This window comes from Vibrio sp. MA40-2 (genome assembly GCF_047302445.1).
Lineage (GTDB): Bacteria > Pseudomonadota > Gammaproteobacteria > Enterobacterales > Vibrionaceae > Vibrio.
Genome location: NZ_CP178627.1, coordinates 1,614,800 through 1,672,470, shown reverse-complemented (window position 1 = coordinate 1,672,470; position 57,671 = coordinate 1,614,800). Strand labels below are relative to the sequence as shown.

General features: G+C 39.1%; 54 protein-coding genes and 2 pseudogenes (2 of these 56 running past the window's edge). 23 read left to right on the top strand and 33 right to left on the bottom strand.

Translation table 11 applies throughout. The features are described 5' to 3' along the window. The 7 genes from ACLKML_RS07370 to hisC form a co-directional block, all read right to left on the bottom strand. Nucleotides 1-186 carry the 5' end (the start) of an EAL domain-containing protein gene (locus ACLKML_RS07370; protein ID WP_413283053.1) on the bottom strand. Its footprint begins 1,686 nt before the window's first position, so 186 of the gene's 1,872 nt are visible here — the first part of the coding sequence; its start codon is at nt 184-186; its stop codon lies off the left edge, out of view. Next, nucleotides 187-630, bottom strand: a complete 444-nt coding sequence (locus ACLKML_RS07365; RefSeq protein WP_413283052.1) for a hypothetical protein — start codon at nt 628-630, stop codon at nt 187-189. Further along, nucleotides 623-1,126, bottom strand: coding sequence for a hypothetical protein (locus ACLKML_RS07360; protein ID WP_413283051.1), 504 nt, complete (start codon nt 1,124-1,126; stop codon nt 623-625). The genes ACLKML_RS07365 and ACLKML_RS07360 overlap by 8 nt, the downstream gene beginning before the upstream one ends. Further along, on the bottom strand, nt 1,127-2,365 hold the full coding sequence (locus ACLKML_RS07355; RefSeq protein ID WP_413283050.1) for an HlyD family secretion protein: 1,239 nt from the start codon (nt 2,363-2,365) through the stop codon (nt 1,127-1,129). Nucleotides 2,366-2,409: 44 nt separating this feature from the next. After that, entirely contained in the window at nt 2,410-3,798 is a 1,389-nt protein-coding gene (locus ACLKML_RS07350; protein ID WP_413283049.1) for a TolC family protein, read from the bottom strand. A 124-nt stretch (nt 3,799-3,922) separates the two neighbouring features. Then, nucleotides 3,923-5,314: an FAD-binding oxidoreductase gene (locus ACLKML_RS07345; RefSeq protein ID WP_413283048.1), complete on the bottom strand. Its 1,392-nt coding sequence runs from the start codon at nt 5,312-5,314 to the stop codon at nt 3,923-3,925. A gap of 74 nt (nt 5,315-5,388) precedes the next feature. Beyond that, nucleotides 5,389-6,534: a histidinol-phosphate transaminase gene (gene hisC, locus ACLKML_RS07340; protein WP_413283047.1), complete on the bottom strand. Its 1,146-nt coding sequence runs from the start codon at nt 6,532-6,534 to the stop codon at nt 5,389-5,391. Between the two features lie 435 nt (nt 6,535-6,969). On the opposite strand from hisC, the gene ACLKML_RS07335 reads away from it, so the two are divergent. From ACLKML_RS07335 to ACLKML_RS07305, 7 genes and pseudogenes are all read left to right on the top strand, one after another. Beyond that, complete coding sequence (locus tag ACLKML_RS07335; protein WP_413283046.1) at nt 6,970-7,797, top strand: transporter substrate-binding domain-containing protein; 828 nt, start codon at nt 6,970-6,972, stop codon at nt 7,795-7,797. A 20-nt stretch (nt 7,798-7,817) separates the two neighbouring features. Next, entirely contained in the window at nt 7,818-8,477 is a 660-nt protein-coding gene (locus ACLKML_RS07330) for an amino acid ABC transporter permease (protein ID WP_413283045.1), read from the top strand. Beyond that, on the top strand, nt 8,477-9,139 hold the full coding sequence (locus tag ACLKML_RS07325; RefSeq protein WP_413283044.1) for an amino acid ABC transporter permease: 663 nt from the start codon (nt 8,477-8,479) through the stop codon (nt 9,137-9,139). The genes ACLKML_RS07330 and ACLKML_RS07325 overlap by 1 nt, the downstream gene beginning before the upstream one ends. A 76-nt stretch (nt 9,140-9,215) precedes the next feature. Beyond that, a pseudogene (locus ACLKML_RS07320) lies at nt 9,216-9,959 on the top strand (amino acid ABC transporter ATP-binding protein); the annotation flags it as partial. 262 nt (nt 9,960-10,221) lie between these two features. Then, nucleotides 10,222-10,977, top strand: a complete 756-nt coding sequence (locus ACLKML_RS07315) for an electron transfer flavoprotein subunit beta/FixA family protein (protein ID WP_413283043.1) — start codon at nt 10,222-10,224, stop codon at nt 10,975-10,977. Next, nucleotides 10,974-11,906, top strand: coding sequence for an electron transfer flavoprotein subunit alpha/FixB family protein (locus ACLKML_RS07310; protein WP_413283042.1), 933 nt, complete (start codon nt 10,974-10,976; stop codon nt 11,904-11,906). The genes ACLKML_RS07315 and ACLKML_RS07310 overlap by 4 nt, the downstream gene beginning before the upstream one ends. Before the next feature lie 9 nt (nt 11,907-11,915). Further along, nucleotides 11,916-13,556, top strand: a complete 1,641-nt coding sequence (locus ACLKML_RS07305) for a 4Fe-4S dicluster domain-containing protein (RefSeq protein WP_413283041.1) — start codon at nt 11,916-11,918, stop codon at nt 13,554-13,556. A gap of 112 nt (nt 13,557-13,668) precedes the next feature. Here ACLKML_RS07305 and hutC read toward each other — a convergent pair whose 3' ends face one another. Next, nucleotides 13,669-14,424: a histidine utilization repressor gene (hutC, locus tag ACLKML_RS07300; RefSeq protein WP_413283040.1), complete on the bottom strand. Its 756-nt coding sequence runs from the start codon at nt 14,422-14,424 to the stop codon at nt 13,669-13,671. Between the two features lie 313 nt (nt 14,425-14,737). On the opposite strand from hutC, the gene ACLKML_RS07295 reads away from it, so the two are divergent. After that, nucleotides 14,738-16,345, top strand: coding sequence for a methyl-accepting chemotaxis protein (locus tag ACLKML_RS07295; protein ID WP_413283039.1), 1,608 nt, complete (start codon nt 14,738-14,740; stop codon nt 16,343-16,345). A 42-nt stretch (nt 16,346-16,387) separates the two neighbouring features. Here the strand turns inward: ACLKML_RS07295 and ACLKML_RS07290 are convergent, their stop codons facing one another. The 7 genes from ACLKML_RS07290 to ACLKML_RS07260 form a co-directional block, all read right to left on the bottom strand. Next, complete coding sequence (locus ACLKML_RS07290; protein ID WP_413283738.1) at nt 16,388-16,861, bottom strand: GNAT family N-acetyltransferase; 474 nt, start codon at nt 16,859-16,861, stop codon at nt 16,388-16,390. A 137-nt stretch (nt 16,862-16,998) separates the two neighbouring features. Further along, complete coding sequence (locus ACLKML_RS07285) at nt 16,999-17,280, bottom strand: hypothetical protein (protein ID WP_317718034.1); 282 nt, start codon at nt 17,278-17,280, stop codon at nt 16,999-17,001. A gap of 115 nt (nt 17,281-17,395) precedes the next feature. After that, the gene (locus ACLKML_RS07280) at nt 17,396-18,085 is read right to left on the bottom strand and encodes a helix-turn-helix domain-containing protein (protein ID WP_317718033.1); all 690 of its coding nucleotides are present in this window, start codon (nt 18,083-18,085) and stop codon (nt 17,396-17,398) included. Between the two features lie 149 nt (nt 18,086-18,234). After that, nucleotides 18,235-19,317 carry an ABC transporter ATP-binding protein gene (locus tag ACLKML_RS07275; protein WP_413283038.1) on the bottom strand — a complete coding sequence of 361 codons (1,083 nt, stop codon included), beginning with the start codon at nt 19,315-19,317 and terminating at the stop codon, nt 18,235-18,237. A gap of 17 nt (nt 19,318-19,334) precedes the next feature. Beyond that, entirely contained in the window at nt 19,335-20,171 is an 837-nt protein-coding gene (locus tag ACLKML_RS07270; protein WP_317718031.1) for a carbohydrate ABC transporter permease, read from the bottom strand. A gap of 3 nt (nt 20,172-20,174) precedes the next feature. Beyond that, nucleotides 20,175-21,098 carry a carbohydrate ABC transporter permease gene (locus ACLKML_RS07265; protein WP_413283037.1) on the bottom strand — a complete coding sequence of 308 codons (924 nt, stop codon included), beginning with the start codon at nt 21,096-21,098 and terminating at the stop codon, nt 20,175-20,177. An 11-nt stretch (nt 21,099-21,109) separates the two neighbouring features. Beyond that, on the bottom strand, nt 21,110-22,366 hold the full coding sequence (locus tag ACLKML_RS07260; protein ID WP_413283036.1) for an ABC transporter substrate-binding protein: 1,257 nt from the start codon (nt 22,364-22,366) through the stop codon (nt 21,110-21,112). A gap of 374 nt (nt 22,367-22,740) precedes the next feature. Here ACLKML_RS07260 and ACLKML_RS07255 point away from each other — a divergent pair, with 374 nt between their 5' ends. Then, on the top strand, nt 22,741-25,017 hold the full coding sequence (locus tag ACLKML_RS07255) for an FAD-dependent oxidoreductase (RefSeq protein ID WP_413283035.1): 2,277 nt from the start codon (nt 22,741-22,743) through the stop codon (nt 25,015-25,017). Between the two features lie 33 nt (nt 25,018-25,050). Here ACLKML_RS07255 and ACLKML_RS07250 read toward each other — a convergent pair whose 3' ends face one another. From ACLKML_RS07250 to ACLKML_RS07200, 11 genes are all read right to left on the bottom strand, one after another. Continuing rightward, complete coding sequence (locus ACLKML_RS07250) at nt 25,051-25,263, bottom strand: ClbS/DfsB family four-helix bundle protein (protein WP_413283737.1); 213 nt, start codon at nt 25,261-25,263, stop codon at nt 25,051-25,053. Between the two features lie 17 nt (nt 25,264-25,280). Next, nucleotides 25,281-26,375 carry a sn-glycerol-3-phosphate ABC transporter ATP-binding protein UgpC gene (locus ACLKML_RS07245; protein WP_317718025.1) on the bottom strand — a complete coding sequence of 365 codons (1,095 nt, stop codon included), beginning with the start codon at nt 26,373-26,375 and terminating at the stop codon, nt 25,281-25,283. A 98-nt stretch (nt 26,376-26,473) separates the two neighbouring features. Beyond that, on the bottom strand, nt 26,474-27,841 hold the full coding sequence (locus tag ACLKML_RS07240; protein ID WP_317718024.1) for an FAD-dependent oxidoreductase: 1,368 nt from the start codon (nt 27,839-27,841) through the stop codon (nt 26,474-26,476). Between the two features lie 3 nt (nt 27,842-27,844). Beyond that, nucleotides 27,845-28,708, bottom strand: coding sequence for a carbohydrate ABC transporter permease (locus ACLKML_RS07235; protein WP_317718023.1), 864 nt, complete (start codon nt 28,706-28,708; stop codon nt 27,845-27,847). Next, nucleotides 28,705-29,607, bottom strand: a complete 903-nt coding sequence (locus ACLKML_RS07230; protein ID WP_317718022.1) for a sugar ABC transporter permease — start codon at nt 29,605-29,607, stop codon at nt 28,705-28,707. Before ACLKML_RS07230 ends, ACLKML_RS07235 begins: the two co-directional genes overlap by 4 nt. A gap of 90 nt (nt 29,608-29,697) precedes the next feature. After that, complete coding sequence (locus ACLKML_RS07225) at nt 29,698-30,936, bottom strand: sugar ABC transporter substrate-binding protein (protein ID WP_317718021.1); 1,239 nt, start codon at nt 30,934-30,936, stop codon at nt 29,698-29,700. A gap of 75 nt (nt 30,937-31,011) precedes the next feature. Beyond that, nucleotides 31,012-32,085, bottom strand: a complete 1,074-nt coding sequence (locus ACLKML_RS07220; RefSeq protein WP_317718020.1) for a LacI family DNA-binding transcriptional regulator — start codon at nt 32,083-32,085, stop codon at nt 31,012-31,014. 321 nt (nt 32,086-32,406) lie between these two features. Beyond that, nucleotides 32,407-32,547 carry a FeoB-associated Cys-rich membrane protein gene (locus ACLKML_RS07215; protein ID WP_317718019.1) on the bottom strand — a complete coding sequence of 47 codons (141 nt, stop codon included), beginning with the start codon at nt 32,545-32,547 and terminating at the stop codon, nt 32,407-32,409. Nucleotides 32,548-32,556: 9 nt separating this feature from the next. Then, nucleotides 32,557-34,560, bottom strand: a complete 2,004-nt coding sequence (feoB, locus tag ACLKML_RS07210) for a ferrous iron transporter B (protein ID WP_413283034.1) — start codon at nt 34,558-34,560, stop codon at nt 32,557-32,559. A gap of 61 nt (nt 34,561-34,621) precedes the next feature. After that, complete coding sequence (locus ACLKML_RS07205; protein ID WP_413283033.1) at nt 34,622-34,927, bottom strand: FeoA family protein; 306 nt, start codon at nt 34,925-34,927, stop codon at nt 34,622-34,624. 362 nt (nt 34,928-35,289) lie between these two features. Next, nucleotides 35,290-36,477 (bottom strand): conjugal transfer protein TraF, encoded by a 1,188-nt coding sequence (locus ACLKML_RS07200; RefSeq protein WP_413283032.1) that lies wholly within the window; start codon nt 36,475-36,477, stop codon nt 35,290-35,292. Nucleotides 36,478-37,001: 524 nt separating this feature from the next. Here ACLKML_RS07200 and ACLKML_RS07195 point away from each other — a divergent pair. From ACLKML_RS07195 to ACLKML_RS07150, 10 genes and pseudogenes are all read left to right on the top strand, one after another. Further along, a pseudogene (locus tag ACLKML_RS07195) lies at nt 37,002-37,219 on the top strand (DHH family phosphoesterase); the annotation flags it as partial. Between the two features lie 102 nt (nt 37,220-37,321). Beyond that, nucleotides 37,322-38,227, top strand: coding sequence for a 30S ribosomal protein S6--L-glutamate ligase (rimK, locus tag ACLKML_RS07190; RefSeq protein WP_317718016.1), 906 nt, complete (start codon nt 37,322-37,324; stop codon nt 38,225-38,227). Next, the gene (locus ACLKML_RS07185) at nt 38,227-39,243 is read left to right on the top strand and encodes a succinylglutamate desuccinylase/aspartoacylase family protein (RefSeq protein ID WP_413283031.1); all 1,017 of its coding nucleotides are present in this window, start codon (nt 38,227-38,229) and stop codon (nt 39,241-39,243) included. The genes rimK and ACLKML_RS07185 overlap by 1 nt, the downstream gene beginning before the upstream one ends. Before the next feature lie 26 nt (nt 39,244-39,269). Then, the gene (locus ACLKML_RS07180) at nt 39,270-39,695 is read left to right on the top strand and encodes an ATP-dependent zinc protease (protein WP_317718014.1); all 426 of its coding nucleotides are present in this window, start codon (nt 39,270-39,272) and stop codon (nt 39,693-39,695) included. A gap of 29 nt (nt 39,696-39,724) precedes the next feature. Then, entirely contained in the window at nt 39,725-41,068 is a 1,344-nt protein-coding gene (locus tag ACLKML_RS07175) for a magnesium transporter (RefSeq protein WP_413283030.1), read from the top strand. A gap of 64 nt (nt 41,069-41,132) precedes the next feature. Next, nucleotides 41,133-42,050, top strand: a complete 918-nt coding sequence (locus tag ACLKML_RS07170; RefSeq protein ID WP_413283029.1) for a LysR family transcriptional regulator — start codon at nt 41,133-41,135, stop codon at nt 42,048-42,050. A 520-nt stretch (nt 42,051-42,570) separates the two neighbouring features. Continuing rightward, nucleotides 42,571-43,395, top strand: a complete 825-nt coding sequence (locus tag ACLKML_RS07165) for a phosphate/phosphite/phosphonate ABC transporter substrate-binding protein (protein WP_413283028.1) — start codon at nt 42,571-42,573, stop codon at nt 43,393-43,395. A gap of 15 nt (nt 43,396-43,410) precedes the next feature. Next, nucleotides 43,411-45,492 carry an ATP-binding protein gene (locus tag ACLKML_RS07160; RefSeq protein WP_413283027.1) on the top strand — a complete coding sequence of 694 codons (2,082 nt, stop codon included), beginning with the start codon at nt 43,411-43,413 and terminating at the stop codon, nt 45,490-45,492. A gap of 100 nt (nt 45,493-45,592) precedes the next feature. Further along, nucleotides 45,593-45,964 (top strand): response regulator transcription factor, encoded by a 372-nt coding sequence (locus ACLKML_RS07155; RefSeq protein WP_413283026.1) that lies wholly within the window; start codon nt 45,593-45,595, stop codon nt 45,962-45,964. 29 nt (nt 45,965-45,993) lie between these two features. After that, a complete protein-coding gene (locus tag ACLKML_RS07150) occupies nt 45,994-46,890 on the top strand; it encodes an HD-GYP domain-containing protein (RefSeq protein ID WP_413283025.1) in 897 nt (298 codons plus the stop codon). A gap of 264 nt (nt 46,891-47,154) precedes the next feature. Here the strand turns inward: ACLKML_RS07150 and ACLKML_RS07145 are convergent, their stop codons facing one another. Both ACLKML_RS07145 and ACLKML_RS07140 read right to left on the bottom strand, forming a co-directional pair. After that, nucleotides 47,155-48,114 carry a transposase gene (locus tag ACLKML_RS07145; protein ID WP_413283024.1) on the bottom strand — a complete coding sequence of 320 codons (960 nt, stop codon included), beginning with the start codon at nt 48,112-48,114 and terminating at the stop codon, nt 47,155-47,157. A gap of 153 nt (nt 48,115-48,267) precedes the next feature. Next, on the bottom strand, nt 48,268-48,666 hold the full coding sequence (locus ACLKML_RS07140) for a PPC domain-containing DNA-binding protein (RefSeq protein ID WP_413283023.1): 399 nt from the start codon (nt 48,664-48,666) through the stop codon (nt 48,268-48,270). Nucleotides 48,667-48,945: 279 nt separating this feature from the next. On the opposite strand from ACLKML_RS07140, the gene ACLKML_RS07135 reads away from it, so the two are divergent. Beyond that, nucleotides 48,946-50,298 (top strand): glycosyltransferase, encoded by a 1,353-nt coding sequence (locus ACLKML_RS07135; RefSeq protein ID WP_413283022.1) that lies wholly within the window; start codon nt 48,946-48,948, stop codon nt 50,296-50,298. 133 nt (nt 50,299-50,431) lie between these two features. Here the strand turns inward: ACLKML_RS07135 and ACLKML_RS07130 are convergent, their stop codons facing one another. Further along, nucleotides 50,432-51,595 carry an MFS transporter gene (locus ACLKML_RS07130; RefSeq protein ID WP_413283021.1) on the bottom strand — a complete coding sequence of 388 codons (1,164 nt, stop codon included), beginning with the start codon at nt 51,593-51,595 and terminating at the stop codon, nt 50,432-50,434. Nucleotides 51,596-51,705: 110 nt separating this feature from the next. Further along, nucleotides 51,706-52,614 (bottom strand): LysR substrate-binding domain-containing protein, encoded by a 909-nt coding sequence (locus ACLKML_RS07125; protein ID WP_413283020.1) that lies wholly within the window; start codon nt 52,612-52,614, stop codon nt 51,706-51,708. 303 nt (nt 52,615-52,917) lie between these two features. Here ACLKML_RS07125 and dctP point away from each other — a divergent pair, with 303 nt between their 5' ends. Together dctP and ACLKML_RS07115 are read left to right on the top strand one after the other, a co-directional pair. After that, complete coding sequence (gene dctP, locus ACLKML_RS07120; RefSeq protein WP_413283019.1) at nt 52,918-53,967, top strand: TRAP transporter substrate-binding protein DctP; 1,050 nt, start codon at nt 52,918-52,920, stop codon at nt 53,965-53,967. After that, nucleotides 53,964-54,974 (top strand): GGDEF domain-containing protein, encoded by a 1,011-nt coding sequence (locus tag ACLKML_RS07115; RefSeq protein WP_413283018.1) that lies wholly within the window; start codon nt 53,964-53,966, stop codon nt 54,972-54,974. Before dctP ends, ACLKML_RS07115 begins: the two co-directional genes overlap by 4 nt. 107 nt (nt 54,975-55,081) lie before the next feature. On the opposite strand, the gene ACLKML_RS07110 is transcribed toward ACLKML_RS07115, so the two are convergent. From ACLKML_RS07110 to ACLKML_RS07100, 3 genes are all read right to left on the bottom strand, one after another. Then, nucleotides 55,082-55,699, bottom strand: coding sequence for a YagU family protein (locus tag ACLKML_RS07110; RefSeq protein ID WP_413283017.1), 618 nt, complete (start codon nt 55,697-55,699; stop codon nt 55,082-55,084). Nucleotides 55,700-56,227: 528 nt separating this feature from the next. Next, nucleotides 56,228-56,623, bottom strand: coding sequence for an NUDIX domain-containing protein (locus tag ACLKML_RS07105; protein WP_413283016.1), 396 nt, complete (start codon nt 56,621-56,623; stop codon nt 56,228-56,230). Further along, nucleotides 56,620-57,168: a TetR/AcrR family transcriptional regulator gene (locus ACLKML_RS07100; RefSeq protein WP_413283015.1), complete on the bottom strand. Its 549-nt coding sequence runs from the start codon at nt 57,166-57,168 to the stop codon at nt 56,620-56,622. Before ACLKML_RS07100 ends, ACLKML_RS07105 begins: the two co-directional genes overlap by 4 nt. Before the next feature lie 125 nt (nt 57,169-57,293). Here ACLKML_RS07100 and ACLKML_RS07095 point away from each other — a divergent pair, with 125 nt between their 5' ends. Continuing rightward, nucleotides 57,294-57,671, top strand: partial view of a VOC family protein gene (locus tag ACLKML_RS07095; RefSeq protein ID WP_413283014.1) — the 5' portion only. 57 nt of this gene lie beyond the right edge of the window; the window shows 378 of its 435 coding nt (coding positions 1-378); its start codon is at nt 57,294-57,296; its stop codon lies beyond the right edge, outside the window.

Sequence of the window (57,671 nt, the reverse complement as noted above, 5' to 3'; positions counted from 1 at the left end):
AGCATCCGCATGTCTTCTTATAAAGTTGTAACTGAAAATAGACAGTGGATAAAAATAAGTAAGAGTAATTAGTACGGTAATTTCGGGCGAGAGTATAAAACACTGAGAGACCAAAGCTCGAGCAGGTTCAAACACATATGTGAAAACAGGAATACCAATATAGAGAAATAAGCCAAATAAATACATTTAGTTTAACTCCCATTCCAATATAGACAGTACATTTGTTGATGGTTGCATTTCAGTCTCGACCTTAATTTGAGGAGGTAATTTTAAATAAGCTAACAAACGCAAAAGATTAACGGTGTTCTTTTTGGCGTTATCACGACTATGAATGATGATTTTCACACTATTAGCTTGCAACATTTGTGCCCTAATTTGAGCAACAAAGTCTTTTTCTAATTTAAAGTTAACCAAATATTCGAACTGGTGTTCATCTAAATTAGAACGCATCACATCGTGAAAGACGATAGGCGTGGTATCTTGTTCTTGAATATCATTAAGCGACTGTTGTTTGGCCGCAGAATTTAGAGAGGTAGCAGTTTGAAGCATAAAGAAAATACTCACCAATACCATCATAATCAAAGCAGAAGATAAGGCATCCACAAAGGGTGCAAGAGAGTCATCATCCATTATTTTCTCCTTGATTTTCAGCCGTAGAGTCAGCTGTTTCTGGTTGAACAGTGCCACTTACTGTATCGTCAATTTGCCCTTCAGCTTTAGGGTAAACATGGATATCAATGAAACAGCTGTTAATTTTTTCCGACTCTGCAATAATTTTAATATGCTCCACTGGAAATGCACCGTCAAAAAATTGATGGGTCGCAATATAGTTATACGTAGCAATATGTCTCATTTCGTATTCATTGGCGTTAAAATCATAACTACAACCATTCTGATAAGATTTAATCCGGTCACCAAAACTCATATCATTTGCAGTTAACACCAAATCTTGCAATATTTCTTTGCTAACATAAGGTGATTTTTGATTATAACGATAAGTCAGTTCATCGATTTTTATAATCCCTGTGGTCGGCATGATTGATTGAACAAAACCAATCAAACTGGAAATAACCACCAAAATAATAACCGCAAGTGACGCGGTAATCGCAGCAACAAATCCAATCATTTACCAGACCTCAAACTTAATATCATTAGGTAGTACGCTAAGAATAAATTCAAGTACACTCACTTTGTCATTCACCACAAAGACTTGAACATCCATGCCAAGATCCAACGATAAAGCCAAGAAATCGTCATCAGGCTGAATAGTCACGCGGTAATAACGCTTTCCTTGATGACCCTGTTCCTCATAGTTAATAGAATCTGAACTGAGTTCGGTGATGGTGCCATTAAATATTTGGTTAAACCCTGGGGCATTAATTTTAAGTCGTACTTTTCTACCTATACTAAGAAAATGTCGGTACCGAGAATCAAACCTGGCCTCGACTTGCTGAGATGCGCCTTTCTTTTTCAGTACAAATAATGGGGTTGCTTCTTGTACAAAAGTGCCAGGAGACAAACCTTCAGTTAGTTCTAATATGCTGCCATCAATTGGTGAACGAATAACGGATTTGAGTTTTTTCTCTTCTAAAAGCTGTTTGGTGTATTTAGCTTGAGTGATTAGCGGCTTAATTTTGTCTATTTGTTCTTCAAGGGTTAATAGTCGTTCAGATCGACGCATTTGAAAAATCATCAACTTATCACTAAGTTTTTTCTTGGCATCAATCGAAGATATCTCAAAATTTATCACTTCGGTTTTGACATTAGATAGTTCGGTATCTACGTCATAAAAACTCACCGTTGCCCCATTGCCTCGGCGTAATGCAGTTTTCTTTTTGCTTAAAATAGTTTGTTTATTAAGAAGCTCTCTTTGCTTTCTTTGTCGCTCTTTTTCAATGTCCAGAATATATTGTTGTTCTAATAAATAATCTTCGTAAAAACTCAAAATATACAAACCACCAGCCGTGGCCAAAGGCTTATGTCCATCGCAATTATGATCTAATTTCTCTCTGGTAACCGAAGCAAATTTCGGTCCAGTTAAAAAGCAACGCTCATTGTAATAGATGTTTAACAGTTTCTCACTTTGTACCAGCTCTTCACTAATTTGTTGCAACCGATATTCGTCTTCTAAGTTTCTATACTTTAACAGCGGCTGGCCTCGCTTGACTTCATTTCCTGGCGGAACCATTAGCTCAACAATATAACTTCTAGTTGGGGCGATTACCGATACGTTACTTTGCTTTATACCGGTTAGCCCAGTTCCAGGCGCAACGACTTCCACCTCTTTTAAAAGTAAAATATAAATCACTATCGCTATTGCCAATACAATTAATATCAGCTTGTTTCTATATTTGGTCACATCCATTGCATAGCACTAAAATGGGCATAAAAAATCATTGAATACAATTATTATAGTACCTTATTAGATTTTATCGTCTCTAGCTCAAAAAGAATATCAAACAGCGCTAGATCAATATTCAACAGCGTTTGTTTTGCAGTATTCAACTTACTTATGCTCTCTACAATATCGGTGTAGGTTACTTGGTCGGTAAACACTTCGTTCTTTTGATTCTCAATTAACTGCAACAAAATATCGATTTGGTCGGCGGTTTTTTGACGCTTTATCACTTGTTGATTATAGTTAGTTAGACTAGTTCTATACTGATCCATCGATTGTTTAAACTGTCTATCGAACCGAAGTTTTTCGGCTTCATACATTTTAAATGCCGAGTCCTGATCAGATTGCAAATCGTGATTAAACAGATCCAGCTCAATATTGAGCTGAACAAAAGATTCATCCGTATCACCATAATTGTAATTGCCGCTGTCACCATTAGTCAGCAAATGGCTTTCTGACGAAAATTCAACGACAAAACGTTCTCTTGTTGAACGAGCAGAATGCAGAGAAGATTGCAGTGTTTTTTGTGTTTTTTGCAGTTCTGCGTTATTGGCAATAAGTTCTTCCGCAGTAAGTTCTCTCACTTCTTTAACTAATAATGGTTGCAAACGTTTATAATTCACGCCGACGTCGCTTTGTCTATCTTGTTCAGTTAATTCAACATCAATGCCAGTTTCTTCTATTAACTGTTTAAAATACTGGTCAATATTCGAAACCACTGAATACACTGAATCATCAAACTCGGCCACGGATAGTTTTGCTTCCATTGCATCGGTCTGAGTCGACACGCCTTCATTAGTCGAGTTAACTTGTTTGAGATAATAGACTTCAATTTCTTGACGTAATGCTTCGGCAAATTTTTGATACTGGCGAGTGAATTCAATTTTAGTGAGGTATTTTAGAACCGTATAATATACGGAGATTTCTTGCGCAGTTAAACTGATATTGCTGGCATCCAGCGACATTTGACTCGCGGCGATTTTATCCTTAACACCGCTGCCATACAGTTTTGAATTTACCGTCAGTATAAAATCTTGCGTTTCACTGGCGTCAGGGGTTGGGTTTCCCCAATACTCAGTGGTTTCAGAATTCAATGTTGCTTGCGGATAATAGTACTTATCTTCTTTATCTTTCAGAATGAATCTGGACTCTAATTCACGTGTCAATGCGTGATATTCTTTCGAAGAATCGAGAGCAAGCTTAAATACATCGTCAAAATTCATCAGATAGTTGGATTCAAAATTAGAAGCCGCTTCAAGCTTGCTAACCAATGATTCATTTTCAACAACATCAGAAGGAAATTCAGACTCTTCTGCAAAAGCTCCAGCTACAAGAAACAAAGCACTAGTACAACAAGCAAGCATAATTTTATGATATGCTGCTACCTTAATGATTTTCATCCGTTTAATAGTTCCCGATCAACTGCCATGAATTTTTAATATACCGGATGACATACTAAATTAGCTGATGAACTAAAGCAATAAACCAAGGATGAAATCAATCATTAAGTGCTTATTATTATCTTTATCTAGCAATTGTCTGGCTAGGAATCAGTTTTCCTGGGTTTAGAATATTTTTAGGGTCGAGCGCCTGTTTTATCGTTCTCATTAATTCAATCGATTGTGGTGAAACCGAATGATGTAAAAAGTCACGTTTTAATGTACCGATACCGTGCTCCGCAGAAATTGAGCCTTGATACTGCTCTACACATTGATAAACCAATTTATCTGCTTCTAACTCATCAATCCCATCGGCTGAATTTTTATCAATGGTTAGATGCAGATTACTATCACCAATATGACCAAAATTGACCACCATTGCGTCAGGCCAGCGAGAGGTTATCTTAGCCGTACATTCTTGTACAAAACGGTCAATATCACCTATGGGTAAACTAATATCAAAATTGATTGGCGCTAACTTAATCGGAAACTCCGTTGTGGCTTCACGAATGGCCCATAATTTTTCCCTATCTTTTAATGACGCCGCAATTGCTGCATCTTGAATCAATTCCGATTCAAACGCGCTCTCGAGTGCTGCATTAAACGCGTCTTCGCTACAATCTCGACATTCAATTAATACGTAAAGCGGATAATCTAAGTCAACAGGTGGATTCGACGGACAAGACCAGTCACAACTCATGCTATAAAAATCCAACCACATCATTTCAAATGCGTGAATCGATTGACCGAGATGAGATTGCAACTGACGTAATAAATCCACTCCATTTTGATAGTTGCTCATGGCGCAGAGCGCTGTTCTTGCTTCTCCCGGAACCGAAGTAAGCTTTAATGTTGCTTGAGTAATAAAACCTAGTGTGCCTTCACTGCCAATAAATAACTGTTTAAGATCGTAACCTGCGTTATTTTTTATCATCTTATTATTCAGATCTAAAATATCACCTTGTGCGGTCACTACCTCTAAACCCAAAACCGTTTCTCGGGCCATCCCATAACGAATAACATTATTACCACCAGCATTTGTTGCTAGCACACCGCCTATCTGACAGCTTCCTCTCGCACCAAAATCTACTGGATAATAACGTTCATGTTGTTGCGCCGCTTCCTGGACTTGCTGTAACAACACCCCTGCTCCCACTGTTATCGAGTTTGCTTTTGTGTCGACTTCTACAATCGAATTCAATTTTTCCAAAGAAATACAGATAGAATCGCTATAAGGTGTGGCTGCACCTGTTAAACCAGTACGGCCACCTTGAGGAATGATAGGTTGTGAAAATTGCGCGCAAACTTTAACGATTGCCGCAAGCTGTTGCGTAGAATGAGGAAAGATTACCGCTAGTGGACATGTGGCGGGGGTATTACTCCAATCTTTTTGATAACTGCTGTCTATTGCCGAACCTTGACGAATTTGTTCGGGATCGACTAATTCACACAGTTGTGCAAGACATTCTGTTGTCATATTTAGCTCCATAATTTATTTAATCCAAGTGATAAACGTGATCCACACGGTTGGTTTAACAAGCAACTTGGCGATCATTTTAATTTCTTATCTTGTTTTGAATGCAGGATCGTTGCCAAGCTAGTAATAAAATGCTCATTTTCGCTTTTACTTCCTATAGATACACGTAGAAACTCGTTATAGCCCGGCTCAGCCCAAGCTTTAACGATCACACCCAATTGTAATAGCTGTTCAGCAATTTCCGTGGATGGGTAGGCTACTTTAAAAAACAAAAAATTGCCTTTTGATGGGGCCGGATTTAAGCCCAGTTTTTGTAATTTCTCAAATAAATCCTGTTTAGCCGTATTATTCCAAGCCATGGTTTTTTCAAGATGCTCTTGGTCCGATAACGCGGCGATGGCAGCTTTTTGTGCTAAACGGTTAACGTTAAATGGTAGGCGAATTTTATTCAGTAACTTAACCATGCTAATTGAAGCACAAACGCCATATCCAACCCGCAACCCAGCAAGAGAATACGCTTTTGATAGAGTCCTAAGTAATATGAATGGTTTTCCTGAGCTTTGCAGTAACGCTAACACATCAGGATAGTCTTGCTCACCAACGGCATATTCATAATACGCTTCATCAAAGACAAACAAGGTCTCGGCATGTTGGCTATCAAGTAACAACTGGATGTCAGCCTTGCTTAACGTACAGCCGACTGGATTGCTAGGGCTAGCTATAAAAAATAATTTAGGAATAGAGTCCCTAAGCTGGCGACAAAGTAAACTCACATCAAACTGTAAATCCTCTGTCATTGGCGCAATAATCATCTCGGCCCCAAAAGATTTGGGATACAGTATGTGTAAGCCAAAAGAAGGCACAACCGTTAGTACTTTATCGCCTACTTCGATAAATGTGTGCGCTATCATGGCAATAATATCTTCTGAGCCATTCCCCATAATCAGTTTTTCTGCATCTACGTGCATTATTTGCGCAATTACATGTTTCAACTCACTACAAGTTGGATCGGGATAATGAGCAAGATTGTGTTGCTCATCTAACACTTTTTTTACTGAATCTGGCGTACCAAATGGGTTTTCGTTACTGGCTAATTTAGCGATTTTTTCTACCTTATATTTGGCTTTCAGCGCTTCGACCGATAAGCCTGCATTGTAATCGTTAAGTGGAACAACAAACTGGCTTGCCAATTCGACCACTATTTCATCCATTGATTTCATTTTGTTGCTCCCTTTTCTAACCACAATAAGTATCCATACTAATGCAAAATAAAATTAGTATATACATGTATATCTATCAGTGTCGATTTATTTTCATCTAATCATTATCCTTAGCATTATATCCTTGTCTTCAAGCGAATAACCTTGCCATACAACACCTGAGCTAACGCCCTAACTTAGTGCCACTCACCAACTTGGGGCCTCATTAAAGTGCGTTTTGGTATGTAATTTTCGCTGCTACATAGCACCCAAGACTAGTTACACAATAATATCTATTTTTGACTTGTTTCTATGAAAAATGATGTGTATATATGTATAGTCAAGTTTGAATACGACGCGATTTATCATAGCAAGTTAACCTAAAATCTTGCTGAAAAATGAATTTGTTTTCATTGGAATGAAACCAGTCAAACAGGCTAAATGGAGAATTAGACAATGCATAGCTTCAATAAAAAAACCGCTCTAAGCAGTACTATTTTATTACTTTCAGGTTTGTTTGCTTTTTCTGCTCAAGCAGACGCTTTATCTGATATTAAAGCGAAGGGCGAATTAACCGTAGGTACAGAACTTCAATACGCACCGTTCGATTTTCTTGAAGTAGACAAGCATGTCGGCTTAAACAAAGATGTGTTCGATGAAATATCTAAAGAACTTGGTGTTAAAGTGAGTTACGTCGATCTACCTTGGACGAGTGTTTTACCAGGATTAGATGCCAATAAATTCGATATGGTATCTGGACCAGTAACGATAACTAAAGCCAGAATGGAACGTTATAACTTTACTTACCCAATAGCGGACGCTTCAGTGGCGCTATTAAAAAAACGTGGCGACAGCCGAATTACTAAACCTGAAGATATTGCTGGTATGGTAATTGGTGTTCAAAAATCCTCTTCTCAAAGCCAACAGTTACAAGAATATTCTGACTCCCTTGCTAAACCAGCTGAGATTAAGGGTTATATCGATAACAACCAAGCATATTCAGAAATCATGACTGGACGCGTTGACGCCGTTGCTAACTCTTTACCAAATATTGGTTATATGGCGAGTAAACATAAAAACTTTGAAGTGGTTACTCCTCCATTCGGCAAAAAGACATATTTTGGCTACGTGGTGAGCAAGGACGAGAATTCCGCGTCACTGCTTAAAGCACTCAACGACATTATTGTAAAAATGGAAAATGATGGACGTATGAAAGTCATTCAAGAAAAATGGTTTGGCGTTGAAATGGACTTACCTCAGGAAACCATCGTTCCTAATATTTAAATTTTGCGGGGTAGTACGAAATGCTCGATTTTTCGATTCTCCCCTCGACACTCCCTATGCTATGGAACGGGGTCGAAATGACCTTGTTCCTCTCTTTTATGGCAGTGTTTTTGGGACTAGTTGTGGGAATGTTAATGTGTATATTGCGCATGTACGCTAACCAATATCTCCAACTTACTGTTAAAATTTATGTGTCTATATTCCGCGGTATTCCGTTGTTAGTGCAGTTAATGGTCGCCTACTATTGCTTACCACTGATTGGAATTAATGTCCCTGCGTTAGTTGCTGCCACCGGATGTATCGGTCTATGTGCCGGAGCCTATATGACTGAAATCCTACGAGGCGGTTTTCAAGCGCTCCCTGAAGGTCAATTCGAATCAGCTCAAATGCTTGGAATGAATCGACTACAAATATTTTTCCATATTCAACTTCCTCAAGTATTCAAGCTAACCATTCCTAGCCTAACAAACGAAGTCATTTTATTGGTTAAAGCTTCTTCTTTAATTTCCGCCATTGGTATTGCAGAGTTAACTCGAACTGCACAAAACCTAGCGGCCAGTAATTTTCAACCATTTGAATTCTACTTAGCGGCAACCGCGATGTATTTTGTTATAAACAGCGTCATCTCTATTGTCGGTCTTTGGTTGGAGAAAAAAGTACAACGTAAGGCGGTAATATAATGATATTTGATATTCACATCATTACCGATCGATTACCTGAGGTGTTAGCTGGATTTGGCACCACTTTATGGTCTGTCGCAGCATCATGCCTACTTGCCATGGTTATAGGCTTATTTGTTTCAATTGGTTTAACAGCAAAGTCGGCTATTTTTCGTTACCCAGTACGCTTGTATGTCGAACTATTTCGCACCACACCTTTTTTAATTCAGCTCTTTCTACTTTATTACGGCGGCCCGGCTATTGGCTTATACCTTGAACCAATCGAAGCCGGAATTTTGGGACTGTCCCTTTATGGAAGCGCTTATTATGCAGAAATATTTCGTGCTGGCTTTGCTTCTGTACCAGAGGGACAAATAGAAGTGGCACAAATGATGGGCTTTACTCTGCCACAAACCATTTGGCGTATAAAAATACCACAGATGATGGTGTTAATTGTTCCTGGATTAGTCAATACAACCACAATTTTAGGTAAAGAAACCGCTGTATTTTCGATTGTCACGGTGCCTGAACTCACTTTTGTTCTTACTGGAATAGGCTCAGAAACGTTTGCTTATGCAGAAACCTTACTCGTGCTGTCTTTAGCCTATCTAACGCTCGCAGAGATCACATCACGTTTGGGTGCAGCAGCAGAAAAACGTTTAAGTAAATATATGGATAGGTAGTCTAATTTCTCAAATATAAGCACGCAACAGGGTATATAAGTAGGTAACAATGGAACGAAAACAAAAAAGTAAGCCAATTGTTCAAGTACAAGATATGGGCAAATTTTTTGGTGAAAATGAAGTACTTAAAGGGATTGATTTAGAGGTTTATCCATCAGAAGTGGTTTGCCTCATTGGCCCATCAGGTTCTGGGAAAAGTACTTTACTAAGGTGTATCGCCTTTCTTGAGCAATACACTAGCGGTATCGTAATGATAGACGGAGAATTACTGGGCTACAATGATGACACTGACTATCGAAAGCTTGCTCAAACTAAAGAACTCAATCGAGTACGCCGCAATATGGGTATGGTTTTTCAGCAGTTCAACTTATGGCCTCATATGACGGCGTTAGGAAATGTGAGTGAAGCGCTGGTTCGAGTGAAAAAAATGTCTCGAAAAGACGCTGATGCTCGCAGTTTATTGTTGTTAGATAAAGTGGGTCTATCAGAACGTGCTAATCATTATCCGGTACAGTTATCTGGTGGCCAACAACAGCGAGTTGCCATTGCAAGAGCACTAGCAATGGACCCTCAAGTAATGCTATTTGATGAACCCACCTCCGCGCTAGATCCAGAGTTAGTCGGCGAAGTTCTGCAAGTGATGAAAGATCTCGCCAACGAAGGTATGACCATGATTGTCGTAACCCATGAAATGGGATTTGCTGCCCAAGTTGCCGATACCGTTGTTTTCCTTGATAAAGGAGAAATAATCACCAAAGGTTCACCTAAAGCTTTATTTCAAGGGCCTAAACCACCTCGTTTACAACAATTTTTACAGAACTATATCGATCGCAACGCGTTTTGGGATCAAGATTCACAAAGTGGCCAGGCTGCAGACGAAGGTGAAAATACTGCAAGTGAAAATGACAACGCTATAAACAAACAAAAAAATGAAATAGCAGCAGATCCCATAGAAAACGAACCCGTTCCGTTGCGACAGACATCTTGATACGCGCTTTTTAGTTGATTGTTTTAATTAATTGCTTTGATTGAGTTTTCGCTATTTTAAAGAGAAATGGGCATTTATTTTAGGAGTTTGAAGAATGAAAGTACTCGTCGCAATTAAGCGAGTTGTCGATTACAACGTAAAAATACACATTAACGACCAACAGTCTAATGTAGAACTGGATGGTGTTAAAATGTCAATGAACCCATTTTGTGAAATCGCTGTAGAGCAAGCTGTTCGTCTCAAAGAGCAAGGGCAAGTCAATGAAATTGTGGTGGTTTCTATTGGTGATTCAAAAACAAAAGATCAATTACGCCACGCATTAGCTATCGGTGCTGACCGGGCTATTTTGGTACAAGAAAGCACGCCTCTCGCCCCTCTAAATATAGCTAAAATTTTACACCGCATTGTGCAAACCGAATCGCCAGATCTCGTCTTACTAGGAAAACAATCTATTGATGGTGATAACGGGCAAACCGGTGCGATGTTATCTGCATTAATGGATGCACCCATTGCAGATTGTGCCGCTGAAATCCAATTAGACGGCGACACTAGCCAAGTACGTTATGAAACGGATAACGGAGAAGCGATCATACAAATGACGTTGCCTGCGGTTATTACCGCCGATCTTAGGCTCGCTGAACCTCGTTTTGTAAAATTACCTAATATAATGAAAGCCAAGAAAAAACCATTATCGGTGGTGAAAAAAGAACAACTTAGCGTCGATTATATAACTCACCAAAAAAGAATCGGCCTAGAGCGTCCAGCTGATCGCGCTTCAAAAACAATTCTATGCGACAGCAGTGAACAACTGGCACAAAAAATAAGTGAAAGTCTGGAGGCAACAAAATGAGTACCTTAGTTATATTGCCAATAGAGCCTCAATTTAGTAGCAATAGCAGTAAATTACTCGCCGCCGCTCAGCAAATAAAAGCTCCAATTAGCGTATTCATTCATCAATCAATGGATACCGAAACGTATGTGCAAGAGTTATCCTCCATTGCAGGCGTGACCAGTATTATTAGCATGTCATATCCAGAAGATGCTATCAGCTTGTCAAAGTATCTAGCTCAGTGGATAACAGAGCAAGGTTTCGACACCGTATTCGCTAGCAACCAACACCTTGCTCGAGTCACATTACCTCGTATCGCCGCACTCATTGGCGTTGGGCAACTATCCAACCTTTCAGAGATAGTGTCGAGTAAAGTATTTAAACATCCAATCTATGCTGGTAATGCGATAGAAACTGTCGAAGTATTGGATAACGTTGTTATCGCTACTGTTCGCTGTAGTGCATTTTCTTTTGCTGAGATAAATCAACAGCAAAACGTCACCACAAGTGAACTTGCACCGCTAGAAGCCACACCATCAATTACCAACATGAAAAATGTAACGGCTAAACCAGCCAGTCATGATTTAACTACGGCTAAATGGGTAATCGGTATAGGCAGAGGGGTTAATAGCGAAGCACTTTATAGCGAATTATCCGACTTAGCAGAACAAGCAGGTTTTGCTTTAGGTGGTACACGAGCGGTAATCGACTCCGGTTTAATGAGCAATGATAAACAAATTGGTCAGACAGGAAAAATCATCGCACCTGATGTTTACATTGCACTCGGCGTATCAGGAGCCATTCAGCACCTTGCCGGGATATTAAGTGCTAAAAAAATCATCGCAGTAAATAACGACGCAGATGCACCAATAATGCAAATAGCAGATATTGCACTTGTCGCGACAGTTGAACAAGTAATGCCACAGCTCAAAAAAGCATTGCTAAGTTAAGGTTTACTTATGGAACAAGTATTAGAAAGAGACGAAATGACCTTTGATGTCATTATTGTCGGAGCTGGGCCTGCTGGGCTAATCGCCGCTTATCGTTTATTGAAACAAGCTTCTCTTGAAGATAAGATCTTGTCTATTTGTGTGCTAGAAAAAGGGTCTGAAATTGGCGCACATCTATTATCTGGTGCGCTTTTTGATTGTGAAATATTTAACCAGTTGTTTACCGAAGATGAACGGCTTGACGCACCATTAGGTATTGGCGTAAATCAAGATACAACATGGTTATTGAAACAAAACACCGCGATTACCCTTCCTCATGTTATGACACCAAAATCTTTACACAATAAAGACATGCGAATTGTGAGTCTTGGTCGTTTATGTCAATGGTTAGGCGAAAAAGTTGAGGCGCTTGGCGGTGAAATTTTTACTGGTTTTACTGCTGCCGAACTCGTTTACCAGGAAGAGACTGTTATCGGTGTTCTCACTGGCGATATGGGATTGGATAAACAAGGTCAAACGACTGACCGTTATGAACCGGGCATGAAACTATTCGCTAAGCAAACGTTATTATGCGAAGGAAGCCGCGGCCATTTGGGTAAACAGGTATTGCAGCATTACCAGCTAGACCAAGATGCTGATAGACAACATTACTCGATAGGGTTTAAAGAAAAGTGGAAAGTAGCAGAAAATGTTCATCACGCTGGTTTAGCGGTACATGGTACAGGTTGGCCTTTACCTGCCTCTACTGGAGGTGGCTTTTATCTTTATCATGCAGACAATAACGAAATTTGGCTCGGTCTGATTGCTGATCTCAATTATAAAAATCCCTACTTCAATCCTTATGATGCTTTTCAGCAGCTAAAGCACCACCCTAAAATCGCAGCATTGTTAGAAAACGCACAAAGAGTTGCCTATGGCGCGCGTAGTATTACGAAAGGGGGATTTAATTCACTACCAAATATGGTCTTTCCAGGTGGGTTTATTCTAGGTTGTAATGCAGGAACACTTGATACAGCCAGGATGAAAGGCATTCACACGGCCATGTATTCGGCATTATGCGCGGCGGATACCATTATACAACTGGATGGCAAAGAACAAGGTAAGCAGACTGCTTTTGACCAGCATTGGCAAAATAGTGACATTTACCAACAATTAAAACAAACCCGCTCATTTGGCCCAGCATTACATCGCTTGGGGCCTATAGTTGGTGGAGCATACAACCGAACTAATGAGCTAGTTAACTATAAATTACCGGCGATAAGTGACCTTTCTGATGATCGATTGGCCATGACTCAAGCGGCCACGTCTTCAAAACACGCTGACTTTAAAGCAGATAAAACCTTGTCTTTCTCAATCGCAGATTCGGTATACCTTGCCAATACAGAACATGATGAAGAGCAACCATGCCATCTTATTGTGTCAGAGACAGAACATTGGTTAATCGAGAGTTATACAAACTTTGCTGAACCTGCGCAACGTTACTGCCCAGCAGGTGTATATGAGGTGGTTGAACAAAATGAACAGAAAAAATTACAAATTAACCCAGCCAATTGTCTCCACTGCAAAACCTGTGATATTAAAGATCCAAGAGGAAAAATAACCTGGACACCGCCACAAGGTGGCAGTGGACCAAATTATCAAAATATGTGAATATTAAATCAATGATATTCGTTACAAGGTCATATAGTCTATGTATGACCACACCATCCAGTCTATACATGTATAGACTGGATGGTAATAAAACCCACGTTATTAAACACTGTTACCCTTCAAAACGCCCAAATAACTGAAACCTTGAGCCCGGAGAGAGTAACCGAGCCGTGGTAACGATCTGATCATTCGACCAGGTACGACGTTTGATTTGTAAACAAGGCTCACTTGGATCTATCTGTAATAATTCACATTCTTCAGCTGTCGGTACCACCGCTTCAACCAAGTGTTCACCTTCGGTCATTGGAGCAACTTTCATCAAATAATCATAGGTTTCATTTTGCTGAAAGTCCTGCTGATCATAATTTGGTGCTAACATGGCATTTACAACCCGCTCTTCAATTTGAATTGGCAAGTCATTTTCGAAGTGCAAAACCGTGGTACGAAAAATGCTGTGATTAGTGCGTACCCCTAAATTCATCGCCTCTTCCATACTGGCTCCACTGCGTGTGATCTCGATTAACTTAGCCGTGTGTTGATGGCCACGTTCTGTAATTTCACTAGCAATATTATGAACTTCGGAGAGCGCTGAATGCGTTTTTTTCTGAGCCACAAACGTGCCGATACCTTGTTGACGAACTAATATTCCCTCATCCGTTAATTCACGCAAGGCTCGGTTTACCGTCATACGACTTACACCTAAAGCATTAACCATTTCAGATTCAGACGGCACTCTTTGGTCAGCCTGCCATTCACCACTCGAGATTTTTTGACAGATCGCTTGTTTTACTCTGGCGTAAATCGGTGCTGGAGAATCCTCTATAGATTGAGAAAGGTTTAGCATCATACTGCTGGTTGTTTTTACCATGGTCATACCTTGTGTTGTATTCAATATTTAGGCTAGGTTGTATAGTCACTACAGTGAAGATTTGGCTAATACAATTTAACTTGTATACAAATTTATTATACATATATATACAAAAGATGCTTATAGAATTTTTATCGATTAACGTACATAAGCTTGAACGGTTCCTCTGAATGTTGTCCTACATCAACTAATTAATGTCTTTCTATGCAGCTAAAAAAGATTAAAGATAGTATTATCAACAAAGGTTATATAAAAACGTTTAAATAAAACCCTAAGTAATAATTAAGCTAATTGTTTTCTTGAAGGAAGAGTTGTGAACATAAAAACAAAAATGTATTTAGCACTGGTTTGTCTATTAGCAGGAATGATCATTCAATCTTCCTTTATGGCATATCAAAGTAATCGTATTCATGAAGTATCGATAAATGTAGGCGAAAAAATCGAGCCTATTGTTTTTAAAAACTATCAATTAAAAATTGCAGTAATCCAAATTCAGCAGTGGCTAACTGATATTAGTGCTACCCGGGCAATGGATGGCTTGAATGACGGTATTGAAGTGGCAGAAGAAAATTATGCTTTAGCAAAAGTTCTACTTGCTGAACTAGCAGAACTTGATGAAAGCAACGCGCATTTTTATCTGGCAATGCTCCCTACTCTGCAAAATTATTTTAACACTGGAAAAATGATGGCAAACGCCTATATTGCCGAAGGTCCCGCTGGTGGCAATAAATTAATGGCTCAATTTGATACCGCGGCTGCCGATATATCTGACGAGGTACAAAAAGTAATGGAGCTTGCCATGCAAACTTCTAATCTAAGTCGCGAACAACAGATCAGCTATTCGTATACGATCAAAAATGTTGTCTATTCACTGGCCGTTGTATTTTTATTAATCCTGATTGTTATGTACTTTCTGATCAATAAAAGTGTATTAACACCTCTGTCAGAAATGTCTAAATTGGCGGAAAGCCTTACACTAGGTGATGGTGATTTAACTAAGCAGCTGGATGAAAGTAGAAAAGATGAACTAGGGGTTACTTCGCAATTTATTAACCGCTTTATTGATAAAATCCGAGGAACCGTTCGTGCTGTTCATGATACGACTCATCAACTTCAAGACGCAGCAAACCAGTTAAAACAATCTGCGTCTACGGCACAAGCCAGTATGTCGGCACAATTAAAAGAGACCGAACAAGCCGCCAGCGCTATCAGCGAAATGACCTATTCCGCAAAAGAAGTCGCAGATTTGACAGAGAATGCCGCAACAGAAACTGAAACCATCACTTGTTTAGCAAAAACTAGCCATTCAGGCAGTGAATCGAGTGCGGTTCAGATGGCCGAACTGGTGCAGAAAATGGATTCAGCTCAACAAGTCGTCACTCGCCTTGGCGAAGATAGCACCAGTATTGAGTCTATGCTCGAAATGATAAATGGTATCTCAGAACAAACAAACCTATTAGCCTTAAATGCAGCCATAGAAGCGGCGCGAGCAGGCGAACAAGGACGGGGATTTGCGGTTGTTGCGGATGAAGTTCGTACTCTGGCTGCACGTTCACAGCAATCTACCCAAGATATTCAAGACATTGTCACTCGCCTACAACAAAACGTTAAACAAGCGATTGATGTAATTAAAACTGGCGGCGAATTTGCCAACCAGTCACTAGTTTCTGTCGACAAAGTCACCGCCTCTCTAGCAGAAATCACATTAACTGCAGACAAAATTAACCACATGAATATACAAATTGCAGCAGCAGCCGATCAACAAAGTCAAGCGGCTGTCGAGGTTGAGCAAAGTATCGTCAGCATTTCTCAGGTAACGAATACCAACTCTAAAAATATTGAAACGGTTCACTCCACTGAACATATTTTAAGCGACAAAGTCGATACACTTAACTCATTGCTAGACAAATTTAAGTATTAGATTTGATCTCTATTTCCCCTAGCTAATCTGCTAGGGGAGACTTTAGATGGCATTTAAATTCAGATCAACATTGCGAGCAATCATCAATACTTCATCCGCAGAGTACAAGTTTGAAAGGGTCGCTTCAACCTTGGCACCTAGTGTGCTTTTATACAGTTCTTGAGCAAAGTTATCGGCTCTTGTCGTTACCATTATGTGCTTTAAAATCGAATGTTTTTGAGCGAGTTGATTTTTTAACTTGGGCAATGAATCCATGATTAATCGTCGACCAATTCCTCTGCCTTGATAATGGGCGATTACCGCTAATTGTTCCAACTCCACAACCGCTTCAGCACGAAAACCACTTTTTTGTGCCCAAATAATATAACCCACTATTTCATGGTTTATTTCAGCCACATAGATCAAATAGCGAGGAAAGGCATTCAAATTACACGCTAACCAATCACTTGAATCATTTTGCCGAACAAAAACGGATTGATGAACTAGAGTCGCCCCTGATAAATCTTGCGGAGTCATTAAACGAATGTGCAAATTCACTTGTTATTTACCTGCCCTATTTTAACTATATCTTGCCCTATTTTAACTCCATTCTGGCTTATTTTAGCTCCATTCTACCTTATTTTAACTACATAGAGACCAATACAGTGCTTATGTTAAAGGGTGGCGACCCCATCTACTTCAATCACCGAGTTAGCATTGGCTCTTTCGATTATTTTTAGTAATGTTGTCTGAATTTGCTCATCATTTCTAATATCTGTTTCACAACAAAAACGCTGTTCTTGAACGCTATCGGTCTCTGCTAGCATAAATTGAACAACCACTTCGGTTGCACAATCTTTATTCTTGCCATAATACGCTAAAGTAATTTTGGGGTAACCGTTGAAACCTTTCTTAACCTGTTTCGCGATACGTTTTTTAGCTTTGTCTAAATTCATATAACATCCTTTTAAGGTTATCCGTCAAAAGTAACATCACACTGATTAAATGGCGAATAAAATATATTCACTCAAAACAATAAACCTCACATCAACAATCACTTACCTAAGTGGATCAGGTAGACAGCATACTGGCTAGCATCGATAACTGCGATAATTTTTCCGTTCGTTGTTCGCGAGTAATATCGTAAAACCCTGCAAATGCGAGTGCCGCTTTATCCGCTGAAGCGATAGGGACGGCCATCGATAACTCACCGTCCGTATGGTCAAAAAGGACATGATTAAACGCTCTTTTCTGCGTTATTGCAGGAAGAATCGAATCAAAACGTTCTTGGCCCAATAGCGCAATCAACTTTTCATCTGAATGATCGGCTAATAAACACAACCCAATAACAGAGTGATATGCAGGTTGAATCTTGTAATCAAGTAACGCCTCAAAACCTTTCTGGCCCGGCTTGGAATGATATAGATAAACGACTTTGTCTTCCCACAATACACCCAAGGCTACAATATGATCATGCGGTGCAATATTCTCCAGTACTGTAATGGATTTACGGAACAAATGAGAACTTCGCATCGATTGTGCGCCTAAAGCGTGGATCCCTGCACCAGGAAGATACCTGCGTTTTTCATCTTTCATAGTTAACCCAATTGACTCCATGGTCATCAGCAATCGGTTAACCTTGGTTGGGCTCATATTCAGTTGTCTAGCTAACTCTCGGCAACCTAAAGGCGCATCACTGGATGCTAAATACTGTAAGCACCGGATCCCATCAATGAGACTTTGATTTGGTTGTGAAGACATTATATTACTCTTTGATTTTAAAAAACTTCAATGGTCGTTATAAAAATAGAATGCAAAGAAATTGTATCATCCAAGTCTCTTTAAGGCTTTGATATATTTATCTCTTTAAACTCTAAATCAATAAAACGCTTGTCTAAAACCCTAATGATTCAATTACGCAACGATTGACCATCGCTATCAAATAAGTGACAGCGATTGGTATCAAAACTAAACTTCAGTGGCCGACCTTTATCAAAAGTAAAATTCTCTCCACATTGAATAATAAGTTGAGTGTTACTATGAGAGCCATATACATAAGAGGTCCCACCAAGGTTTTCAACCACATCTACCTTTAAACTGATGTCCACTTCTTTTTCACCTTCTTCACCGAAGTGCTCAGGCCTAATCCCTAATATTACGTCAAGTCCCAACATTTTTTTATTGGTGGTGATTGGCAGTGTAATGACTTCACCTGTAGCTAATTCAACGGTTGTGGAAGACTCATCTGATTTATTTATAGTGACAGGAATAAAATTCATCTTTGGCGAACCAATAAAACCGGCTACAAATATATTATCGGGCTGATTATATAAGGTAAGCGGCGACCCTACTTGCTCAACATTCCCATCTCGCAATACCACAATTTTATCTGCCATAGTCATCGCTTCCACTTGATCATGTGTCACGTAGATCATGGTATTGCCTAGAGATTCATGCAACTTAGCAATTTCAATACGCATTTGAACACGTAATTCTGCATCGAGATTTGACAAAGGTTCATCAAATAAGAAAACTTGGGGTTCACGTACAATCGTACGTCCAATTGCGACACGCTGTCTTTGTCCCCCAGAAAGTTGCTTAGGTTTTCTGTCTAGTAAATCTTGTAATTTTAAGATACGCGCCGCTTCATTTACTCGCTCTTCAATATGGGCTTTAGGTTTTTTCGCCACTTCTAATCCAAAACTCATATTTTCTCTAACCGTCATATGAGGATATAAAGCATAGGACTGAAATACCATGGCAATGCCACGCTCACTTGGTTGCTTATTATTCACCAATACATCGTCGATATAGATGTCGCCGTTAGAAACCTCTTCCAAACCAGCTATCATTCTAAGTAAAGTTGATTTCCCGCATCCTGATGGACCAACAAAAACAACAAATTCACCATTAGTAATATCCAAATCTATACCATGGATGGTTTCAACTTCACCGTAGCGCTTATAAACATTTTTTAATCTTAAATCAGCCATTTTTATTCCCTAAATTCTTATTTCACAGCGCCGCTTGTCACGCCACCTATAAATTGTTTTTGTAACATGGCAAATACCGCTACAACGGGCGCTGCGGCAATAAAAGAAGCCGCCATTGCTCCGCCCCAATCGGCATTATTTTCATTGATGTAGCGAAGAAGTAAGCCTGGCCCAATTGTTCGATGTTCTTCCGATGTAATTAATGTCATAGAGTAAAGAAGATCATTCCATGACCACATGAAGGCATACAACATAACAGTAATAAAGGCAGGAAAAGAAATCGGCATCACAATGCGGATGAATATTTTCATATTGCCTGCCCCATCAACTTTTGCTGCTTCAATTAATTCATTAGGTAATTGCTTAAAATAGCTGTACATCATATAAGTACTGACAGGGAGCGCGAAAACGATATATGAAATGGTCAACCCTAACTTTGTATCAAGCAAACCAACGCCTTGTAGCATTGGATAAATACTGATCAAAAGTACTCCAAATGGAAACATCTGAGCCGATAAGATAAGTAACATTAACGGTTTTTTTGCAGGGTAATCAAATTTAGCAAAACTGTATCCCGCCAGAGCCGCTAAAATCGCATTTAATACAGCAGAAGCAGTAGAGGTTAACAAGCTGTTCTTCAGCTGTAGTAATATATTTCCGCTAAACATAGCGTCGATAAAATGGCCAAAAAAGAACTGATCAGGAAAAAGTGTAGGATCTGATAAATAGAGCTCTGAATTACCTTTAAACGCACTACTTAGTGCCCAATACACTGGAAAAAATAGAAAAAAAGAAATAACCGCTAACAGAAATATAAATCCGATTTTTGCTTTCCAAGAACGTAGTTCAAACATAGGTTATTCCTCTTTAAATAGGTTGCGAAGGTAAAATACAACCAGCGGCATCAAGGTAAATACCCATAAAACACCAATTGCCGAAGCCATTCCCAAATCCCAGTTTTCAAAAGCTTGTCGGAATACTTCAATAGACAGAACAGATGTTGCTCGTACTGGCCCACCTCCTGTCAAAGCAAAAATAATATCGAATTGCTGCAGGTTGCCAATCATACCCAAAGCGCCTGTCACTAAGAATACCGGTTTCAAATGTGGCAAAATCAGCCTTCGTACTATACGTAGATTCCCTGCACCATCGATTCGAGCGGCTTCAATTTGTTGGTAATCCATACCTTGCAAACCCGCTAAGAAAAATGACATAAACAAAGGAATAGATATCCAAGTACGGGTTAATATAATGGCAAGCATGGCACCTATGTCATTGGATAAAAATTGAATATTTTCATCAATTAAACCAAAACTCGTCAATATGACATTCATGACTCCATATTTACCATTAAGCATCCAAGCCCAAATAAAAGCACTCACTGTACTTGGCAAGATCCACGGTAACAACGTCATGGTCCTAAAAACCGCTCTTCCACGAAAGTCCTGATACATTAATAATGCCCAAGACAATCCCAAAAACATAGTGAGTGCCGTTGTGCATACAACAAATATGGCCGTTGTCAGCCAAGAACCAAGAACATAAGGGTCAGTTAATATGCTATAAAAATTTTCTAGGCCAATAAATTTTGGTTCTAGGTCATAAATCGTATATTGATAAAATGACATAGACATGGCATCAACAAATGGATAAAAGACCATTACAATAAATGCCGTTAAAGCAGGTATTAGAATCAAATAAGCAAATTTTCGATCACCTCGTTTGAGGCTATTTCTATCGCGATTTGATTCAACCTTGGATTTTGTTGATACCATTTCCATTTCTCACCCTATTATTTTTTGAGGCGCTGTATACGTTGCTCCATCGATAACGCGGCTTCTTGTGACTCTTTTTTACCAAGCAATACTGACTGGACTTCTTCGCTCACAACTGCAACGTAGTTTGCGCTATTTCTTAAAGGAGACAGTTCATTACGCTTTGGGATCCCCATCGATTTATTCCAATTAACAATATAGCTATCGCTGACTACGTCTTTATTAGTGCGAGCTTCATTGGTGACAGGAATACCACCTAGTTGAGTAAAGTAATCCACCTGAACTTGTGTATTAAGTGATAGCGTTTTAATCAACTGAGCAGAAACACTGTCAGGACTGAGTTTTCCATCCACTTTTGCACCATCATTATCAATCATCATTAACACATGTCCCCACTCTAAAGAGTGTGACTGCATTTCTGGAGTAAGTGTTGGCGTTTCAATTGGATAAACATACTTATCGTATTCTTCGCCCATGCCAGAGAAATCTCTCGCAAATCCACGAGCAACCGTTGCATCAAAATAGTAGGCTGTATTTTCTTGGCCAAACATTCTACGAGCGGCTCCTCGGTCAACATCAAGTGAAGCCAATTTTTCATCAAGCAGCATTTTCATAAAATCAAGAGTTTTGACCGTTGCTTGTGAATTAACGGTTATGTTTCCATCTGTATCAAAAATTGAGCCGCCATGAGCCCAGAGCCACAATTGAAAATCACTAGAAATTAAACTTCCACCTTTCGTCATCATGGCGTATGGGGTACTGTCTGGATAAGATTTTTTGACTGCCTTAAGTGTGGTAACAAACTCATCAATGGTTGCTGGACTTACTTCTATTTTCTTATCGTCCAACATTTTTTTATTAGCAACGAGGCTTATTGAGCCGACATTCCAAGGCATTCCATATTGCTTTCCTTCATATCGCCCTGCTTCCAAAACCGCTGGAGGAATATTGGCTTCTAAGAATTCCTTGCCAAATACTTCGTTAAAATCAACTACGTTAGGGAGTTGTGCAAAAGTCGGTAGCCATCTCGCCTGACTTTGAAAAACATCTAAAGGTTGCTTAGTTCTAACTCGTAAATAAACATTTTTTTGCATGTCACCCCAAGAGCTAGAGATAACATTAGTTTGTTGTCCAGAACGCGAAATTAAATCTTCAATAACCGCTTTATTACTCGGCTCTGACGTTACCCAGTTCAAAAAGGTGGTTTCTGTTGCCGATACGGCAGTGCTAGCAAGTAACATACTTGCCGCTACCGATACTTTTAATATAGTCATATTCACTCCAATAGGGTTGAGGTGTGTTTTGGTTTAGCCTTGGTCGATTTATATCCACTCTTGTTGCTAAATAAGAAACATAGAGGTAATTTTATTGTTTGCAACATCGCGTTGATTTTTTTTTGAACTTACGCACGTCACGCTGATATTGTTGACACAAAGGTGTGACATTCGGCCTTATTAGCGGATGGGATAGGATATATAGCCGAATTAGGCAACAAAGATTATAGACTTACGACTAAAAAGCGACGTTTTGTCACAAAACTAAACACACGAATTGAATCATTGACTGCCTTTGACGTAAATTCATATTGTCACTAAAATAGAAACAATATGGCAAATATGATTGACACAACATTAAAGGCGATTTAACCATGGAAATTTTTGCTCGAGATTCGAAGCGCACCTTACGTGAAGCCAATATCACCACCGACCTTGTTGTTGCTGGAGGAGGATTAGCAGGTGTTTGCGCGGCAATAAGCGCCGCACGAGAAGGGATCTCGGTTGCATTAATTCAAGATCGTCCCGTTCTTGGTGGTAACGCTTCAAGTGAAGTCCGCCTTTGGGCTCTGGGTGCGACGTCTCATATGGGCAACAATAATCGATTTGCTCGTGAAAGTGGCGTTATGGGAGAAATTCTTGAAGAAAACCTTTTTCGTAATAAAGAAGGGAACCCTGTCATATTTGATATGATTTTATTAGATCTAGTCAAAAAAGAGACTAACATTGGTGTTTATTTGAATACCGCCATTTTCGACGCTGATATAAAAACTGGCCAGTCGGTAAATACGATTCAAAGCTTGAAGGCTTTTAACTCTATCAATGAAACCAAATACTCATTTAGTGCCCCATTATTCTGCGACTGCACCGGGGATGGTATTGTTGGTCATTTATCTGGCGCGAGTTATCGAATAGGTTCAGAAGATGCCTCTGAGTTTGATGAAAAAATGTCCCCAGATGACAGTTTCGGTAAAAAACTGGGTCATTCAATCTATTTTTATACCAAGCGTACTGAGAATCCTGTTGAATTTACTGCTCCAACATTTGCGTTAGATGACATCACTGATATTCCACGCTACAAACGCTTATCTTCAAACTTAAATGGTTGCGATTTATGGTGGCTAGAATGGGGAGGCAGGCTTGATACAATTGGCGATAGTGAAACGATCAAATGGGAACTTTGGCGAATCGTATGGGGCGTGTGGGACTACATTAAAAATAGTGGTGAATTTGAAGATGCCGCCAACCTAACGCTCGAATGGGTAGGCACTATTCCAGGAAAACGTGAAAGCCGCCGATTTGTCGGTGAGTATATGCTGACACAAAAAGATATTGTGGAACAAATTGACCATTATGACGCCGTGAGTTTTGGCGGTTGGTCTATCGATTTACACCCTGCTGACGGCGTATACAGCAAACACGATGGTTGCCGACAATTTCACAGTAAAGGTACCTACACTATCCCGTATCGAACTATGATCACCAAAAATGTTGATAATTTATTCTTCGGAGGGCGAACCATATCCGCTTCTCATGTCGCTTTTGGTTCAACTCGCGTTATGTGTACTTGTGGTCAAAACGGACAAGTTCTCGGTACCGCTGCAGCATTATGTCTGGAGTTCGATCTACGACCAATCGATCTGGCTCAAGCTGATAAAATTAGCCTGCTACAACAAACTCTGATAAGTAAAGGTTTTTATATTCCACGCTTGAACTCAACCACTCACCGTGCAGCAACAATGGCTGCTTCCTCAACACTCTCACTTACGCATAATGATGCATATGCTGGAATGATGCCGCTAAATGAAAGCAGCGCAATCATGTTGCCACTGTTAGCAAACGAATCACTACCGAGTATTGAATTACAACTTAACGTTATCCAAGCCACTGAATTAAAAGTAGACCTACTGGTATCCAATAAGCACTATAACCATACACCAGAAACCATCATTGAGTCTGACGTTATTCACTTAAACAAAGGACATCAAACCGTTGAAATCAACTTCAACTATGCTCCATCTCATTCATGTTATGTATTTCTCAAACTTACCGAAAATGCGGATATTCTGGTACTGAATTCCAAACAAGAGTTGCCTGGTTTGATGACTGTTTATAATACAGTAAATCCAAAAGTGGCTAAACGCGCTCGCCAAATTGCGGATGGTGACTGGGGAGTAGATGAGTTCGATTTTTGGCTTCCTAAACGTCGTCCTTATAAGGTAATACCAACCTTCAAATTTTCACATCCGTTAAAAGCTTACAGTTGTGACGCCGTCAACAATGGTTTTAATCGGCCTTCTTTTCATTCTCACGCTTGGATACCAAGTCCAGATGACAAAAATCCGAGCGTAACACTTGAATTGGAAGTCCCTTGCAAGCTGTCACACATTACTGTTATCACTGACAACGATTTTGATCATGCAATGGAAACATCGCAATGGGGGCACACCGAGAAGGTTGCACCTAACTGCTTAAAAAACTACGACATTTATTTAGATGGCAAACGTGTTTTTGAAGTTCGTGAAAATTATTTATCGGTTAATATTCTTAAGGTTAAAAGTGATGAGGTGATCTCAACAATTGAACTTGTCGCTATCGACACTCATGGTGGGCCAGCATGTATATATGCCATCAATGCTTATGAAAGGTAAATTTATCATTCGCATTGCACATGATTTCTCATATCATTTGGTTAGCACGTTATGTTGCACGCTCACGAGATCTGTTTTACGTGAGCGCGGAGTTGGTTTAAGTGCCCAATCGTAATGACTAGGCAATGCCGATATGCAATAACTGCCGAGACTTGTTGTACCCGTCCAATCAAAATACTGTTTAGTAAAAAGCTCTTCATTACTGAAGCTCCCAACCAATTCGACAGCGGTTTGATGGCTACCCATTAACATAGATCAAGCGTTTAACCATTCTGTAGAGACAATTCACTTAATCGATCAAATAGGTGAATTTTATCTAAATTAATATATACATTTGTCGTAGTTTTATCTATTTCAACTGCTGGAGACTCTATTAAAAGCGGTTGCTCTAACAAGCGAGTTTTAAGTAAAACGCTGGCGCCTAATAACTCATAATCATCTATTTCAACAGGTATATCGACGATTCGATCGTGCTCTATTTGAGCCGAACGAAGGTAGATATCGGTCGGACGTATTCCTAATAGTACATCCTGCTGTTCCTGTACATTGGCGGTAAAACGAAGTGGCAATGGAATACATCTATTATCGACATCGATCATCCACTGTCCCCCTTGCTTAATTATCTTTGCATCAAGCAAGTTCATCGATGGATTACCAATAAACTGTGCGACAAATTTATTAGCGGGAGATTGAAACACCTCTGTTGGCGTACCTACTTGCGTAATATCTCCTTCTTTTATAATCACTATTCTATCGGCAAGCGTCATCGCTTCAATTTGGTCGTGAGTCACATAAATCGTCGTTGTTTTAAGTGTTTTATGTAATTGCTTTATTTCATCTCGCATTACGCCACGTAACTTGGCATCTAAGTTTGAAAGAGGTTCATCAAATAAGAAAACTTTTGGTGTTCGCACCATCGCCCTACCCATTGCAACACGCTGCCGTTGACCGCCAGAAAGATCTTTAGGTCTGCGTTCAAGAAGTGCTGATAGCTCTAACATTTTCGCGGCTTTCTGAACTTCTACATCAATAAGTTCTTTTTTCAGACCTTTTAATTTCAATGCAAAAGAAATATTCTCATATACCGTCATATGGGGATATAGTGCATAGCTTTGAAACACCATAGCCAAATCTCGATCCTTTGCGTGTACTTCATTAACTAATTTGTTATCAATATAAATTTCACCCGCACTGATCGTCTCTAGTCCAGCCAACATACGCAGCGTAGTTGACTTCCCACAGCCTGATGGCCCCAACAAAACGATGAATTCACCATCTTCTATTTGTAAATTGAAATCTTTGACTATTTGAGTGTTACCGTACGATTTCCCAATATTTCTAAATTCAACATTCGCCATTATCAGTACCTTCTGATTCTTATGAGCTTGCTCGACTACTTGTTATGTTGCTGGTTCATCATTCAAATAAAATGATGAACCATTTTTTAGACATCAAACTAGATGCTTAAATTAGCGCCGTGTTGCTGTAATGACAATTGCACTTCGCGGTAGTCTACATCATCAATTTTCACGCGTTGTTTAGCGGCGGTTGCTGCCACTGCTCCGCTTGCTTGTCCGATAGACATTGCAATGGGCGAAACCCGAACAGCAGCAAAAGCTTCGGCATCTGCGCTAATATTTCGTCCGGTAAACACTAAATTACTGCATTTCTTTGAATACAAGCAGCGCATAGGGATTAAATACAAATGATTTTCATCTAAATGTTGAGTCACTGTTTCAACTTTATCCGGCGAATGAATATCAATCGGATAAGCGCCTTGTGATACCGCATCAGGAAAACGAGTTCTTTCTAATAAATCCTTAGCCGTTAGAATGTACTCTCCAATACTTCGTCGAGTTTCTCGTACCCCAATATGGTTTGGTGTGGACAATAAAGTACTCTGTTCAAATCCAATAGCTTGAGATTTAACGAAATTAAATATTTGGTAACATTGACGTCGACCTTGTATTTCAGCTTTGGTCACATCATATGGATTGGTGCCATCGAGGCCTTGTATACGAGAAGAGTTAATAACAACGGTATTTTTCTCATTTGTTTCAAAAAACAGGATATATTCTCTTGGAATATCCAATTGATGTTCCATTCGGTATTTTTTCCACTGATGTTGAAAAGCCTTTAGGCTTAATCTTTCAGCAGAAAGTACTCGTCTCACACCCTCTTCTTCGCCTAAATCAAAACAATAATTACTCGGATGAGCAACGACATCTTGACGAATTTTATCGATATTGACATTACCAACTTTCATATTCATCGTCATCGGTTGTAATGCGTGATCAGATTTACGCCCTTTCTCTTGTGTAAGACCAGCATGAAAAGCCAAATCCCCATCGCCGGTCGCATCAATATAATAATCTGCCGCAATTGTTGAGATTCCGGCTTTATTGCAAATTGTTAAACCAGTAATTTGTTCACCATCGTATTGCACCCCTCCCAACATTGTGTGATAAAGCACATCGGCACCACTATCAACCAGCATTTCCTCTAAAACCACTTTCATCGCTTCTGCATCGAATGGCGTTACGGTAGAACAGTAGGTAACCGAATCTAAAACGTGACCAGGTGAAGCACCTAACTTCATCAATCTATCTACCAATTCTTGAGCATGGCCAAACACAACTTGATTCCCTCCTGGATTATGGAAAGTCATCATTGGACCAACACCCATCATAGTTAACGAACCACCAAGAAAAGACCCTCGCTCTATCAGCAGAGTCTTGACCCCCATTCTCGACGCTTGTACTGCCGCCATTACGCCAGAAGGACCACCACCGACAATAATAAGATCATAATTAGATGAATTCATTTTTTATCCTTTTACACCAGACATCGCAAAACTCTCAACAATATGGCGTTGAGAAATTACGAAAATAATAAGTACAGGAATAACAGCCAAAGACGTAGCGGCCATTTGCAAGTGCCATAACGGCAAACCATATGCATCTGAAAAATTAGATAGAGCAAGTGGGATGGTAAACTTTTCCAAATCACTGATAAAAATCAAAGGCTCTAGAAATAAATTCCAAGAATGCAAAAAAGAAATAATGGCAATAGCAGAAAGTGCTGGGCCAGATAGTGGTAAAGCAATTCTGAGAAAAATACCAAACCGACTTAGTCCATCCATCGAACCTGCTTCTTCAATTTCTTTCGGAATCGACATGAAAAATTGGCGCATCAAAAACGTTGCGATAACGCCTTGAGAACCAAATACTGGTAATAAGATTAGAGGAACATGTGTATTCATTAAACCTAACCAGCTCATAGCGAAAAAATTAGGAATAATAGTAACTTCCTCTGGCATCATAAGCCCAGATAGAAGAAGTAAGAATAAAATATTGGAGCCTTTAAAGTTAATTTTGGCAAACGCATATCCAGCCAACGAAGAAACAAAAATGACTAATATTGTCACCAGCAATGCAATATACAGTGAATTAAAATACTGCTGAGCAAATGGCTGATAGGAAAAAAGATCAACGTAATTACTCCACTGGATATCATTAGGAATAATCGTCGGAGGAAACGCTGTTATTTCAGTTTGGTTTTTTAACGAACCAGACAACATCCAAATAAAGGGAAATACAAACGGTATACTTAGTCCCGATAAGGATATATACCAAAGTATACGCGTAGAAAATACCGTCGTTATTTTTTTCATCAATGGAGCGTTAATCATGAACGGTCTCCTTTTTTTAGAAACCACTGAACCATGGTTAATAAGAGTGTCAATATAAATAAAATAACCGCTAATGCACTAGCATAACCAATATCGAAAAATTCAAATGCACGTTCATAAATAAAATATGCCAAAACTAATGTGCCATTTTCTGGCCCGCCGCCAGTCATTAAATAGATATGGTCAAATACCTTTAATGAACCAACTACAGTAACGACGGATATTGCTAACGTTGTCGGTGCGAGCAAAGGCCACACAATTTTGGTGAATCGTTGACGAGCAGACGCTCCATCAAGTGTTGACGCTTCAATATATTCTTTAGGAATAGATTGTAGTGCTGCCAAATATAAGATCATATTCAAACCAACGGTTTTAAATACACGCGTAACAATCACCGCAAACATTGCCCATGCAGGTTCTCTTAACCAATTAGGGCCAGTGATTCCAAATATCGATAGCATTTGGTTGACCCCACCAGAATCTTTTTGTAACAAGAAAGTCCACACAATTGCCCACGCCGCCCCTGCCGTAACCACTGGTGCGAAGTAAACCGTCCTAAAAAAAACCACTCCGGTAAATTTTTGATTTAGAGCCAAGGCTAATGTTAGTGCCATTGCCATATTAAGTGGCACCAGCCCTGCTGCAAAAATTAGAGAATTTTTTAATACTGTCCAAAATTCTTCATTTTCAAAAAGTATCGCGGAGTAATTATCCAGACCAACGAACGTTGTCGATTTTGATAAAATATTCCATTCATTAACGGAATATCCAAAAATAACAAATAGTGGCACAATAAATAGACACAAAAAACCGAGCATCATCGGGCTGATAAATAACCAACCAGAGACTGACTCACTACGAATGATTTTGCGATATGATTTTATAACCGTACTGATCATTGCTGCCTCTCAAACATATAAAAAGTAGATTCTTCTATATAAAATACTAATAAGTGACGAATATAGTCGTCACTTATTAGTTCGTTTATATTAGAGGTGCTTATCTATACGGCTACAGATTTTATTCATTGTTTTTTCAATATTGGCATCATCTTTCCATAGTTCGTCAAATATACCTTTGGTAGATGATTTTATTGCTGCCATTTTGCTGTGTGCTGGCAATACATTGCCAGTATTTATTCCATCAGCCACTATTTTCATTGCATCGGCATTAAGACGTGGATTACTGGTTAAGAATGCTTGTGAATTTAATACTGAATTACGTGCTGGAGGAAAAAACTCAGCCATGGTTTCTATTCCAACTTTGTTGGTCATATAAGCCAGAAACTCTTGTGCAAGTTTCTTATTTGGACTGTCTTTGAAAACTACAACTGCAGCTTGGCCAATAATTGGACTAGCCCCATCTGGACCAGATGGCATAGGTGCAATTCCCCACTTAAAACTAGCATCATCTAATTTAGTGGTGCGTGATATTTGAGTAATAGTTAAACCTGCTTTTGCATTGAAGAAATCTGCACTTTCTCCTGGCGGAACAGCAGACTGATCGGTATATACCATTTCATGGTACAAGCTCACAGCTTCAATCGATTCTTTAGAATCTAAATCACATTTATTATCTATCCAAGCATCTGAACCATAGGAACGAATAATGGGTAAAATCGTCTCCCATACTCTAGAGTCGTAACCGTTTCCATCCATTGTCTCGAAACCATAAACGCCGGCGGACTTATTGGTCATTTTAGCCGCCATAGTTTTAAATCTATCCCACGTCCATTCGCCTTTTTGTACTAATTCATTTGGGTTTGTTAGTCCATTTTGTTCTAGCATATCCTGGTTATAGAACACAACTAGCGGCGATGTAGAAAAAGGAATACCGTACACTTCTTTATCCCTAACCCAGAGTTCCATTGCAGACTGAGAAAAATCACCATAGTCATAATTAGCCGTCTCTTTTAGAGTCGCACTTACATCACTGAGTACCTTAGCGTCAATAAAAGTAGGAGCGGAAGATTCTAACATCCAACCTAAATCAGGCGGATTATTTCCAGAAATTTGTATCGACACTTTTTGTACATAATCCGCAAACGGGATTGTCTCAAACTTAACATTTACATCGGGATGAGTTTCCTTAAAACCTTCAGAAAACTTGTTAAGCATATCTAAATGGGCTTTTCCTCCAGTCCAAACTGTAAATCGTAATGTTTCTGCTGTTGTTATCGACGAAGTACACAGTGCAGTAATAAGTGTTGCTAATTTAATTAAGCGCATAATCATTAAATCCTTTTTCACGTTATTGGAGCGTTTATTATTGGAATAGTTAATAACCATTCATTATTCTATTATCTATTTATTATTATATAATTTTGGGGTCGATCTCGGGCCAATGGTTGACCCTACTCTGATATTACAAGGTAAAGTAACTTGAACCTTGGAACCTAAAAAATTTGAATCTATTTTTTGCATTAATAAGATGAACGCTTGATAACCCATCTCTTGTTTTGGTAGTTCGAAGCCACTCCAGTCAATGGAAGATGCCTCTCTTTGCATCGATTCGCCTAAGAGCGCAATCGAAAAATCAGTAGGAACAGAAATGCCCATTTTTTGCAGTGTAGAGTATAAGTATTCCGCGGTATCTGGTTCTTCGATCAAAGCAGCGGTAACACCTGACTGTAGCCATTCTTGTACCATTGGTAATGTGATTTGTGCAGCATCACCTCTTATAATGCTAGCCTCAATATCAAAATCGCTCAATTGCATTGCGAAGGCACGATAACCAAGTTCGCGGTCAACACTTGGCTCTGAGAGTGATTCATTTCCAATATAAATAAACTGACGATGACCATGCTTAAAAATAGACTCTGCTACAATTTGTGTTGATTCTTGGTAATTGGCCGCCACGTAACTGATTGGCACATTATCAACTTCTTGCCGACCAATATACACAAAGTCATAGTTCTCAGAAATTAAGCTTTTCAACTCTTTTTTATCAGGTTCTCGACCAAATAAGATCGAGCCATCAGCAAGCTTCAAACGGTTGACTCCCTTCTCGTAAACGCTTTTTTTATTATTACGAACTTTAGAAGAAGTATGAAGTAACAAGTCATAACTATGTGCTTCAGCCGCTTTTTCTACTCCCAATAAAAAATCACGAAAAAAATCATTTTGTTCCTTTGGAAACACTGGTTCGTAACTAAATAACCCAACAATATTCTTCTTTCCACCAGCAAGACTACGCGCAACCATATTAGGAACGTAACCCAGTTTTTTTACCGCTTCTAATACTCTTAATCGAGTTACATCTCCTACGCGTATATTCTCTGAGACATTGCCATTTATTACCGCTGAAACAACAGCAGGAGACACTTTTGCTAGTTTTGCCACATCGGCTTGTGTCGGCTTTTTATTCTTAGTACGCATAGATTAAAACTTATATATTGTGTTTTATAAAAATGATAATGCGCATAATCATATACTGTCAATTGATTGAAGAATGTACTGTTTAAAAATGTGACGTAACGAAGGATTACACTCGTACAAACAACTTTAAACGCAAACCAGCCTTTAAAGGTTTACCTTTAATGATTCTCTCTTTATCAAACCGATTGTGTGATGTTGACAACGCTAAGGGGGTGACCAGTATTATGCGAGGTAGGTTATACAGAGCGAGGTTATTTAACAAAAAAAACAGGTAGCATCAAATTTGATACTACCTGTTTTCACATTAATTTGTATGCGTGTTTATTTGTTTTTATTCGATGAACAACCGGCACTACTGGCGCAGCCAACACATTTTATTCCTTTACGTTTCTCGATAACAATCTTCGCTATGGAAAGCGCAAGAATAATCAAAATAACAGCAGCTACAATTATATTTGCCATGCAAACTCCTTATAAAGAAACAATGTTAATTAACTGTTGTTCTTTCTGAGCACCTTTTCTAACCAGGTGCACTAAAATTCCAAACAGTACTAAACAAACAGCGAAACCATAAATAAACCCTTGGCCAACTGCTCCTGTTGTAATCAAGGTACCAATCTGATACGTCATAAACGCGACCACATAGCCAATACCGAATTGGAATGCAACACCACCAAGTAACCATTTTTTATTTTCTAGTTCAGCATTCATTGCACCTATAGCCGCAAAACATGGCGGTGTGAACAAATTAAAGACTAAATAAGCGAAGGCAGCGACTGAGGACAGTCCCATTACGCCCGCTACATCGGAACTTCCTGCAACCAGAGCTAACTCTTCAGTATCAATAAAGTTAGTGATGCCATAAACAACTGCCAACGTACCAACAACGTTTTCTTTCGCAATAAAACCTGTGATCGCGGCAGCCGCTAATTGCCATGCACCAAAACCAAGAGGTATTAAAATAAAGGCAAACGGAGAGGCAATGCCCGCCAAGATACTTGTGTGTTCCGCTCCTTCTGCAACCACTTGGAGTTGCCAATTGAATGTTTGCATAATTTGAACCGCAGCGTTACATAGCAAGATAATGGTACCCGCTTTAATGATAAATGCTTTAGCTCTTGATAAAGTGGAATGTACCGCGCGACTAATACTCGGAAAACGATATTCAGGTAATTCTAGGATAAAGAATGATCTGGTATTTTTCTCGCCAGTTATTCTAACAATTAGCAATGCGCCAATAATAATCAAACCAATACCCGCGAAATACATTGTGGTTCCAACCCATGCGGCATCTTGGAAAAACACACCAGCAAATAAGGCAATAACAGGTAATTTTGCGCCACAAGGCATAAATGGTGTGAGCATCGCGGTGGTGCGACGTTGTCTTTCATTTTGAATCGTTCTGGTTGCCATGATCCCTGGGATTGCACAACCAGTACCAATCACCATTGGAATGATAGACTTACCTGACAAACCGACTTTCTTGAAGAATCGATCCATGATCACGGCAACTCGTGCCATATAACCACTGTCTTCAAGTAACGCGAGCAAGAAAAATAGCACCATAATTAATGGAAGAAAGCCAATAACCGCCCCGACACCACCAATAATACCATCCAATAGTAGAGCACTTAGTAAAGGAGAGACATCGTCTCCTAACAAGCCTTCGACTACGGCATATAGTTCATCAATCCAACCTACAAGCGTATCCGCTAAAATAGGCCCTACATGAGTTTGTGACAATGAAAACACGCTCCACATAACTAAAGCGAATATTGGTAAGCCAAACCATTTATGAGCTAATACATTATCGACTTTATCTTGCGTTGTTTGTTCTTGACTCTCTACTTGTCGCACCTCAACTTTCTGCACTAAACTTTTGACGAACTCAAAACGTTTAGCGTCTAATGCTTGCACCGAAGCGGCATCTTTAATTTCTACACCTTGAGCATTAAACGGTGCAGCTTGAGAGTTACCTTTGATGTCAATCGCTTGTTGAATAAGTTGCTCTAATCCGTTATCACTATTTTTAGTAGAAATAGTTTCAACTACTGGGCAACCCAACTTTTGGCTTAACTGTTCAATGTCTAGTTCGGTCTTTTTCTTTTTATTTAAGTCACTTTTGTTTAACGCGATAACCACTGGAATACCGAGTTCTAAAAGTTGAGTCGTAAAAAATAAGCTTCGGTTTAGGTTTGTAGCATCAACAATGTTTAAGATAACATCGGGCTTTTCATTTTGAATGAAATCTCGGGTAATGGTCTCTTCAGAAGTAAACGGAGACATTGAATAAGCACCCGGTAAGTCAACTGCCGTAATGTCAGTATCTGAATGACTAATAGTATTTTTTATTAGCCCTTCTTTTTTACTAATCGTTACACCAGCCCAATTGCCAACACGTTCTATCCTGCCCGTGATAGCGTTAAAGAGCGTTGTTTTCCCACTATTTGGGTTACCTGTTAATGCAATTTTCAAAGCCTTTTCCTCGCTAATTTACAATGATGTTAGACTGATCTAACTCATCTCATTTAATTCATTAAACCAGTATGACCATTTTGGCGAGATCTAAATCAATACTATATCGAGCATCTTTAATATTAATCACATAAGTGTCTGATAATACTGATACAAGAGTAATAGACTGACCTTTAAAACAGCCTAACGTAAAGAGAAAATTGACGATATCTTGGTCATCTTGAATAACACTTTCGATTTCATATTCTTTGTTAAGCTCAGCTTGGGATAAGTTTTTTACCTTGCTATATTCGCTATTTTTTGCATTCTTTCTTCGCAAAAGTGTCGCTATTTTTTGCGGTAATAAATGAGCAATTGTATTGTTCACAACTCTTTCTCCAAATGTATCAATATGACCATGAATGTTTATTTTGATCTTCAACTATATCGTACTGATACGCGAACCTAAATGACAATGGTTTTCATTACGAAATAAAATAGATCAAAACATTGATTATAACAATAGTCCTCATGGAAATTATGGGTACCTTTCTAAAAACAATGAACATTGATTGATATAAGTCAATTGTTTCGATTATATCTAGTCCGTTAGAGCGGTTTATAGTGGAAGACTAAGTGGGTAATTGGTAAAAGAAGAAATCATGAATTATGTAGAAAGAAACTGACAATCATCAGGTGATTGTCAGTCAGGTTTAATCAAAAAACACTTATTTAAGATTAAAATTTTATTTAAAACGTAAAGGCAAGATTCGCTGACGCACCAAATGAACTTTCATTAGCATAAGTTGCCGCTAGGTCTAGATTAATCACATCGAACGGTGAAAGACCAAGACCTGCCGTTATTGTATTATCGGTATTATCTTCTAGATCAATCGAATATCCAGCACGTAATTGAGCCCAACCCCAAGCATCGCCTTCCAAACCAAAACGAACAAATTGAGTATCATCTTCCAAGTTGGTAAAACGGGTTTCTTTTGTTAAATCCACGTCTAGAGATGCAGTGAAGAAATTACTAGAATACGCGCCACCTATGGTGATTTTTGGTTCCATCTGATAGGTCACATCGTCATCAATGGTTTGTACATCTTTAGAGATGGCATCTTTAACTACCATGCCTACTCGCCAGTTGTTATGAATCCATGCTGCGCCTAAATCCACATTAAAAGCACTGTCTGTCTGTTTGTTTTCATCATAATCGTCGATTTCAAAATCACGTAATGTTGAGAATGAAGCGTACGTTTCGAATTGCTGCAGTTTCGGTGAAATACCAAAAGCAAAATTCTGACCATAGATTTCAAATTGCTTTGAAAGCGCCACGCCAATTTCCGTTACAACGACACCAGCAACACCGACTTCTGAATCTTCGAAACGCTCTTTTACATCCGTTGCATCGGTTGAATCATAGCTTGAATCTGTATCGGCAATTTCTGAGATAGCAACAACATCAGCATAACCAGCAGCAAAAAGATTAACGGAAATGTATTGTGTAGGAACAGCAATAACCACACCTACACCTGCGTTTAAATTAACCGGCGCCTTATCTTCGAGATCTTCTAGAAGTTCATCTAATTCTGATGATTGCGCCGCAGATGCTGTACCATTATCAAAACCATCTTCATATTTATCATATGTATCTACTGAATCATCAACGGTTGTAACCATGTCATCTTGGTCATTTAATTGCACACCAAAACCTGGTAATAGCAACCCAAAGTCATCTCCACCGCGTGAGTGCCCGTCTAAACGGTAAAGTGCGCCTAGAGCGGGGTTATGAAATGATGACGTAAGATAATCAGCCGATGCGACACCCGTTCCACCCATAGCGACACTACGAGCATCTGCTAAATTTGTTCCTGCTGATGCATTAAAAGCCAACCCACCCAAAGTTGCAGATACCACCACTGCAATTTTTTTCATTGTCATTTTTTACCTACTATTATTTTAAATTAATCTCTTAGAACCTTACGTTTTGGCGCTATTTAACGGATACACAAACGCAAAAAATTAATAAGAGTGAACTTTTCATTATAAAGGACACTATGCCTTACAAAACTGACCATAACATAAATTAAATGAATATTTTACTAAACATATATAATTATAATCATTGAAATCAGTCCCTTATTTTTCATAAAATAATAACCACCAAACCGTTCCTCATATTGTGCAGGACAAAATAGCAGTTGTGGTGAAGCGAATATAAAAACGAATGAACGCATTATTAATAGTAATTATGTGATATTGACTATGTACATATTTCTAATATTAGATTGGCAGAGGTAATGTTGATAGTTAACTTGACAGTACTAAAGCCAATGCTAAGGTTATACGTTTTGTTATTTTTATTATCCGGCTCAATAACGAACGAACGGTATGATTCTTTAACGTAATCAAGGTAAGAATATGGTAAGTAGCAAAGTGAATGTTAGGAATTTTCAACTGTGACGCATGCGAAAGTCATCAAGTTTCTAGACCGTCTAAAAGGCAGTGCACGAATAATCATTCAGCCTCATGACTTTCCTGATCACGACGCGATCTCGTCGGCCTACGCTCTAGCATACTTACTAAAAAACAAGGCTATAAACCTTTTATCTCTTACCACGGGTTTATTGACCGAATATCATTACGTAACCTTATCAACCCTCTCTCCTCATCAATAACAATCTGTTGTCGATAAGATAAAAATTATTCGCTGTTAATAAATTCAAATAAAGACTATTTTCGCCGCATCTTACACCCCCTATCCAACTTGGAAAGTATCATGCGCATTGCAATTTTATCTCGTAACGAATCTTTATATTCTACTCGTCGCCTCAAAGAAGCTGGCGAAGCTAGAGGTCATCAGGTTGATATTATAGATACATTGCACTGTTATATGGATATCACCAGTAGTAAACCTAAAGTACGTTATAACGGAGAAGATCTACCGGCGTATGATGCAGTGATCCCGCGCATTGGTGCATCGATCACGTTCTACGGCACGGCGGTAGTTAGGCAGTTTGAAGTCATGGGGACATTTTGTATTAATGAATCGGTCGCAATCAGTCGTTCTCGAGATAAATTAAGATCGCTACAGCTTTTATCTCGTAAAGGTATTGGGTTACCTAAAACAGGTTTTGCTAGTAAACCAGACAAAATTCAAGACTTAATAAAAAACGTTGGTGGCGCGCCTGTGGTGATAAAACTGCTTGAAGGCACTCAGGGAATTGGTGTTGTTTTAGCGGAAACCAATAAAGCAGCAGAAAGTGTGATTGAGGCCTTTATGGGATTAAAAGCTAACATCTTGGTTCAAGAATTTATCGAAGAGGCAGGCGGTGCAGATATTCGCTGTTTTGTGGTAGGTAATCGTGTAATAGCCGCAATGAAGCGTCAAGCGGGGGAAGGTGAATTCCGTTCCAATTTACATCGTGGTGGATCCGCCACATTGGTGCGCCTTACAAAAGAAGAACGTCTAACGGCCATAAATGCCGCAAAAGCCATGGGACTTAACCTTTGTGGCGTCGACATTCTACAATCTAAAAATGGCCCAGTGGTTATGGAAGTAAATTCATCTCCAGGGCTAGAAGGAATTGAAAGCGCAACAGGAAAAGATGTAGCAGGAATGGTGTTTGATTTTATAGAAAAAACAGCCAAACCTAATGCTAACAGAACGCGAGGCAAAGGGTGATGGTAAAACAGCTCAACAATAGCCTGATCATTGCCGGTACGGAAATATTACCAGGCACTCAGTGCCAGTTAAATATTCCTGTCGCTAAACTGGTAACAGATACTGAACTGTCGATACCGCTACATGTTCAACGCGCAATAAAGCCAGGACCAACGGTGTTTGTTAGTGCAGCGATACATGGCGATGAGCTGAATGGTATTGAGATTATACGCCGATTAATTAAAGCCAAATTACACATTATTAGAGGAACACTCATTCTTGTCCCTATGGTTAATGTGTACGGTGTTTTAAACCAAAGTCGCTATTTACCTGATAGAAGAGATTTGAATCGCTGCTTTCCGGGTTCGAAAAAAGGCTCTTTAGCGGCCAGACTTGCGCAAGATTTTATGCGTAATGTCGTTGAGCATTGTGACTACGGTATTGATCTGCACACTGGCGCGATTCATCGTTCTAATTTCCCACAAATACGGGCGAATTTAAACGATGAAAAAACATTAGAACTGGCTCAACTGTTTGGCGTGCCTGTATTACTTAATTCGGTGCTCCGAGATGGATCGCTAAGAGAAGCGGCGACCAGCAGGAATACTCGTGTACTACTTTATGAAGCAGGAGAAGCACTTCGTTTTGATGAACTCTCAATTCAAGCCGGGGTTAAAGGGGTTCAAAAAGTATTAATGGGACTTGGTCTAATTAAAAAACGTACGAGCAGAAAGAAAATAGAACCTTTTATAGCCAACAAAAGTGAATGGATACGCGCTCCAGGAAGCGGTTTTGTGCACGAATTTGTAAAGCTAGGCGAACAAGTTATAAAGGGACAGGCACTAGCAGAGATTAACTCGCCGCTAGGAGAGTTGATTGATCAATTGGTATCCACTCGATCTGGAATAGTGATTGGTAAACAAAATATACCGCTAGTACAGGAGGGAGATGCTATGTTTCACATCGCCTATTTTGGTCAAGACGAAGACGATGTAGCAGAACATATTGAACTGATGCACGATAATTTGGCGTTGTAAACGAGCCATATTTTGAAGGGAAACCAATGGATAGATTAATAATCGGAAACCTTGAGTTGTGTAACCTACCCGATTTAGGAATTTTTGATTTAGAAGTTCGAGTCGACACCGGTGCTAAAACGTCATCTATTCATGTTGATAACATACGCCGTTTTCGCAAAAAAGGGCAACTGTTCGTGGAATTTGACCTGCATCCAGATATATACAACATAGAACAGACGGTAAAAACCTCGGCGCCAGTAGTTGATTCACGACAAATTAAATCATCGAACGGGAAATCCGAACGACGCTACGTTATCAAAACATTATTCACTATTGGTGGGCTGTCATGGCCAATTGAAATCACACTCACCAATCGAAAAGAGATGAGTTACTTGATGTTATTAGGCCGTGAAGGTATGGGTGATCGAGTTTATGTGGACCCAAGTAAAGCCTTTACGTTGATAGATTAAGTCACCGATACACAATCAGGATAAAAACTATGACCGACCTAAATCAACTGCAAATGACCAACAGCAACCCAGCATTGCTCGCTGAATTTATCAACGCAATGGAATCTACTGATGACCTTAACTTCTTAAAAAGTTATCAGGATGCGGAACTTGCAAATATTTTAGAATCTGTCGATGCGCTACATCGATTACAAATCGTCATGGTTATACCTGCTGAACGCTACTGGTTGATTCTCAATTTTTTGCAATATGAAACCGCGAAGCATATCCATAGGTCATTACCGGAAGAAGTGACCAATGCAAGGTTAGCCTGTATTAATGAAACCGACGTCATTACCTTTGCCGACTTTCTGCCGACTGAGTTTGTTGACGAGTATCTGCTTACTCAGAGCGAAGCAACGGTGGCGCACATTCAGCAAGCTTTATCTTATGATGACAATAAAGTAGGTCGATATATAGAGTCGTGCTTTCTGGTTGCTAACAGCAAAAATAGTGTCGGTAAAATTAAAGATGAAGTCAGCAAACGTACGGATTGCCCAATTCGTCTTATTATTGTGCGAGACGCTACAGGTATTATTGGCAGCATAGAACCTGAGCGATTTCTCACTCAAGCAAACGAAATCAAGCTCAAAGAATTGGCGACTAGTACTCCTATTTTAGAAGATATTCAGGACATACATGATATCAGCAAGCAGATTTCGATTGACGGCAGTGCTCATTGGTTCCCTGTATTATCTGCTGGAAAAATAATTGGTGTCATGTCAATGACGACGATTGTACTTACTTTACGAGAATTGAGTTTACAAGCCGTGGTTGCGGAAAATGTAAAAAGTGAAGAAGATTTATTTACTCCGCTAAGAGTCGCTACACGACTAAGAGCGCTATGGTTGGTAATCAACTTACTCACTGCATTTGCTGCATCGGCCATTATTGGCGTATTTGAAAATGTCGTTGAGCAAGTAGTCGCTCTCGCTATTTTGATGCCAGTAGTCGCAAGCATGGGTGGAATCGCAGGCAGTCAAACACTGGCGGTGGCGATAAGAGGTATTGCGTTAAATCACTTACACAAAAGCAATTTGCGGTTATTGGTCAACAAAGAAATTAAAATAGCACTTATTAACGGATTAGTAATGGGGGCTGCGATAGCGACCATTGTCTACTTTATCTTTGGTTCCATAGGACTGGCGCTGATCATCTGCTGCGCGATTTGTATAAACAGTTTAGCCGCTGCATTATCAGGGACTTTAATCCCTTTTACGCTTAAAAAATTCAATATCGACCCAGCTGTAGCAGGTTCGGTAGTGCTAACTACGGTGACAGATGTGATTGGATTTTTGGTTTTTCTAGGACTTGGCGCTATCTTTTTAGTATAAAGTTATGTTTAACTGCGGAACTGACCGCAATTAGTACATAACCAGCTATTAAGAGAAAGCCATCGTGGACGTAAGAGTATTAAGTACATTTTTAGAACTGGCTCGTGTCAGACATTTTGGCCGAGCCGCAGAGAATTTACATATAACTCAAGCGGCAGTAAGCGCGAGAATTAAGCAACTAGAAAGTTACTTCAATACCATTTTATTCACCAGAGATCGCAATAACATAAAGTTAACCTCATCAGGCGAAAGGTTGATCAGTTATGCAGAAATAATGGTAACAACACTCCAACAAGCTAAATACGAACTCTCTTTAGAAAGTTCCAAAGCGTTACAATTGACCATTGGTGGTACGGCAAATATATGGGATGCTTATCTACAAAATGGTTTAAGTATCGTAACCGAAGCATTTCAAGGTTATGGCTTTAACGCCGAAGTATTAAGTCGAGAGCAAATCAACCGACGTTTAATTGAACGAACGCTGGATATCGCCTTTGCTCTCGATCCTCTAAAGGCAGAAGAACTCGAATGTAAAAAAATCAGTGACCTCAGATTAGTTCTGGTTTCAACCACTCAATGTGATGTTGAAAAAGCACTCACGGATAAGTATGTCTACATCGATTGGGGCACCGCTTTCTCTGCTGAACATGCCGATAGGCATCCTCAAAAACAAGCGCCTTATTTGCGCACCTCAACAGGAAGAATCGCACTGGACTTTATTTTAGAGAAAGGTGGCAGTGCTTATTTACCCGAATCAGTAGTCGAGCCATTTCTTAATTCCGGCCAATTGATGTTAGTTGAAAACAGTTTGCATTGGGATCGACCGTTATACTTCAGTTACAGAAAAAAAAGCACCTCGATAGAAGCAATTACCGCAGTAGAACAACTGATAAGTAAAATACAGCCGTCAACTGGTTATAGCCTAGTTCAAGCAGGTGAGATTGAAAATCTAGAGGACAAGAATAATGGCTCCGAGCGCTGATAACCAACATTATTATTGGCCAAACTATACCCAAAACTACAACCCATACACAAAACTATTAGAGTTGCATTAAGGCGACAAGCAAATGAAGCCCCATGAGCATGCGATTAAAGTGAACGAGAATTGCTTCAATAAATAGTCTAGTCGAATCACACACCGGTTTTTGCAATTCGAGATTCATTTTGCAATTCGAGATTCATTTTGCAGTTAGCGCTCATCCGCAACAAATAAAAGATCAAAATATGTACCCCCATAAAAAGTAACCTCAATCAATATTTAACATTAGTCGCTGCTAATTTACTTACCTCAAATCACCAGAAATACCTATATTCTACTAAGTTAAATCTTTTTAGGCATAAAAAATGCAAGTCTAAAGATCTAATCTACACTATAATTTATTCAGCGATAAAAACGCTTAGCATTTAAGCCAAGGATTTAAGTTAAGTATTCTAGGTACGGATCAGCGAAAAACGGATAAATAACCAAGTAGATAAAAACTATAAATTAAAAGGTTTTTTGTATGCTCAAAGCGATAGTATATTCAGTACTCATCTTGACTAATACTTTAGTGTTATCTAATGTAGCAATCGCTCAAGATATTATAAAACTAGGCGTAGTCCCACAACAATCAGCTTCGAGTTTAGCCAAAAACTGGATACCTTTGACGGCATACTTATCTGAAAAAACAGGTAAAAACGTCCGTTTTACTACTGCACCGAATATCCCAGAGTTCGAAAAACGTATAGCGGAAGGAATGTATGACCTTGTCTATATGAACCCATATCATTATACGGTTTTTAGTCAGTCTATTGGCATGCGTGCAATTGCGAAACAGAAAAACAAACGGATTCATGGCATTATCGTCGTGCAAAAAGACAGCCCATTAACAGATCTAGATATGCTTAAAAATGCAGAAATAGCCTTCCCTGCACCCGCCGCATTTGCGGCCACAATTTTGCCACAAGCAAATTTAACTCTGCGTAATATTCCTTTTAAATCTCAATATGTCTCATCGCATGATTCAGTCTATGCTGGTGTCGCGAAAGGCTTATTTGTCGCAGGTGGTGGGATAGATCGCACTTTATCGACACTGCCCGAAGCACAGGCTAATCAATTGAAAGTTATTTGGCGTTCTGATGGTTATACACCACACGCCTTCGCTGCTTCAGCAGCACTAGACCATGAATTAACCAATCAAATACAAGATGCTTTAGTTGCATTAATTAATGACAAAGAGAATCAAGCTATTTTGTTTAATCTAGGATTTAAACACGGCTTAATTAAAGCGACAGATAGTGATTGGGATGATATTCGCAGCCTAAATATTGATTTAATAAAACCATAAATGAGGTTTAAAGACATGTTTAAGCTGAAATGGTCATTCAAAACGAAAACAATTTTAGGTATTGCTGCTATTGAAACATTTTTCTTATTCATATTAGTTTTAAATAGCCGCACGATTCTTTATGAAACGGTTGAACTGGATATCCAAGATCGTGCTCAAAACATTTCTAATTTGATAGCAACCGCTTCTGTTGATGCGGTTATTTCTCATGACTTAGCAACACTCGAGTCAATTTTAGATTCTACAATTACTACAACTAATATACTATATATCAAGATATTAGACTTAGATGGTGTAATGGCTGAACGAGGTAACCCGGTTTTATTAGATAAAGAGTTTAAGGCCGATTCGAATCTTAGTGAAAGTGATCTTGACGGCTCTTATGATGCCTATTCAGATATCGTCATAGATGGCTACAAGTTTGGCCGTGTTGAAATTGGACTATCGGTCCAAGACCAAAAATCAATTATTAGCAAGACAACTAATCATTTATCAACTATTGCGCTCATAGAACTGCTTTTTGCCGCCCTTTTTTCATTCATACTCGGTATTGCATTAACAAAACGCCTGACAGTACTACAAGAAGGTGCAATTAAAATATCTCAAGGCCAAACCGGCTTACAAATCCCGGTAACAGGTGAAGACGAAGTTAGCGACGTATCAAAGGCCTTTAACTTGATGTCAACCAAAATTGGAGAAGTAACCCAAACGTTAAAATCCGATAATGCCCGTATGGATGCCGTTATGAATACAGTAACTGACGCTATCTTTATGGCTAGTCTTGATGGTGAAATTCATTCAATGAATCGTGCAGCCTATGCGCTTTTTGATTGCACAGATAAAGACATCGTAAACCGCAGCCTATTTGATTTCATTCCTAGCTTTAAATTAGACAGTATTCACCTATCAACTAACCGAAATGTACAAAGTGTTGATGGCCTCAGCTCTTCTGGAAGAAAAATTCCATTAGAGATTCACTCAAGTAATATGCAATTTGACAACCAAACGTATATTGTTGGTGTAATACGCGATTTAACAGAAATTAATAAACTTCAATATGAATTAAATGCCGTTTTCAACATTAGCCCTAACGGATTTATGATTGTTTCCAAAGACAAAACGATTTCTTATGTAAACCCAGCTTTCTATACATTATTTTCTATTGAACCTGGTAGCTTAATTGGTCAGAACTGGCAATATTTCACCAATATTCTAACTAAATTAATAGATAAGGAATTGCATAACAATTTGCGTCTATTAGATGACCTGTCTAATGAAAATGTTCTATATTTATTAACACCAGTAGAAAAAGTATTTTCGGTATACCGACAAAACATATCTGATGCCGATATTGATTCATCCGATATACTATTTTTCTGTGACATAACGCATTTGACTATCGTTGATAAAATGAAAAGCGAATTTTTATCAACTGCAGCGCATGAACTAAGAACCCCCTTAGCAAGCATCTGCGGTTTTTCTGAATTATTATTAACTCGCAGCTACGACAAAAGCACAGCGTATGAAATGAGTGAAATAATTCATAGGCAGGCATTAAATTTAAAATATTTAATCGATGAATTACTTGATTTGGCACGTATTGAAGCCAAGGCTGGCAAAGATTTCAACATGAAAAACCAGTCAATAGAAAAAGTGGTTAGAGAATCTTGTATTGATGTAGAAGGGGCTTTCAACGGGCGTAAAGTGGATATTCAGACATCGTTAGAATGGCCAATACTCTACGTGGACATAGAAAAAATCAGACAAGTATTGAAAAATTTATTAAGTAACGCTTTCAAATATTCACCTAATGAGCAAAGTATAACTTTAACGACCCTCACTAGAAAAAATAGTGATCGTTTTCAGTTTGGAATACGTATTATCGACAATGGCATAGGTATGTCACCAGAACAACTAGGCCGTCTTGGCGAGCGCTTTTATCGAGTTGATGATTCAGGACACACACCAGGTACTGGTTTAGGTGTTTCAGTGGTTAAAGAAATAATTGCAATTCATGGTGGAGAAACTGAATTTGTCAGTGAAGAAGGCAAAGGAATGACGGCAACAGTATGGTTACCGATAATTAAAAACAGTTGAATTTCATATACGGTTTAGCCTTTATGCCATGCTTAGTGGTCCAGAAGTTAACTCATATTATTTAAGACACTCTGATTGTAAAATAGTGAAGGAAGATACATTGGATAGGAAAAAAGTACTGATAGTCGATGACCAAAGTGAATTGCGAAAGTTAATTCGAATGACTCTTGATCTGGGGGACTATAAGCTATTTGAGGCAGATTTTGGTTTGCAAGCATTGGAACTAGCAAAAGATATAGAGCCTGATCTCGTTGTACTAGATGTCATGATGCCTGGTGATTTAAACGGTTATGAAGTGTGTGCAAAATTAAAAAATTCAGAGCGTAACAAAGTCCCTTATGTCATTTTATTAACGGCAAAGGGGCAAGAAGCGGATATTGATGAAGGTCGAAAAGCAGGCGCAGATCACTATCTTGTAAAACCGTTCAGCCCATTAGAATTAATAGAAAAAGTTAAAAACGCACTAGGATAAGTCAACACATATGCTTCAGGAGTGGTCGAATGTCTCTTACACATGATATTGGTAATGAAATGGATATTCTAGTTGAGCAACTAGGTTCGAATCAATCTGACGCCAGTATTGCTTGGAGTACGGTAAAAAAGCTAGAAAAAGAGAACAAAGACTTATTAAATCAGCTATTTTGCTATGCAGAAGATTTCAAAAAACTATTAGCTGAACGAAACCAATCTATAGTCAATGAAAGTGAGAAAATCGCAGCTTACAAGCAATTAGAGCGATTTAATCAAGACTTCATGTTGTTGATGGCGCAAAAAGAAAAATCTTATAAAGCACTTGAATCATCACATCTAGACACAATCCGACGTTTAGCAACCGCTGCTGAATTTAAGGATGACGATACTGGCGTACACATCATCCGTATGAGCCGCTTTTCAGCTATGATTGCCAAGGCCTATGGGGAGGACATTCATTATTGTAATTTGATTGAGCAAGCAAGCCCTATGCACGATATAGGAAAAATTGGTGTGCCTGATAGTGTCTTGAAAAAACCGGGTAAACTGACTGATTCGGAATGGGAGTGCATGCGTAAACATCCTGAATATGGCGCTAATATTTTGGGCGGCTCTGCTGTTCCTGTTTTGCAATTGGCAGAACAAATTGCTCTGTCCCACCACGAAAAATTTGATGGTAGTGGTTACCCATTCGGACTTAAAGGAGAACAAATCCCCCTAGGCGGAAGAATTGTCGCCTTAGCGGACTATTTCGATGCACTTACGATGGACAGATGCTATCGACCCGCATTTTCGGATAAAAAAGCTATTTCAATGATAAAAGAAAATATTGGCATTCACTTTGACCCCAAAGTGGTTGAAGCATTTCTATCGGTAAGTAGTGAAATAATTGCTGAACGTGATCGGATAAATACACAGGCCCTCTAGGGACTAGAAAGGTTACTAGAGTTATGATTAAAAACTAATCGAGCTTAGGTTTTATCGCTTAACAGGACACACGCTAAATAAAAGTAACATTCAAACCAATACTCCTCACAGTCGCGAAAACTGCTTTTCCCATATCATTTCATAATGAAAATGAATAAATCGGTGAAGAAGCGAAAAATTCCAGCTAATTAAACAAGAATGAGGAACAAAATTGACCAGTTTTATACTGGCATGAAGAAGTGAGATGCTATTTGTATTAAGGCGTTACTCTAGTTTATATACATGGATCTTTTTTCTATCAAATACAGCCTTTGCTCGAATAAGGCTGCTCGCAGAGCCTATGGCTGTTGAGCGTTTTTGTTCCAGTCGAGTGCAAGCATGCAACCAGCTTTTCTGGTTAAAACTCAACCTTTGTAAAATAGATGGTAACGTCTTATCCATTGATGCTTTTTTCTCTCGGAATTGCCTCGCTGTCCAGTCAACTAATTCGAGGTAATCGATGAGCCGGAAAGGCAGACCACTCATCATTTTGTTGTTAGAATTGCCAATAAAAGGATGCAAACACGGTGCGGTATACCGGTTCTTACTCAATGCCTCTAACCGACATTTGATGGAAGTGTATTCCGATGTTTCAACTGTTTTTGCTAAGCCAGAACGAATTGGATTTAAGTCGACATACGCCATTGCAGCTGCGAGGGCTTTTTCATCCAGCAAAGCTTGGCTTTTGAACCGACTTTCCCAAAAGTGGCCGGTACACTGGTCTTCTTGATTCGCTTTACAGGCGATATGGTAGTTGAGCTCTTTCATGAACCAACTTAAGGACCATAATCGTTCACGCCATACTTCAATTATTTGGTCACATTTTTTCTGCTCCGCTTGGCAGGTTAACTGGTTTTTCAACCAACGTTGAATTAACACAGGCACTTTATGTTGATGCTGCCATCGTTGAACAATGTCTCGCTGAGACAACGCTTTCGCTTTGTTTTGATTAATATGCGCGACTAAATGATAGTGATTATGCATCACGGCATAAGCACAAATATCAACGCAATAAGTATAAGTCAGCGCTTGTATTTTATGCTCAACCCACTCTCGCCGATGCTCATAGTTGATATTGGAGACGGTATCAAAACCGCATAAGAAGCTGTGCCTAACACACCGAGAGACGCAATGGTAATAAGGCGTAGCTTCCAAAGAAATGAGTTGTTTTCGTGCTGTGGTCATGGTGGTCCTTATGTGTTTGGTACCACAATAACAAGCTGAGTATTTAAGGGAAATTGAGCGTGTATAAATTGAACAAGCTTGACAGAAACTCAGTCGCTTTCTCATACTATTTGGTGTGTGTCCTTGTAAGCGATCGGTGTGTGTCCCGTTAAACTAAGGCTCAGTAATCACCAGTTCGGTAAAACCTGTGCTGCTGTCGAACTGTCGAGAAAAATGGAAAGATGGATAATGATGTATTATAAGTTCTGCTGTGGTGTCAATTATACTCCCTTCTAACAAGTGTCCTCCAGTAACACGTCCTACACTATCAGAAACTGACACATGAATATGTTGATGTTCTATTGTTAAAGTGCCCATCACTGATACTATTTCTAGTGGTTCTTCGAGTTGTAATGTTGTCTGTGCTCCGGCTAACCGAAGGTTTACTATAGAAAAACAACCAACACAGGAAGCAATGCTACCTGCTTGTATATTATGTTGAACAACAAGTTGTTGGATAGATTTTTTTAAATCCGACCCTCTGGTTAATCGGGTAGCAATAGCCGATATCATGGTTGGCTCCATTCATTTTTCTCTTGAGTTATTGGTTTCACTTTTTGTTTACAAAGCAGCGTCATTAAATTGATGAAATCTGTGATCAACCACTAAGATATAATCTATCATTTTGCTCATTCTTTAACACTTTCTATGATAAAAGATTCAAATTCCGTTTAAGTACAAAACCGATTTGCAGTCTTTTCACTATCACTATAATAACTAATGCCGTCTTTCAGTAGTTCAAAAAGAATTTATCTGGACGTCGCTACAGGTAACATTAAATAAGGTTTTAATATGAAAATAGCACTTTCTCATTATCGAGTTGGTGAAACGGATGGTGTTTCTTTAGAAATGGATAAATGGGCGCTAACTCTTGAGCAACTGGGACATGAAGTTGTCTATATTGCTGGGTCTCAAGGGTCATCTGAACGAACAACTTATCTGATTGATGAACTGGCTCTTCTTTTTCCTGAAGACGAAGCACTGCGTATGGAATTATATCTTCATCAAGATAAAACCGAACAAGAATTAAAGTTGCGTTCCGATAAATTAAAACACCTTGTAGCAGCAAAACTAGAAAGAATTCTAATCGACGAAAAAATCGACGTGTTAGTGCCAAACAATATCTGTTGTTTGGGACGTAGTATTCCTATCGGTGATGCTTTTGCACAAGTAATAAAGAAAACTGGGATTAAAGTAATCAATCATCATCATGATTTTTATTGGGAACGTGAATTTTTCTCTGGTTCTAAGTACCCATTTGTCAATAAAAGCTTACAACTAAACTTCCCTCCTTTAGGTAAAAACATTAAGCACTGCGTCATCAATACACTTGCCCAGGCCGATCTAAAAACCAAAAAAGGAGTGGAATCAATATACATTCCAAACGTTTTTGATTTCCAACAAAAAACATGGTCAAGAGATCAATATAACCAAGATTTTCGTTCTAAATTAGGCATTAGTGATAATGACTTATTCTTTCTTCAAGGAACTCGGCTGGTTGCGCGTAAAGGAATTGAACTCGCTGTCGATGTGATTAAGTGTTTAGGTGAAAACAAAAAGCAACTCATTGGTAAGACGCTATATAATGGTAAACCATTCACAGAAAACTCACGCATTGTTTATGCTATGGTTGGTTTGCATGAAGATCACGGCTCATATATCCAGTTACTTGAAGACAAATGTAAACAGTCCGGTATTGAATTTATAATTGATCCCTCGCTGGTCGATCACGAGCGAACAATCCGAAATGGTAAAAAAATCTACAGTTTATGGGACGCTTATGTAGATTGTGATTTTGTTATGTATCCGAGTATTTATGAAGGTTGGGGCAACCAACTTTTAGAAGCGATGTTCGCACGAAAACCAACACTCATATTTGAGTATTCCGTTTATGAAAAAGACATAAAACCTGTTAATTGTGATTTTGTCTCTTTAGGTAATCACTACCAAACACTAGACAATAGTTTAGTTACCGTGAGTCCCAAAGTAATTGAAAATGCAACCCAGCAAATTATCCATATTCTTACTGATAAAGAACGCTACCAAGCCATCACTGATAAAAATTTTGAACTCGGTAAGCAACACTTCTCTTACCAAACATTGCAAGAGAAACTGCAATCAGTTTTTACCGAATCTCCAAGTTAATTGTCATCTAATAAAATGTTCTAAATTCAATGAACTGACCAGTAGTAATTTATGTGTAATCTGGCCTGATACAACCTAACAGGCCAGTATTTCATGGGCAAAAAACAACTAACAGTATTCTACAATCTGACTATTACTGCTTAGCGGTCTGATTCACGACTAAACCAAGTATAACAACAGCTACGCTGAAGTTTACAACACCAACCCAACCAGCGTATTCAAACACCTGAATACCAATATATGAACCAAATGCAGCACCAAAATAATAGCCCAGCATATAGATTGCGTTGATTCGACTTTGTGCATGCGGATCGATGGAAAATATCCGGACTTGATTAGAAACTTGAGCACTGAATACCCCAAGATCAATAAGAATAATACCAATCACCAATCCAAATAATTCATCGGAAAATAATCCAGTGACAACAAACCCAATCACTATCAATACCAGCGCTACGTTAACCATCTTTCGTGAACCCACTCTGCTTACTAGTGACCCAGATACTTTAGCTCCAATGACACCTGCCAGTGCTATCACTCCAAACATACCCGCTTGCTGAGCGTTGTAATTGAAAGGTGATTCACTCACATGCAGTGCGATTGTCGCCCACAACGCATTAAATGAAGCAAACCATAACGCGCCAGTTAAAGAAGAAGTACGTAAGGTTGCGTGTTGCTTTAATAAAGTAAACATACTCGCGACTAACTTTGGATAAGCCATTTTATTATTAGGCACATTTGTTGGAAGGAAAACCAAAAGCAGCACACCAAATAACGTAGCAAGTGCTGCGGACAGAATAAATACCGCCCTCCAGCCATACTGTTCGCCTACGTAACCACTCAATGTTCGGGATAGTAAAATCCCAATGGTTAAACCGGTCATTAATGTACCAATCACTCGGCCTTTGGTTTCTGGCGTACTTAAAGAAGCAGCAAAAGGAATAAGCTGCTGAGTAATATTCGCGCTCAAACCAATAGCAAAACACGCCACAACTAACGTCAACAAACTTGCTGCAGAAAAAGCCACCAATGATGAAAACACCAATAATATAGATAATATCGCGATCAAACGCTTACGCGGTAGGGTATCTCCAAGAGGAGATACAAACAGCAAAGCCACCGCATACCCTACTTGCCCTGAAGCAGAAATTGCACCAAGTTGTTCACTGGTTAAACCAAGATCCTGGCCAATACTAGGTAAAAGAGGTTGATTATAAAAAAGGTTAGCTGCTGTTGCAGATACCGCACTCGACATTAACAACAAACGTCCGCGGCTTAATGTATTTTCTTGTGGCATGGTTACTCTCAAATATAGTCATATCGACTTAATGAGTTGCAGTTTAAGAGCAATCGAAAAATAACAAAAATGATCAATTTATCTAGATTCTATACATAAACTGTATTGATTTATGCCATTACTTGTTCAATAAAACCTTGTTGCTCAACTACCAATCGAGCAAATGATTTTGCGGTTGGAGAAAGCGTATTAAGCTGATACGTCATTACAAGTGGCATATTGATATACACATCGTCTAACGGAATAAATATGCAACCGTCGCTTCTCAAATCTTTAATTGAACTAGGCACAATAGAAATACCAAGCCCAGACGCAACGTGAGTTAATACCGTTTGCATTTGCTTAGGCTGCTTTTTGATTATTGGAGAGAAACCAGCTAATGCACATTGGCTGATGATCGAATCAAACAAACCTACCGCTTGGCTACGTTGAAACAAAATAAAGCCTTCATCACTCAGTGCACTTAACGTGAGGGATGGTGAGTTTGCTAGAGGATGAGTAACCGGAACAATTGCTACAAGCTTATCAAGATAAAGCTCTGTTGAACTATAATCCTGCGTCATAGAGGTGGGAAGCGGACGGGAAAAACTAATATCAATGGTTCTGTTTTGGATCGCTTCTAATTGCTCAGATGCCGTCAACTCGACTAAATCAACATCAATATTAGGATGTTCAGTAAGATATTGACGAACCAGACTGGGTAGAAATCCAAGTGTCGCACCAGAAAGGTAACCAATGGTTAGGCAACCAATCACACCCGAAGAAGCCTTCATTACCGCTTGTTTAGTCTTTTCTGTTTGGTCAATCAAATTTATTGCATCTCTGAGTAACCTTTCACCCGCTGCAGTAATAGCAACTTCGCGCGACGTACGAAAAAACAAACTCACACCTAGCTCATTTTCAAGACTAATAATATGACGACTAATAGCGGGTTGGACAGTATGCAACTCTTTCGCAGCTTTTGAAAAACTACAATGTGTCGCAACAGCGACAAAACTCTTGAGTACTTTCACGTCCATATAACCACCCTCTCCTGCTGTATAAATGGCTCTACAATATATCGACCCACGTTATAATATAAGTTTCATATATGGTTCTAATAATCGCACATTGTCTGTAGAATGTAATAAGCGATATCCCTAAAAGATTAACGTATGTTTGCTCATTGAGCGTTCATTCAGTTGGTTGCTCATTTTGTAGCAAGTCATTGTACGGTACCGTTAAGACCGACAAATAACGACCACTATAAAGCTTACCAATTATACAAACTTATTTAACTTCAAATCGCCTTTTCCGGTTTACACTTTGAGGAAATTGATAATATGTGGATTAGACTTCTAATTGCAATAACTTTGACTAGCGGATTTTATATCGCCTGGCAGGTATTGGATTCTATTCCTATCCAAGTCGTTGGTCAGCAACATGAGTCAGGCAGTATTCACATGGCAGAACAGCAATTTTTTGAAGGGCTTGCAACAGCCACTGATCTGCCAATTGAAGTAAATTACACACCTGTTGATACGTTAGGATTTAAGGACAGTCACCAATTAATCATGTTGCGAGAAGGTGCTCTTGACCTAGTATCACTACGTTTTTATCAAAATGCTTGGATGGAACCGACACTTCTCGGCGTTGATTTACTCGGTGGTTCTGTCGATATCAAAACGTCATACGCAATAATGAAAGCCTATACTCCTGCTCTAGACCGTCGATTACAAGAGCGCTTTAATGTCAAGTTACTGGGTATGTGGCCATTTGGTCCTCAAGTCTTTTTCTGCAGAACCGAGGTTCAATCTTTGCAAGATCTTGATGGCCTTAGAGTACGAGTGAGCAACGCGGCCTACTCACCTCTCATTCAATACTTTGGTGGATTACCTGTTGTTATGTTATTTGAAGATGTCCAAACGAGCCTACGCAGTGGACTCATTGACTGTGCGATCAGCAGTGCGGCCTCGGCTAATGCGGCTGGTTGGCCAGAATATTCCACTCATTTTTTCGCACTACGTACTCAAATGGCAATCAATGGTTATGTTATTAATCTCAATCTCTGGAACCAATTATCTAATAGCCAGCAAGACAAATTAGAGCAAGCCTTTAACGCTTATGTTGAAGCTATTTGGGCATCCGTTGAGCAGCTTCATGTACAGCTTTCCGCCTGCAATACTGGCCAGCCATGTAATGCAGGGGTTTCTTATAATCTAATTAATGTTGAACCGAGTAAGCAGGACTATCAATTACTTCGGCAAGCATTTAACCAAGTTATATTCCCAAAATGGGCAAATGATTGTGATGCCCTCTATTCTGATTGCTCCGATGAATGGCGGACCCTAATCGGACCAATTATTATGAGAACATCAGGAGAAAATCAGTGAAGGAGCCACTCTCACCCTGGTTACAAAAAGCAAAATTGCCACTTAACATGGTTGGAGCATTAAGTGCGTTAATCCTAGCACTTAATTTTCTTTTAGATTTACTCTCTTTGCTCAATATGCAATGGGAACACCAATTATTACTGGTCATTTTACTTATTTGTCTTGCTGGGTGGACATTGGTCGAAATGATAATGCTACGCCTTCAGGAACGCCCTAGTGAACCTTTTCTAAATTCACTGCAAAGATTATTGATGGTTCAACTATTAGTACAACTTGTACGACTTGGGTTGTTTTTAATGGGCAGCTCAGCAAAAGTTGACCAGACTTACGGTATCTGGGTTGTTAGTTTTAATATGGTGTTTATATTATTGCCTGTTTATTTATTGGTTTTTCTACTGATCGGGCGCACGTTAGTTTTGAGTTATACTTCTGAAATTGAATCTGCCTATCGAAAGCTACGAAAATCCAGTCGCACCTTAACTAAGCTTGCCACCACAGATCCTCTCACCAAAGCTTTTAATCGACGTCACTTTGAAGAAAGTACAACAATAGAGATACCTCGAGCCCAGCGTCACGCCACTTCTCTGTCCTTAATCATTTTTGATATTGACCATTTTAAGAACATCAATGACAGTTTCGGGCACAGTGCAGGCGATAAGGTTTTAATTAACCTAACTCAATTAACCCTACAAAATCTAAGATCTAGCGATATTTTAGCCCGCTGGGGCGGAGAAGAGTTCATTATCTTGTTGCCTCAGTGTAATGCTGAAGAAGCAAAACTCATCGCGGAGAAGTTACGCCTGTCAATTGCAGAATACGACTTTGATCAAGTCGGACACATTACTTGTAGCTTTGGAGTCGCACAAATGTTACCAGATGAACGTTTAGATAGTTGGGTCCACAGAGCAGACCAAGCTCTCTATCAAGTCAAAAACAATGGTCGCAATGCAACCTCAATAGCAACAGAAAGAGATCAAGGACACACACTCAATACCGAAATAAATTAAGTCATTCTATAAGCACACACATCAACACAAAAAATGTATCTAAATGCCATATATAAAAAAGGTCACTTTAAAAGCGACCTTTTTAGATATTCAGCTATATTAAAAAATTAACAGCTTCTTGCTTCCAAATTCACTTCTGGATCGGGTTCATGAGTCATTCTATTACGTAAATCTCTACGAATAATTTCAATTGACCAGAACCAAATCAAGTGCCCAACAATTTCAGATACATGCTCATACCAAGGCAGGCTAAATAATGGCGGCGTTAATCCCATTAAAGGAAAAGAAATCATATGCACAAACAACTGTGCAAGTGCGCCAGCGAACAAACCTTGCCACAATTTAAATTTTGGAAAAATCTCGGTAAACACACAGTAACTAACCGCAAAAACGATAGAAAAAATAATATGGGTAACACCTACCCAATTAAATACATGGCCAGCAAAAGTATACACCGCTCCATTTGGGTCAATAACACCTAACCAATCGCGTAGAAAAACATAAGGAGGATTAAGGAAGTTTCTTGAACAATCAATTTGCTCAGCTGCTCGAATTAATGACTCTGGTGCACATGCTGCGTTGAATATATCGCTAGGACTTCTCGGCGGCAAAGGATGTTCTGCTCCCCACTTCACAAATGCTGAAACGATCCCAGCGATCAAACCGATGAAGGCAGCGAGACCATAGCGTCTGCGCGAAGGATTTGTTTGTTCAAAAAGATTCATTTTTACATCCTCATTAATATATTGTTACAAATTAAATTTTGTTAACTGTATCACTAATAACAACATTAAATAGGTCATATATGAGGATATTATGTGATCTACATCAACTTTTATCTTTGTAAGGTCAAACAAGTATCATTAGTCAACTTAAAATATATTTGACATTGACTAATGATATTTTTTATCCAAATATTGTGAAGGTATTTTTTTGATAAAACTTCAATATCGGCGTTCAAACTCACATCCCATACTGATTTTATTCCGCAATAAAGTACTTAACCCACTTTTGTAAATTCAATTCCAGCAGATTCATCTTTTACTAACATTATCTGAACAATCAATTCGCTAAATTGCCTGGTTTGTTTCTTGCCGCATAACATTGCCTGCCTGGTTTTACAAAATCAGGTTTTTCATCATAATCTCATTTTGTTCGATCGTTTAGTGTGTGTCCCGTTAACCCTAAGTCCATCGTTTGGTGTGTGTCCCGCTAATCCCAAAACCATTTGCCAACATATATTAGCTATCAGCTCAACGTAAATAAGGACTGACTCTTTGATACTCAGACAGCGCTAATTTATCCGCTTCAATCTCAACGGGTGCAGCGAGCATGTCATGCCATTCAACTTGATCGGCTTCTTGAGCAGAAATATTACCCACCCAACGATCCACGACGTAGTAATGAAGAAGTTGAAATTCACTAGTTGGATGATAAAGCGAACAAAGGTAGTTGTAACTTATCGGTACTACCTGCAGCTCTTCATTGATTTCACGGCATAATGCTTGAACCTGACTCTCGCCTTGTTCTATATGACCACCTGGAATATTGATTGAATTTGCACTTAATTCCTTGTTGTCAGATCGCTTTTCAAGTAGCACTTTATCTCCATCAATCAATAAAAACGATACACATTCATGCACTTTCATTCAGCATTTCCCTTAATAACCTGTTGAGCCATATCTTTAGCAATCAGTGCTGAATTTTTAATTCCATGAGTGTGTGCCATTACAATGGCCCCTTCAACCAATAACCCTATTTGAACCGCTTTTGAAGACTGTTGAGACGCGAGCTTAGTGCTTATAAATTCAACCACCTCTCGCTTATGTTGTGCTGCATACTCATATATTGGATGCTCTGCCTGTGAATATTCGGCACTAGCATTAATAAAATTACAGCCAAAAAAGCCATCGCTATTGAACCAATCGTCTAAAACATCAAACAGCATAAGCACTTGCAATTCGTCAGATTCGGCTAAGTCATCAAATTTCGCCTGCATCATATTCATCACACGTTCATGTTGTTGTGCTAATGCTGCCAAAATCAACTCGTCTTTACTTTGAAAATGCTTATACAACGTCGCTTTAGATACCTTCGATTGCGCCAAAATTAAATCGATACCAGTTGCATGAAATCCGTACTGATTAAATAACGTTCTAGCTGTGTCTATCAAATGTTGTTTTCGTGGTTGCATATACTTTACCCCTACTTATTCCTCAAATTATAACCAATTTAAACTTGACGTAAACAAATCTGTTCACCTATAGTATAGACAGATCTGTTCACTCTTTGTTTTTCACTCATTAAAGGCTATTACTTATGTGTAATACAACAGCAAATAAGACGCAATCTGGCGACGGTATTGGTACAAATGGCATTCATCATCTTGGACTAAGCGTTCCAAATATCAAAGACACTGCTGCATTTTTTATCAATCACCTAAACTTCTCGCAAGTTGGTGAAAAACCTAATTATCCCGCTATCTTTGTATCTGACGGTTCGGTGATGTTGACGTTATGGCAAATAAAAGACCATAGCCATCAAGTGAACTTCGATCGTCAACAAAACGTCGGATTACATCATTTTGCGCTAAAAGTAGCGAACTTAAAGCAATTGGAAACACTATATAATCGCTTCTCGTTGGTAGATGATATTGAAGTTGAATTTGCGCCTGAAGCTCTAAATGGAACACCTTTG

Excerpts from the sequence above, each read along its gene's own strand:
- ACLKML_RS07365 (WP_413283052.1), bottom strand. The coding sequence starts at position 630 with ATGGATGATGACTCTCTTGCACCCTTTGTGGATGCCTTATCTTCTGCT.
- ACLKML_RS07360 (WP_413283051.1), bottom strand. The coding sequence starts at position 1,126 with ATGATTGGATTTGTTGCTGCGATTACCGCGTCACTTGCGGTTATTATT.
- ACLKML_RS07355 (WP_413283050.1), bottom strand. The coding sequence starts at position 2,365 with ATGGATGTGACCAAATATAGAAACAAGCTGATATTAATTGTATTGGCA.
- ACLKML_RS07350 (WP_413283049.1), bottom strand. The coding sequence starts at position 3,798 with ATGAAAATCATTAAGGTAGCAGCATATCATAAAATTATGCTTGCTTGT.
- ACLKML_RS07345 (WP_413283048.1), bottom strand. The coding sequence starts at position 5,314 with ATGACAACAGAATGTCTTGCACAACTGTGTGAATTAGTCGATCCCGAA.
- hisC (WP_413283047.1), bottom strand. The coding sequence starts at position 6,534 with ATGAAATCAATGGATGAAATAGTGGTCGAATTGGCAAGCCAGTTTGTT.
- ACLKML_RS07335 (WP_413283046.1), top strand. The coding sequence starts at position 6,970 with ATGCATAGCTTCAATAAAAAAACCGCTCTAAGCAGTACTATTTTATTA.
- ACLKML_RS07330 (WP_413283045.1), top strand. The coding sequence starts at position 7,818 with ATGCTCGATTTTTCGATTCTCCCCTCGACACTCCCTATGCTATGGAAC.
- ACLKML_RS07325 (WP_413283044.1), top strand. The coding sequence starts at position 8,477 with ATGATATTTGATATTCACATCATTACCGATCGATTACCTGAGGTGTTA.
- ACLKML_RS07315 (WP_413283043.1), top strand. The coding sequence starts at position 10,222 with ATGAAAGTACTCGTCGCAATTAAGCGAGTTGTCGATTACAACGTAAAA.
- ACLKML_RS07310 (WP_413283042.1), top strand. The coding sequence starts at position 10,974 with ATGAGTACCTTAGTTATATTGCCAATAGAGCCTCAATTTAGTAGCAAT.
- ACLKML_RS07305 (WP_413283041.1), top strand. The coding sequence starts at position 11,916 with ATGGAACAAGTATTAGAAAGAGACGAAATGACCTTTGATGTCATTATT.
- hutC (WP_413283040.1), bottom strand. The coding sequence starts at position 14,424 with ATGGTAAAAACAACCAGCAGTATGATGCTAAACCTTTCTCAATCTATA.
- ACLKML_RS07290 (WP_413283738.1), bottom strand. The coding sequence starts at position 16,861 with ATGACTCCGCAAGATTTATCAGGGGCGACTCTAGTTCATCAATCCGTT.
- ACLKML_RS07285 (WP_317718034.1), bottom strand. The coding sequence starts at position 17,280 with ATGAATTTAGACAAAGCTAAAAAACGTATCGCGAAACAGGTTAAGAAA.
- ACLKML_RS07280 (WP_317718033.1), bottom strand. The coding sequence starts at position 18,085 with ATGTCTTCACAACCAAATCAAAGTCTCATTGATGGGATCCGGTGCTTA.
- ACLKML_RS07275 (WP_413283038.1), bottom strand. The coding sequence starts at position 19,317 with ATGGCTGATTTAAGATTAAAAAATGTTTATAAGCGCTACGGTGAAGTT.
- ACLKML_RS07270 (WP_317718031.1), bottom strand. The coding sequence starts at position 20,171 with ATGTTTGAACTACGTTCTTGGAAAGCAAAAATCGGATTTATATTTCTG.
- ACLKML_RS07265 (WP_413283037.1), bottom strand. The coding sequence starts at position 21,098 with ATGGAAATGGTATCAACAAAATCCAAGGTTGAATCAAATCGCGATAGA.
- ACLKML_RS07260 (WP_413283036.1), bottom strand. The coding sequence starts at position 22,366 with ATGACTATATTAAAAGTATCGGTAGCGGCAAGTATGTTACTTGCTAGC.
- ACLKML_RS07255 (WP_413283035.1), top strand. The coding sequence starts at position 22,741 with ATGGAAATTTTTGCTCGAGATTCGAAGCGCACCTTACGTGAAGCCAAT.
- ACLKML_RS07250 (WP_413283737.1), bottom strand. The coding sequence starts at position 25,263 with ATGGGTAGCCATCAAACCGCTGTCGAATTGGTTGGGAGCTTCAGTAAT.
- ACLKML_RS07245 (WP_317718025.1), bottom strand. The coding sequence starts at position 26,375 with ATGGCGAATGTTGAATTTAGAAATATTGGGAAATCGTACGGTAACACT.
- ACLKML_RS07240 (WP_317718024.1), bottom strand. The coding sequence starts at position 27,841 with ATGAATTCATCTAATTATGATCTTATTATTGTCGGTGGTGGTCCTTCT.
- ACLKML_RS07235 (WP_317718023.1), bottom strand. The coding sequence starts at position 28,708 with ATGATTAACGCTCCATTGATGAAAAAAATAACGACGGTATTTTCTACG.
- ACLKML_RS07230 (WP_317718022.1), bottom strand. The coding sequence starts at position 29,607 with ATGATCAGTACGGTTATAAAATCATATCGCAAAATCATTCGTAGTGAG.
- ACLKML_RS07225 (WP_317718021.1), bottom strand. The coding sequence starts at position 30,936 with ATGCGCTTAATTAAATTAGCAACACTTATTACTGCACTGTGTACTTCG.
- ACLKML_RS07220 (WP_317718020.1), bottom strand. The coding sequence starts at position 32,085 with ATGCGTACTAAGAATAAAAAGCCGACACAAGCCGATGTGGCAAAACTA.
- ACLKML_RS07215 (WP_317718019.1), bottom strand. The coding sequence starts at position 32,547 with ATGGCAAATATAATTGTAGCTGCTGTTATTTTGATTATTCTTGCGCTT.
- ACLKML_RS07200 (WP_413283032.1), bottom strand. The coding sequence starts at position 36,477 with ATGAAAAAAATTGCAGTGGTGGTATCTGCAACTTTGGGTGGGTTGGCT.
- rimK (WP_317718016.1), top strand. The coding sequence starts at position 37,322 with ATGCGCATTGCAATTTTATCTCGTAACGAATCTTTATATTCTACTCGT.
- ACLKML_RS07185 (WP_413283031.1), top strand. The coding sequence starts at position 38,227 with ATGGTAAAACAGCTCAACAATAGCCTGATCATTGCCGGTACGGAAATA.
- ACLKML_RS07180 (WP_317718014.1), top strand. The coding sequence starts at position 39,270 with ATGGATAGATTAATAATCGGAAACCTTGAGTTGTGTAACCTACCCGAT.
- ACLKML_RS07175 (WP_413283030.1), top strand. The coding sequence starts at position 39,725 with ATGACCGACCTAAATCAACTGCAAATGACCAACAGCAACCCAGCATTG.
- ACLKML_RS07165 (WP_413283028.1), top strand. The coding sequence starts at position 42,571 with ATGCTCAAAGCGATAGTATATTCAGTACTCATCTTGACTAATACTTTA.
- ACLKML_RS07160 (WP_413283027.1), top strand. The coding sequence starts at position 43,411 with ATGTTTAAGCTGAAATGGTCATTCAAAACGAAAACAATTTTAGGTATT.
- ACLKML_RS07150 (WP_413283025.1), top strand. The coding sequence starts at position 45,994 with ATGTCTCTTACACATGATATTGGTAATGAAATGGATATTCTAGTTGAG.
- ACLKML_RS07145 (WP_413283024.1), bottom strand. The coding sequence starts at position 48,114 with ATGACCACAGCACGAAAACAACTCATTTCTTTGGAAGCTACGCCTTAT.
- ACLKML_RS07140 (WP_413283023.1), bottom strand. The coding sequence starts at position 48,666 with ATGATATCGGCTATTGCTACCCGATTAACCAGAGGGTCGGATTTAAAA.
- ACLKML_RS07135 (WP_413283022.1), top strand. The coding sequence starts at position 48,946 with ATGAAAATAGCACTTTCTCATTATCGAGTTGGTGAAACGGATGGTGTT.
- ACLKML_RS07130 (WP_413283021.1), bottom strand. The coding sequence starts at position 51,595 with ATGCCACAAGAAAATACATTAAGCCGCGGACGTTTGTTGTTAATGTCG.
- ACLKML_RS07125 (WP_413283020.1), bottom strand. The coding sequence starts at position 52,614 with ATGGACGTGAAAGTACTCAAGAGTTTTGTCGCTGTTGCGACACATTGT.
- dctP (WP_413283019.1), top strand. The coding sequence starts at position 52,918 with ATGTGGATTAGACTTCTAATTGCAATAACTTTGACTAGCGGATTTTAT.
- ACLKML_RS07110 (WP_413283017.1), bottom strand. The coding sequence starts at position 55,699 with ATGAATCTTTTTGAACAAACAAATCCTTCGCGCAGACGCTATGGTCTC.
- ACLKML_RS07105 (WP_413283016.1), bottom strand. The coding sequence starts at position 56,623 with ATGAAAGTGCATGAATGTGTATCGTTTTTATTGATTGATGGAGATAAA.
- ACLKML_RS07100 (WP_413283015.1), bottom strand. The coding sequence starts at position 57,168 with ATGCAACCACGAAAACAACATTTGATAGACACAGCTAGAACGTTATTT.